Annotated in this window: 51 protein-coding genes (1 of these 51 running past the window's edge); 31 read left to right on the top strand and 20 right to left on the bottom strand. The window is 67.1% G+C overall.

Annotated elements, in window-relative coordinates; genetic code table 11:
- The 6 genes from gltX to creB form a co-directional block, all read right to left on the bottom strand.
- Positions 1–48 carry the start of a glutamate--tRNA ligase gene (gene gltX / locus ABE423_RS07530; RefSeq protein ID WP_346485627.1) on the bottom strand. 1,356 nt of this gene lie to the left of the window's left edge, so the window shows 48 of its 1,404 coding nt (coding positions 1–48); its start codon is at positions 46–48; the stop codon falls past the left edge of the window.
- Positions 49–201: 153 nt separating this feature from the next.
- Positions 202–1,779, bottom strand: coding sequence for a M20/M25/M40 family metallo-hydrolase (locus tag ABE423_RS07525; protein ID WP_121503870.1), 1,578 nt, complete (start codon positions 1,777–1,779; stop codon positions 202–204).
- 142 nt (positions 1,780–1,921) lie between these two features.
- Positions 1,922–2,332, bottom strand: a complete 411-nt coding sequence (locus ABE423_RS07520) for a hypothetical protein (RefSeq protein WP_125895780.1) — start codon at positions 2,330–2,332, stop codon at positions 1,922–1,924.
- A 10-nt stretch (positions 2,333–2,342) separates the two neighbouring features.
- Positions 2,343–3,662 carry a cell envelope integrity protein CreD gene (gene creD / locus ABE423_RS07515; RefSeq protein WP_110711667.1) on the bottom strand — a complete coding sequence of 440 codons (1,320 nt, stop codon included), beginning with the start codon at positions 3,660–3,662 and terminating at the stop codon, positions 2,343–2,345.
- Positions 3,663–3,743: 81 nt separating this feature from the next.
- Complete coding sequence (creC, locus tag ABE423_RS07510) at positions 3,744–5,204, bottom strand: two-component system sensor histidine kinase CreC (RefSeq protein WP_125895781.1); 1,461 nt, start codon at positions 5,202–5,204, stop codon at positions 3,744–3,746.
- A 3-nt stretch (positions 5,205–5,207) separates the two neighbouring features.
- On the bottom strand, positions 5,208–5,933 hold the full coding sequence (gene creB / locus ABE423_RS07505; protein WP_080355454.1) for a two-component system response regulator CreB: 726 nt from the start codon (positions 5,931–5,933) through the stop codon (positions 5,208–5,210).
- Positions 5,934–5,968: 35 nt separating this feature from the next.
- On the opposite strand from creB, the gene rlmJ reads away from it, so the two are divergent.
- The 4 genes from rlmJ (at position 5,969) to ABE423_RS07485 (ending at position 11,743) form a co-directional block, all read left to right on the top strand.
- Positions 5,969–6,826 (top strand): 23S rRNA (adenine(2030)-N(6))-methyltransferase RlmJ, encoded by an 858-nt coding sequence (rlmJ, locus tag ABE423_RS07500; RefSeq protein ID WP_024958156.1) that lies wholly within the window; start codon positions 5,969–5,971, stop codon positions 6,824–6,826.
- Positions 6,827–6,921: 95 nt separating this feature from the next.
- Positions 6,922–7,467, top strand: a complete 546-nt coding sequence (locus ABE423_RS07495; RefSeq protein ID WP_004150340.1) for a GNAT family N-acetyltransferase — start codon at positions 6,922–6,924, stop codon at positions 7,465–7,467.
- A 149-nt stretch (positions 7,468–7,616) separates the two neighbouring features.
- On the top strand, positions 7,617–11,081 hold the full coding sequence (mfd, locus tag ABE423_RS07490) for a transcription-repair coupling factor (RefSeq protein WP_346485622.1): 3,465 nt from the start codon (positions 7,617–7,619) through the stop codon (positions 11,079–11,081).
- A gap of 44 nt (positions 11,082–11,125) precedes the next feature.
- Positions 11,126–11,743: an HD domain-containing phosphohydrolase gene (locus ABE423_RS07485; RefSeq protein ID WP_046983231.1), complete on the top strand. Its 618-nt coding sequence runs from the start codon at positions 11,126–11,128 to the stop codon at positions 11,741–11,743.
- Between the two features lie 92 nt (positions 11,744–11,835).
- Here the strand turns inward: ABE423_RS07485 and ABE423_RS07480 are convergent, their stop codons facing one another.
- On the bottom strand, positions 11,836–13,929 hold the full coding sequence (locus ABE423_RS07480; protein WP_125894479.1) for a M13 family metallopeptidase: 2,094 nt from the start codon (positions 13,927–13,929) through the stop codon (positions 11,836–11,838).
- A gap of 208 nt (positions 13,930–14,137) precedes the next feature.
- On the bottom strand, positions 14,138–14,887 hold the full coding sequence (gene gpmA / locus ABE423_RS07475; RefSeq protein ID WP_004150217.1) for a 2,3-diphosphoglycerate-dependent phosphoglycerate mutase: 750 nt from the start codon (positions 14,885–14,887) through the stop codon (positions 14,138–14,140).
- 94 nt (positions 14,888–14,981) lie between these two features.
- On the opposite strand from gpmA, the gene nfi reads away from it, so the two are divergent.
- Entirely contained in the window at positions 14,982–15,656 is a 675-nt protein-coding gene (gene nfi, locus ABE423_RS07470) for a deoxyribonuclease V (protein WP_346485619.1), read from the top strand.
- Between the two features lie 38 nt (positions 15,657–15,694).
- Here the strand turns inward: nfi and ABE423_RS07465 are convergent, their stop codons facing one another.
- Both ABE423_RS07465 and ABE423_RS07460 read right to left on the bottom strand, forming a co-directional pair.
- A complete protein-coding gene (locus tag ABE423_RS07465; protein ID WP_107432646.1) occupies positions 15,695–16,675 on the bottom strand; it encodes a cation diffusion facilitator family transporter in 981 nt (326 codons plus the stop codon).
- A 180-nt stretch (positions 16,676–16,855) separates the two neighbouring features.
- A complete protein-coding gene (locus tag ABE423_RS07460) occupies positions 16,856–19,105 on the bottom strand; it encodes a TonB-dependent siderophore receptor (RefSeq protein WP_346485617.1) in 2,250 nt (749 codons plus the stop codon).
- Between the two features lie 289 nt (positions 19,106–19,394).
- On the opposite strand from ABE423_RS07460, the gene ABE423_RS07455 reads away from it, so the two are divergent.
- On the top strand, positions 19,395–20,810 hold the full coding sequence (locus ABE423_RS07455) for a GGDEF domain-containing protein (protein ID WP_125894485.1): 1,416 nt from the start codon (positions 19,395–19,397) through the stop codon (positions 20,808–20,810).
- Between the two features lie 95 nt (positions 20,811–20,905).
- Here ABE423_RS07455 and ABE423_RS07450 read toward each other — a convergent pair whose 3' ends face one another.
- Positions 20,906–22,123 carry an MFS transporter gene (locus ABE423_RS07450; protein ID WP_180837968.1) on the bottom strand — a complete coding sequence of 406 codons (1,218 nt, stop codon included), beginning with the start codon at positions 22,121–22,123 and terminating at the stop codon, positions 20,906–20,908.
- Positions 22,124–22,200: 77 nt separating this feature from the next.
- Here ABE423_RS07450 and ABE423_RS07445 point away from each other — a divergent pair, with 77 nt between their 5' ends.
- From ABE423_RS07445 to map, 15 genes are all read left to right on the top strand, one after another.
- On the top strand, positions 22,201–22,650 hold the full coding sequence (locus ABE423_RS07445; protein WP_180837967.1) for a helix-turn-helix domain-containing protein: 450 nt from the start codon (positions 22,201–22,203) through the stop codon (positions 22,648–22,650).
- Between the two features lie 73 nt (positions 22,651–22,723).
- Positions 22,724–23,851 (top strand): metallophosphoesterase, encoded by a 1,128-nt coding sequence (locus ABE423_RS07440; protein WP_180837966.1) that lies wholly within the window; start codon positions 22,724–22,726, stop codon positions 23,849–23,851.
- 134 nt (positions 23,852–23,985) lie between these two features.
- Entirely contained in the window at positions 23,986–24,669 is a 684-nt protein-coding gene (locus tag ABE423_RS07435) for a response regulator (protein ID WP_346485614.1), read from the top strand.
- The gene (locus ABE423_RS07430) at positions 24,666–26,045 is read left to right on the top strand and encodes a sensor histidine kinase (RefSeq protein ID WP_005412674.1); all 1,380 of its coding nucleotides are present in this window, start codon (positions 24,666–24,668) and stop codon (positions 26,043–26,045) included. The genes ABE423_RS07435 and ABE423_RS07430 overlap by 4 nt, the downstream gene beginning before the upstream one ends.
- A 79-nt stretch (positions 26,046–26,124) precedes the next feature.
- A complete protein-coding gene (locus ABE423_RS07425; RefSeq protein ID WP_010483180.1) occupies positions 26,125–26,961 on the top strand; it encodes an alpha/beta fold hydrolase in 837 nt (278 codons plus the stop codon).
- Between the two features lies 1 nt (position 26,962).
- Positions 26,963–27,322, top strand: coding sequence for an EamA family transporter (locus ABE423_RS07420; RefSeq protein WP_012479558.1), 360 nt, complete (start codon positions 26,963–26,965; stop codon positions 27,320–27,322).
- Positions 27,319–27,717, top strand: coding sequence for a DMT family transporter (locus tag ABE423_RS07415; protein ID WP_125894491.1), 399 nt, complete (start codon positions 27,319–27,321; stop codon positions 27,715–27,717). Before ABE423_RS07420 ends, ABE423_RS07415 begins: the two co-directional genes overlap by 4 nt.
- 10 nt (positions 27,718–27,727) lie before the next feature.
- Complete coding sequence (locus ABE423_RS07410) at positions 27,728–28,930, top strand: DegT/DnrJ/EryC1/StrS family aminotransferase (RefSeq protein ID WP_125894494.1); 1,203 nt, start codon at positions 27,728–27,730, stop codon at positions 28,928–28,930.
- A gap of 174 nt (positions 28,931–29,104) precedes the next feature.
- On the top strand, positions 29,105–29,821 hold the full coding sequence (locus ABE423_RS07405) for an MtnX-like HAD-IB family phosphatase (RefSeq protein WP_253143356.1): 717 nt from the start codon (positions 29,105–29,107) through the stop codon (positions 29,819–29,821).
- Positions 29,822–29,883: 62 nt separating this feature from the next.
- Positions 29,884–31,284 carry an aminotransferase class III-fold pyridoxal phosphate-dependent enzyme gene (locus ABE423_RS07400; protein ID WP_032127529.1) on the top strand — a complete coding sequence of 467 codons (1,401 nt, stop codon included), beginning with the start codon at positions 29,884–29,886 and terminating at the stop codon, positions 31,282–31,284.
- A gap of 29 nt (positions 31,285–31,313) precedes the next feature.
- Positions 31,314–32,378, top strand: coding sequence for a GNAT family N-acetyltransferase (locus ABE423_RS07395; RefSeq protein ID WP_253143357.1), 1,065 nt, complete (start codon positions 31,314–31,316; stop codon positions 32,376–32,378).
- Between the two features lie 3 nt (positions 32,379–32,381).
- Positions 32,382–33,266: a hypothetical protein gene (locus ABE423_RS07390; RefSeq protein WP_346485609.1), complete on the top strand. Its 885-nt coding sequence runs from the start codon at positions 32,382–32,384 to the stop codon at positions 33,264–33,266.
- Positions 33,267–33,476: 210 nt separating this feature from the next.
- Positions 33,477–33,836 (top strand): VOC family protein, encoded by a 360-nt coding sequence (locus tag ABE423_RS07385; protein ID WP_125894499.1) that lies wholly within the window; start codon positions 33,477–33,479, stop codon positions 33,834–33,836.
- A 68-nt stretch (positions 33,837–33,904) separates the two neighbouring features.
- Complete coding sequence (locus tag ABE423_RS07380; protein WP_005412680.1) at positions 33,905–34,117, top strand: ParD-like family protein; 213 nt, start codon at positions 33,905–33,907, stop codon at positions 34,115–34,117.
- A 10-nt stretch (positions 34,118–34,127) separates the two neighbouring features.
- A complete protein-coding gene (gene map / locus ABE423_RS07375) occupies positions 34,128–34,910 on the top strand; it encodes a type I methionyl aminopeptidase (RefSeq protein WP_185749962.1) in 783 nt (260 codons plus the stop codon).
- Here the strand turns inward: map and ABE423_RS07370 are convergent.
- The gene (locus ABE423_RS07370) at positions 34,907–35,575 is read right to left on the bottom strand and encodes a hypothetical protein (protein ID WP_032127534.1); all 669 of its coding nucleotides are present in this window, start codon (positions 35,573–35,575) and stop codon (positions 34,907–34,909) included. The genes map and ABE423_RS07370 overlap by 4 nt on opposite strands.
- 175 nt (positions 35,576–35,750) lie before the next feature.
- Positions 35,751–36,371: a LysE/ArgO family amino acid transporter gene (locus ABE423_RS07365; protein ID WP_125894503.1), complete on the bottom strand. Its 621-nt coding sequence runs from the start codon at positions 36,369–36,371 to the stop codon at positions 35,751–35,753.
- A gap of 106 nt (positions 36,372–36,477) precedes the next feature.
- Here ABE423_RS07365 and ABE423_RS07360 point away from each other — a divergent pair, with 106 nt between their 5' ends.
- From ABE423_RS07360 to ABE423_RS07340, 5 genes are all read left to right on the top strand, one after another.
- Positions 36,478–37,371: a LysR family transcriptional regulator ArgP gene (locus ABE423_RS07360; protein ID WP_125894504.1), complete on the top strand. Its 894-nt coding sequence runs from the start codon at positions 36,478–36,480 to the stop codon at positions 37,369–37,371.
- A 78-nt stretch (positions 37,372–37,449) separates the two neighbouring features.
- Positions 37,450–38,856 (top strand): TolC family protein, encoded by a 1,407-nt coding sequence (locus ABE423_RS07355; protein ID WP_125894505.1) that lies wholly within the window; start codon positions 37,450–37,452, stop codon positions 38,854–38,856.
- Positions 38,849–39,862 carry an efflux RND transporter periplasmic adaptor subunit gene (locus ABE423_RS07350; protein WP_125894507.1) on the top strand — a complete coding sequence of 338 codons (1,014 nt, stop codon included), beginning with the start codon at positions 38,849–38,851 and terminating at the stop codon, positions 39,860–39,862. Before ABE423_RS07355 ends, ABE423_RS07350 begins: the two co-directional genes overlap by 8 nt.
- Positions 39,847–41,034 carry an ABC transporter permease gene (locus ABE423_RS07345; RefSeq protein WP_125894509.1) on the top strand — a complete coding sequence of 396 codons (1,188 nt, stop codon included), beginning with the start codon at positions 39,847–39,849 and terminating at the stop codon, positions 41,032–41,034. The genes ABE423_RS07350 and ABE423_RS07345 overlap by 16 nt, the downstream gene beginning before the upstream one ends.
- Positions 41,031–42,158 carry an ABC transporter permease gene (locus ABE423_RS07340; RefSeq protein WP_346485604.1) on the top strand — a complete coding sequence of 376 codons (1,128 nt, stop codon included), beginning with the start codon at positions 41,031–41,033 and terminating at the stop codon, positions 42,156–42,158. The genes ABE423_RS07345 and ABE423_RS07340 overlap by 4 nt, the downstream gene beginning before the upstream one ends.
- Before the next feature lie 120 nt (positions 42,159–42,278).
- Here ABE423_RS07340 and ABE423_RS07335 read toward each other — a convergent pair whose 3' ends face one another.
- Complete coding sequence (locus ABE423_RS07335; RefSeq protein WP_032127541.1) at positions 42,279–42,647, bottom strand: glycine zipper 2TM domain-containing protein; 369 nt, start codon at positions 42,645–42,647, stop codon at positions 42,279–42,281.
- A 166-nt stretch (positions 42,648–42,813) separates the two neighbouring features.
- Entirely contained in the window at positions 42,814–45,036 is a 2,223-nt protein-coding gene (locus ABE423_RS07330) for a methyl-accepting chemotaxis protein (RefSeq protein ID WP_346485602.1), read from the bottom strand.
- 280 nt (positions 45,037–45,316) lie between these two features.
- Here ABE423_RS07330 and ABE423_RS07325 point away from each other — a divergent pair, with 280 nt between their 5' ends.
- On the top strand, positions 45,317–45,709 hold the full coding sequence (locus ABE423_RS07325; RefSeq protein ID WP_049424493.1) for a barstar family protein: 393 nt from the start codon (positions 45,317–45,319) through the stop codon (positions 45,707–45,709).
- A 29-nt stretch (positions 45,710–45,738) separates the two neighbouring features.
- Here the strand turns inward: ABE423_RS07325 and ABE423_RS07320 are convergent, their stop codons facing one another.
- On the bottom strand, positions 45,739–46,731 hold the full coding sequence (locus tag ABE423_RS07320) for a glycosyltransferase (RefSeq protein WP_121503891.1): 993 nt from the start codon (positions 46,729–46,731) through the stop codon (positions 45,739–45,741).
- Entirely contained in the window at positions 46,731–48,008 is a 1,278-nt protein-coding gene (locus tag ABE423_RS07315) for an O-antigen ligase family protein (protein WP_121503892.1), read from the bottom strand. The genes ABE423_RS07320 and ABE423_RS07315 overlap by 1 nt, the downstream gene beginning before the upstream one ends.
- A 341-nt stretch (positions 48,009–48,349) precedes the next feature.
- Between ABE423_RS07315 and mutS the strand changes: the two genes are divergently transcribed.
- The 3 genes from mutS (at position 48,350) to ABE423_RS07300 (ending at position 53,455) form a co-directional block, all read left to right on the top strand.
- The gene (gene mutS, locus ABE423_RS07310; RefSeq protein WP_032127546.1) at positions 48,350–50,905 is read left to right on the top strand and encodes a DNA mismatch repair protein MutS; all 2,556 of its coding nucleotides are present in this window, start codon (positions 48,350–48,352) and stop codon (positions 50,903–50,905) included.
- A 327-nt stretch (positions 50,906–51,232) separates the two neighbouring features.
- Entirely contained in the window at positions 51,233–52,744 is a 1,512-nt protein-coding gene (locus ABE423_RS07305; protein WP_182474429.1) for a catalase, read from the top strand.
- Between the two features lie 108 nt (positions 52,745–52,852).
- Complete coding sequence (locus ABE423_RS07300) at positions 52,853–53,455, top strand: DUF937 domain-containing protein (RefSeq protein ID WP_049424483.1); 603 nt, start codon at positions 52,853–52,855, stop codon at positions 53,453–53,455.
- Positions 53,456–53,527: 72 nt separating this feature from the next.
- Here ABE423_RS07300 and ABE423_RS07295 read toward each other — a convergent pair whose 3' ends face one another.
- The 3 genes from ABE423_RS07295 to ABE423_RS07285 all read right to left on the bottom strand — a co-directional run bounded on the left by ABE423_RS07295 (position 53,528) and on the right by ABE423_RS07285 (position 55,485).
- Positions 53,528–54,715 carry a cellulase family glycosylhydrolase gene (locus ABE423_RS07295; protein WP_032127549.1) on the bottom strand — a complete coding sequence of 396 codons (1,188 nt, stop codon included), beginning with the start codon at positions 54,713–54,715 and terminating at the stop codon, positions 53,528–53,530.
- 113 nt (positions 54,716–54,828) lie between these two features.
- Positions 54,829–55,236, bottom strand: coding sequence for an RNA-binding S4 domain-containing protein (locus ABE423_RS07290; RefSeq protein WP_004149153.1), 408 nt, complete (start codon positions 55,234–55,236; stop codon positions 54,829–54,831).
- A gap of 9 nt (positions 55,237–55,245) precedes the next feature.
- Positions 55,246–55,485, bottom strand: a complete 240-nt coding sequence (locus ABE423_RS07285; RefSeq protein WP_032127550.1) for a hypothetical protein — start codon at positions 55,483–55,485, stop codon at positions 55,246–55,248.
- Between the two features lie 62 nt (positions 55,486–55,547).
- On the opposite strand from ABE423_RS07285, the gene ABE423_RS07280 reads away from it, so the two are divergent.
- On the top strand, positions 55,548–57,008 hold the full coding sequence (locus ABE423_RS07280; protein WP_049399635.1) for an MATE family efflux transporter: 1,461 nt from the start codon (positions 55,548–55,550) through the stop codon (positions 57,006–57,008).
- Positions 57,009–57,176 lie beyond the last annotated feature (168 nt).

Below are 57,176 nucleotides of genomic sequence, written 5' to 3'. Positions count from 1 at the left end.
GTGCAGGTAACCGGTGGGGCTGGGGGCGAAGCGGGTGCGGCAGGTCATGGACGGCTCGAGGAACGGGAATCCCCCGATTTTACCAGCCCACCGCCCCCGACGGAAAAAGGGGACGGAGGGGATTAAGTCGCGATTGCCCAGCTCCTGGGGCTGCGACCGGGAAACGGAGGGGAGAAACGACTTAATCCCCTCCGTCCCCTTTTACGGTTCTACCTTGCGCGGGAAGGACTGCTCGCGCATCGCGGCGTTGTAGGCGAACGAGGCGACGATGGCCGCGGCCTGCTTCAGGTCTTCCGGTTCGGCGTGGTCCCAGGTGTCCAGGTGGCTGTGGTGGACGTTGGTGAAGTAGTCCAGCCGGTCCTGGATGAACTGGAAGCCCGGCAGGCCGATGCGGTCGAAGCTGATGTGGTCGGTGCTGCCGGTGTTGCGGGTGGCCACGGTGGTGGCGCCGACGTCATGGAACGGGGCCAGCCAGGCTTCGAAGATCGGCATCGCCGCCAGGTTTTCCTGTGCATAGATGCCACGGAAGCGGCCCGAGCCGTTGTCCATGTTGAAGTAGACCTGGAACTTGCCGTAGTCGCGGGTCTTCTGCAGCGCGCCGGTCGGCTCGCGCAGCGAGGCCGGCAGCGCCTTCTGCGCCGGATCGGTGGGTTCCGGGAAACGGCCGAAGTGCTTGGCCACATAGGCCTGCGAGCCGATCAGGCCCTGCTCCTCGCCGCTCCACAGCGCCACGCGGATGGTGCGCTTGGGCTTGGCGCCGGTGGCCTTGAGGATGCGCATCGCTTCCATCATCACCGCCACGCCGGCCGCGTTGTCGGCCGCACCGGTACCACTGTGCCAGGAATCCAGGTGCGCGCCGATCATCACCACTTCATCGGGCCTGCTGCTGCCGCGGATCTCGGCCAGCGTGTTGTAACCCGGCTGGTCGGCCTCGTCGGTGAAGCGCGCAGCCACATCCACGCGCAGGCGCACGGTCTGCTTGGCCTCCAGCGCGCGCACCAGCGGATTGAAGTGTTCGCTGATCATCGCCAGTTCGGGGATGCCCACCGATTCACCGGCCTTGCGCGAGCCGCCACCGGCAACGCGGATGATGCCGTTGTCCCAGCTGCTGATGCTGATCGAGGCCAGCGCGCCTTCTTCCACGAAGAACGCATTGACCTTGGTCGCCAGCTGCTGGCGTTCCTGGTATTCCTTGACCCGCTTCGCACGCTCGGCGGTGGCGTCCTTGTCCTTGGGCAGGGTGAACTCCTGCAGGCCCTCCAGCGAGGTGGCGTCGTGGCGGTGCGAATCCGCCTCGGTGCCGCGCTTGTACTCGCGCGCCTCGCCCAGCAGCAGGATCTTGCCGCGCAGCTTGCCGCGGTACTTCTCGATGTCCTCGGGCTTCTTGATCTCGACCTGCACCAGCTCGCCTTCAACCGGGCCCTTGGTACCAGGGGTCCAGGCCTTGGGCAGCGCATGCAGCGGCTGCACGCGGTCACCGAGCATCTCTACGCTGGCCGAAGTGAACTCCCAGCCACGCCCGAAGTCGTCGAAGGCTTCGTCGTGGACGTTGTCCAGCTTCCATTCGTTGAACTTGCCACGCGTCCACGCATTGGCGCGGCCCATCGCCGGCGAGTTGGTCAGGCGCGGACCGATGCGTTCGGTGAGGTAGCTGAAGGTGTCCATCACCTGCGAACGGTGGAAGGCCTCCTGGCGGATGCGGCTGACCATGTCCAGGTCCACCGGCTCGCGCTGCTGCGCGCCTGCATTGCCACCCATCGCCAGCGCTGCGGCCAGCATGCCCCACTTCAACACATCGCACCCCTGCCCTTCGGCTCGATCATCAACCCATCGAGTCTAGCCAGCAGGGGCGCGCGGATACCGTCCCATCGGTCATGGACAGCGACAGTAGATCCACGCCATGCGTGGATGAACAACCGAATCATCCACTCCATCCCAGCCACAACTGCGCCCGCTCGGGCAGCAGCAGCAACCAGTGCCGCCGGTCGATGCTGCTGCAGCCGTACACCGCCGCGTGTGCCGGCCAGCCATCCGGAAGGCCGCCGATACCTATCTCGGCCAGCGCCTCCGCCCCGGCCTTCCATGGCCGGTAGCGCGGCACCCTGCCGGCCAGCGCACCGCGTCCCTGCCGTGCGCCCTGCAGCCAGGCCAGTCCCTGGCCCTGCAGTCCCTCGCAGGTCGCCGCCGCCAGCTGGAAGCGGACCAGGCCGGGGGCGATCCGTGCCCCCGGCAGGGCCGCCAGCACGCCATGTGCCTGCAGCAGCGCATCCACTTCCAGCAGGGCCGGAATGCCCTGCCGTGCCCGTTGCCGCAATCCCTGGCGCCAGCTCATGGCGTGCTCCTTACTTCAGTTCCGCGCCAAGCGCGTACCAGTCCACCCGGCGGGTCACCCACATCGCCAGCGCCAGGATCACGAACAGCAGCAGTGAACCCATCAGCAGCGCGTTGTTCTCCGACACCAGCAGGCCATACAGCGCGCCATACAACACGGTCAGCAGCGCAGCGAAGCCGAGGCCGCGCTTCCAGTGGCCCAGCACGTTGGCCAGGTACACCGCCTGTAGGCCGATACAGGCCACCGCCGAGACCAGGTAGGCCTTCCAGAACGCGATGTGCTCGGACAGGCTGATCAGCAGCAGGAAGAAGATCGCCAGCGCCAGGCCCACCATGAGGTACTGCAGCGGGTGGATGCGCAGCGACCTGATCAGCTCGAACAGGATGAAGCCGACGAAGGTGAGCAGCACGAACAGCACGCCGTATTTCGAGGCACGGTCGGCCTGGGTGTAGGCATCGACCGGATCAACCAGTGACACCGTCACCGCCTGCGACTCGACCGCACCATCATTGCGCAGCTGTCGCTGTGCATCGGAGGCCAGCGAAGACACCGCCCAGCGCGCATCGAAGCCCTGTGCGTCGACGCGACGCTCGTTGGGCAGGAACGCACCGCTGAATGACGGATGCGGCCAGCTCGAACGCAGTGCGATCTTGGTGTCATCGCCCACCGGCACCACCGACAGCATGCGGCTGCCATCCAGGCGCAGCTCGAGTTCGACGGTGCTGGCAGCCAGCGTGCCGCCATGGTCTTCGGCGAATCCGGCCACCGGTGCGTGCAGGCCTCGCCCCACCTCGCTGGCCGCACCAACGCCAGGCAGCAGGCGCAGCTGCTTGCCATCCACGCGCAGGTTCGGCGTACCGACCAGGCCACGCACATCGGAAATGCCCACCGCCACATACGGCTGGCCATAGCTGCGGCCGGCCTTCACCGGATAGTCGTCTGCAGCGAACGTCGCCTTCATCTGGCCGTTCCAGCTGTACACCGGCACCTTGAACAGGCCGACCTCACGCTGGCTCGGCAGCATCTCGCCGCCCACCTCCAGCGACGCCGGCATCTGCAGCCAGTGCCCCTCGGTGACCTGCACCTCGGTCTTCTTGACGCCCAGCGGGTCGACCAGTTCAACCTGCTTGCGTTCCACCCACGGCACCACCCGCACCGGGCCCACCAGCTGCTGTGCACCGGCGCGGCTGTCGGCCACCCGTGAGAAGGCCTCGTCGCGGTACGCGCTACGTTCGTTGATGACCCCGCGGATCATCGTCAGCGGCACCAGCAGCAGCAGGATCAGCCCGCCGACAATGGCGAACCGCAGCAGCATCTTCAGGGATTTCATGGTCCATCCTCGTTGGAGAGGGCTGCAGGATGGACCGCCGCGGTGAGCAGGGTTTGTGGCGAATTTGAAGCGAGTGTGAAGTCAGCGGCGCGGGCGCTGGCCTGGCACACCCAAAGGCAGCCACAGGCTGGCCACGGTGCCGCCGCCCTCGCGGATATCCACGCTGGCACGCCCATCATGCAGGCGCGCGACCTCCTGCACGAACGGCAGGCCCAGGCCGGAGCTGCGCCGCCCGCTGCCGGGGCGGGCCAACGAATAGAAGCGCTCGAACACCCGCTCACGCGCGTAGTCGGGAATGCCGGCGCCACGGTCGGCCACCTGCAGGCGCACGCCCTGCCCGTCCACCTCGGCCTGCAGCGCGATCTCCGCGCCGGCCGGCGAGAAGGCAATCGCGTTGTCGATCAGGTTGTGCAGTGCCTGCCGCAGCAGGTAGGCGTCGCCCTGCACCCGCAGGTCGGGCACGCTGCCGATGCGGACCTGCACGCCGGCCGCCTGCGCGCGCACCTGCGCGGCCGCCGCCGCATCGGCCAGCAATGCCGGCAGCGCGATCGGGTCACGCGTCTGCAGCCAGCCGTGCTGTTCCACTTCGGCCAGCGCCAGCAGCTTGTCGATGGTCTCGGTCAGCCGCTCCTGCTGGTCGACGATGCTGCGGGCGAAATGCACGCGATCGGCCTCCGGCAATGGCTCCTGCAGCAGCTCGGCGGCACCGCGGATCGCCGCCAGCGGGCTCTTCATCTCGTGCGTCAGCGACTGCACGTACTGCTCGACGTAGGCCTTGCCTTCGAGCTTCTGGCGCATCGTTTCCAGCGCCTGGCCGAGATCGCCGATCTCGTCGCGGCGGCGCCGTGGTGGTGGCACCGGTTCGCCCGCGCTGACCGCGCGTGCATAGCGGCTGAGCTGGCCGAGGCCGGTGGTCAGCCACATCGTCACCAGCACGCCGACCAGCGCCGACAGCCCGATCAGCCACGCACCACGCTCGATGATGGCGCGCTGGCTGGCAGCGATGAACGGATCGATGCTGCGGTTCGGCTGGGCCAGGCTGAGCACGCCGATCAGCGTGCGGCCGTCGGCCGGGTCATATACCGGCGCCGCCACATGCATCACCGTATCGCCCTCTTCGCCGGCAATCTCGGGGCTGGAACGCGCGCCGTACTCACCGCGCAGGGTGCGGTAGACATCGTTCCAGCGCGAATTGTCGCGGCCCAGGTCACGACCCAGCGAGTCGTAAATGACGATGCCCTTGGCATCGGTGATGGTCACCCGGTAATCCAGCGAGCGCTTGGGGAAACGCCAGACCATTGCCTTCAGGTCGCGCTGCCGCGCCTTGGCCAGGTTGCGGGTGAAGCTGCCGCTGCGGATGGTGCCGTCCTTGACGTCGGCGGCGGCCATCTCGGCCAGCACGTTGGCCGCATCGACCAGGGTCGATTCCATCGCCTGGCGCACACCGGGCTTCACCTCGTTGACGAACACGCGCATCACGAAGAACGCGGCGATGCCGGTGATCAGGAAGAAGCCGAGGAACAGCTTCAGTACCAGGCGCATCGGCTAGACCTCCAGCGCGTAGCCGAGGCCACGGTGGGTGCGGATCGGGTCGTCGCTGGCACCGGCCGCGCGCAGCTTGGCGCGCAGCGTCTTGACGTGGGTGTCGACGGTGCGGTCGGCACTGTCGGCACTGCTGTCCCAGCCCCGGTCCATCAGCTGCGCGCGGCTGAGGATGGCACCCGGGCGCTGCAGCAGCGCTTCCAGCAGTGCGTACTCATAGCGGGTCAGGTCCAGCGCATGGCCGCGGAAGCGGATGCGCCGGCCCTCGCGGTCAATGGCGAACGCGCCATGCTCCTGCCAGCCCGCATCGGCGCTGGGCGCTGCGACGACCGGCGCCGCACGGCGCAGGCGTGCACGCACCCGTGCGACCAGCTCGCGCGGCGAGAACGGCTTGGTCATGTAGTCGTCGGCGCCCAGCTCCAGGCCGAGCACGCGGTCCACTTCGTCGTTGCGCGCGGTCAGGAAGATCACCGGCAGCTGCGCCGCCGGCCCCGGCTGCGCACGCAGCCGCCGGCAGACCTCGAAGCCGCCAAGATCGGGCAGGCCCACGTCCAGCACCAGCACATCGATATCGCCGGCCTGCAGCCGCTGCAGGGCCTCACCGCCCAACAGGCAGTGACTGGCGGCATAGCCCTCGCTGCGCAGCGCATAGAGCACGGTTTCGGCGATGGCGGCTTCGTCCTCGACCACCAGGACATGGGCAACAGGAGCTGTCATGGCGCGCAGCATAGCCGCTGCGGCCGCCGCCCCGTACACTGCCGCCCATGAACTATCGCCACGCCTTCCATGCCGGCAACCACGCCGATGTGCTCAAGCACATCGTGCAGCTGGCCCTGATCGACAGCTTCAAGCGCAAGGACAGCCCGTTCTTTGTGCTCGACACCCACGGCGGCGCCGGCCGCTACCTGCTGGCCAGCGAAGAGAGCCGCAAGACCCTCGAGGCTGAATCCGGGATCATGCGGCTGATGGCCCAGCCCAAGCTGCCGGAGGTGGTCGAGCGCTATCTGAAGGCGGTGCAGGCCGATAATCCGGTGGGCGCCCTGACCAACTACCCGGGCTCGCCGCTGCTGAGCGCGCAGGCGATGCGCGCGCAGGACCGCATGGCGGTCTGTGAGCTGCAGGAAGCCGAAACGGCCACGCTGAAGGCCCTGTTCGCCCATGACAGCCGCGTCGACGTGCGGGCGGGCGATGGCTATGCGCTGCTGCGCTCGCTGCTGCCGCCGAAGTTCAACGGCAGCAAGATCGGCCGCGGCCTGGTGCTGATCGACCCGCCCTACGAGGCCCAGGACGCCGAATACCAGGCCGTCCTGGCCGCGCTGGCCGAGACCCTGGCGCGCTGGCCGCAGGCTACCTGCGCGGTGTGGTTCCCGATCAAGCAGCGCCGCACCATCCTGCACTTCCTGCGCAAGGCCACCGCCCTGCCGGTGAAATCGGCGATGACGATCGAGTTCCTGGTGCGGCCGGACGACTCGCCGCTGCGCCTCAACGGCAGCGGCATGCTGCTGCTCAACCCGCCCTGGCAGTTCGACCGGGTGGTCGGCCCGGCCCTGCCGGCGCTGCGCCAGCACCTGGGTGAACCCGGTGCCAGCACCCGCCTGGATTGGCTCAAAGCCCCCGAATAACGGCCTTCACGAGGCTGTACCGCTGTGAGCCTTTCGTTCACGGAATGCAGCCCCGGTGATGCCACAATCGATGGACCACCAAGGAATCACCCGGTATGGCCACTCGCAACCGCATGCCGCCCTGGCATGAGATCTTCAAGGCTCCCAGCGGCCACGAGCTGCTGATCCGCCCCATCCGCCCGGAAGATGGCGCGCCGCTGCAAGCGGCGTTCAGCCTGTTCGGGCCGGAAGAAATCCGTGATCGTTTCCTGCAGGCGGTGACCGAGCTGTCGCCGGAAACCACCCAGCGCCTGACCCACCCGAATCCCAAGACCGAGATCACCCTGGTCGCAGCCGAATCCCTGCCCGCTGGCGAAGCGGTGGTCGGCGCGGTCGCCCGGGCCTCGATCATCCCCGGTACCCGTGAAGCCGAGTACGCGATCCTGATCAGCCGCTTCCTCATTGGCCAGGGCCTCGGCCGGCAGCTGATGCGCAAGCTGGTGAAGTGGGGCCGCGGCAAGTACCTGGACCGTCTTTACGGCGACGTTGCCGCCGAGAACGAGCCGATGAAGCAGCTGGCCGCCTCGCTGGGCTTCAAGCCGGTCCCGCACCCGACCGGTGCCGAAGGCCTGGTGCGGATGGTGCTGGAGCTGGACAACTGATGGATGCGCCGGGCATCGCCCGGCGCGTCATTCCGGTAGTGCCGGCCGCTGGCCGGCATTGCGTTCCCCCAACCGCACATGAGGCGGCCGGCCAACGGCCGGCACGACTCGCCGGGCTTCGATCGGGCTTCTGCTAAAATCCGGGGTCCATGTCGCGTACCTCATACCCCGCCCCGCCGCTGCCGCGCGCCGGCCAGCTCCGCGCCTGGTGGCGCGCCCCCGCATCGCCGACCGCCCTGGCCTGGTATCTGGCCCAGGCCGCGCGTGCGCACGACGCCCCGCTGCTGGTGATCGCCCGTGACAACCACGGAGCCAACCAGCTTGAAGCCGACCTGCAGACCCTGCTCGGCGGCGATCCGGCCCTGCCGGTGGTGGCCTTCCCGGACTGGGAAACCCTGCCCTACGACCGCTTCAGCCCGCATCCGGACATCATTTCGCAGCGCCTGTCCGCCCTGCACCGCCTGCCCACGCTGAAGCGCGGCCTGGTGATCGTGCCGGTGCAGACCCTGCTGCAGCAGCTGGCCCCGCGCAGCTACGTGATCGGTGGCAGCTTCGACCTGAAGGTCGGCCAGCGCCTGGATCTGGAAGCCGAGAAGCGTCGCCTGGAAAGTGCTGGTTACCGCAACGTCCCGCAGGTGATGGACCCGGGTGACTTCGCCGTGCGCGGCGGCCTGCTCGATGTGTTCCCGATGGGCGCCGACGAGCCGCTGCGGGTGGAGCTGCTGGACGAGGACATCGACTCGATCCGTGCCTTCGACCCGGAAAGCCAGCGCTCGCTCGACAAGGTCGAGGCGGTGCACATGCTGCCGGGCCGCGAAGTACCGATGGACGAAGCCAGCATCGCCCGCGTGCTGGCCACGCTGCGCGAACGCTTCGATGTCGATACCCGGCGCAGCGCGCTGTACCAGGATCTGAAGTCCGGGCTGGCCCCGGCCGGCGTCGAGTACTACCTGCCGCTGTTCTTCGAACGCACCGCGACCCTGTTCGACTACCTGCCCGACGGCAGCCTGCCGGTGGTCTGCGCCGGTGCCGGCGAAGCCGCCGAGGCGTTCTGGGCGCAGACCGGCGAGCGTTACGAGCAGCGCCGCCACGATGTGGAACGGCCGCTGCTGCCGCCGTCGGCGCTGTATCTGTCGCCGGAACTACTGCGCGAGCGTCTGAACGATGCCCCGCGCATCGAAGTGTGGTCGGCTGACCACGCGCGCATCGCCGATGCCCATGCGTTGGGCGACCAGCCGCTGCCGCCGCTGCCGGTGGCCGCGCGCGAGGCCCCCACTGGCGACGCGCTGAAATCCTTCCTCGGCCATTATCCGGGCCGGGTGCTGATTGCCGCCGATTCGCCCGGGCGTCGCGAGGCGCTGCTGGAAGTGTTGCAGGCCGCCGAGCTGAAGCCGCCGGTGGTGGCCGACTTGCCCAGCTTCCTCGCCGACGATGCGCGCTTCGCGATCGCGGTGGCGCCGCTGGAGGATGGCTTCGCACTGGACGATCCGCGCATCGCGGTGCTGACCGAGCGCCAGCTGTTCCCCGAGCGCGCCGGCAGCACCCGCCGCACGCGCCGTGCCGGCCGCGAGCCGGAAGCGATCATCCGCGACCTCGGTGAACTGACCGAGGGTGCGCCGATCGTGCACGAGGACCATGGCGTCGGCCGCTACCGCGGCCTGATTGCGATGGACGTCGGCGGCATGCCCGGCGAGTTCCTGGAAATCGAATACGCCAAGGGCGACCGCCTGTATGTGCCGGTCGCCCAGCTGCACCTGATCAGCCGCTACTCCGGTGCTTCGGCGGAAACCGCGCCGCTGCATTCGCTGGGCGGCGAACAGTGGAGCAAGGCCAAGCGCAAGGCCGCCGAGAAGGTGCGCGACGTGGCTGCAGAGCTGCTGGAGATCCAGGCCCGCCGCCAGGCCCGTGCTGGCCTGGCGCTGCAGGTAGACCGCGCGATGTACGAACCGTTCGCGGCCGGTTTCCCGTTCGAGGAAACCCCGGACCAGCTGGCCGCGATCGACGCCACCCTGCGCGACCTGGCCAGCAGCCAGCCGATGGACCGCGTGGTCTGCGGCGACGTAGGCTTCGGCAAGACCGAGGTGGCGGTGCGTGCGGCATTCGCCGCCGCCAGTGCCGGCAAGCAGGTGGCCGTGCTGGTGCCGACCACGCTGCTGGCCGAACAGCATTACCGCAACTTCCGCGACCGCTTCGCCGATTACCCGCTGAAGGTCGAGGTGCTGTCGCGCTTCAAGAGCACCAAGGAGATCAAGGCCGAGCTGGAAAAGGTCGCTGCCGGCACCATCGACGTCATCGTCGGTACCCATCGCCTGCTGCAGCCGGACGTGAAGTTCAAGGACCTGAGCATGGTCATCGTCGACGAGGAGCAGCGTTTCGGCGTACGCCAGAAGGAAGCACTGAAGGCGCTGCGCGCCAACGTGCACCTGCTCACACTGACCGCCACGCCGATTCCGCGCACGCTGAACATGGCCATGGCCGGCCTGCGCGACCTGTCGATCATCGCCACGCCGCCGCCGAACCGGCTGGCGGTGCAGACCTTCATCACCCAGTGGGACAATGCGCTGCTGCGCGAAGCCTTCCAGCGCGAGCTGGCGCGTGGTGGCCAGCTGTACTTCCTGCACAACGACGTGGAAAGCATCGGCCGCATGCAGCGCGAGCTGTCCGAGCTGGTGCCGGAGGCGCGCATCGGCATCGCCCACGGGCAGATGCCCGAGCGCGAGCTGGAAAAGGTGATGCTTGATTTCCAGAAGCAGCGCTTCAACGTACTGCTGTCGACCACGATCATCGAATCGGGCATCGACATCCCCAACGCCAACACCATCATCATCAACCGCGCCGACCGCTTCGGCCTGGCCCAGCTGCACCAGCTGCGTGGCCGCGTCGGTCGTTCGCACCACCGCGCCTACGCCTACCTGGTGGCGCCCGACCGCCGCTCGATCACCCCGGATGCGGAAAAGCGCCTGGAAGCGATCGCGTCGATGGACGAGCTCGGTGCCGGCTTCACCCTGGCCACGCACGATCTGGAAATCCGCGGTGCCGGTGAACTGCTGGGCGAGGACCAGAGCGGGCAGATGGCCGAGGTCGGCTTCAGCCTCTACACCGAGCTGCTGGAGCGCGCGGTGCGCAGCATCAAGCAGGGCAAACTGCCCGACCTGGATGCCGGCGAGGAAGTGCGCGGTGCCGAGGTCGAGCTGCATGTGCCGGCGCTGATTCCGGAAGACTACCTGCCGGACGTGCACACCCGCCTGACCCTGTACAAGCGCATTTCCAGCGCGCGCGACAGTGATGCGCTGCGCGAACTGCAGGTGGAGATGATCGACCGCTTCGGCCTGCTGCCGGATGCGGCCAAGCACCTGTTCGCCATCGCCGAGCTGAAGCTGAAGGCCAATACGCTGGGCATCCGCAAGCTGGACCTGGGCGAGAACGGTGGCCGCATCGTGTTCGAGTCCAAGCCGAACATCGATCCGATGGCGGTGATCCAGCTGATCCAGAAACAACCCAATCTCTACGCCATGGAAGGGCCTGACAAGCTGCGCATCAAGCACCCGCTGCCGTTGCCGGAAGACCGCTTCAATGCGGCCCGCGCCCTTCTGACCACCCTCGCCCCGGGTTGATCGCCCCCGAATACCCCGCACCGGTCCCCACCCGGTGCGGGCGGATGACCATGTTTCCTGACGCCGTACCCGCCCCCGACCTGCTGCACGCGCAGGCCTGCCTGATCGATGCCCTCTCGATGTCGCTGCAGATGCGCGACGCCTACACCCGCCACCACTGCGATCGCGTCGGACTGCTCGCGCAGCGCCTGGCCGCACGCTGCGATCTCGACGATGAAGCCTGCGCGCAGATCGGCCTGGCCGCCCGTTTCCACGACATCGGCAAGATCGGCATTCCCGACGATGTGCTGCTGGCCCCGCGCCGGCATACCGACGAGGAGCGCGCGATCATGCGCGAGCATCCGGTGCGTGGCGAGCACATTTTCATGGCCACCGGCCGCAGCGATGCCGTACCGGTGGCACGGCTGATCCGCACCCATCACGAGGCCTTCGATGGCAGTGGCTATCCCGATGGCCTGCGCGGCGAAGACATTCCACTCGGTGCACGCATCGTCACCATCGCCGATGCCTACGACGCGATGACCAGCGTGCGTCCCTACCGCACCGCGATGGAGCACGAAAAGGTGCTGCGGATCATTGACGAGCAATCCGGCGGCCTGATCGATCCCTACGTGCTGCAGCGCTTCCATCGCATGCTGGCGCAGGAGCCGGCGCTGGCCTGAGATCCGCCGGGCATGGCCCGGCGCTACCGATCAGACAAACAAAAGGCCCGGCATTCGCCGGGCCTTCTGCATCACGCATCACGGATGATCGATTACCAGATCACCACGCGCTTGTCGTCGGCACGCACCATCGCGTCGCCGGCCTTGCACTGGAACGCAGCGGCATACGACGGCATGTTCGACGGCGCGCCGTTGGCACGGAAGTTGGCCGGCGCGTGCGGGTCGGTGTTCAGGCGGACGCGCAGCTCACCGTCGGTGAAGTTGCGGCGCCACACGGTAGCCCAGTTCATGAAGAAGCGCTGGTCCTGGCTGTGACCATCGACTTCGACATTCGCCTTCGGATCTTCCTTCAGCGCCATCTGCAACGCGTCGTAGGCCACGGTCAAGCCGCCCAGGTCGCCGATGTTCTCGCCCAGGGTCAGCTTGCCCTTCACGAACACGCCCGGCACCGATTCATAGCCATCGAACTGCGCGACCAGCTGGTCGGTACGTTCGGTGAAGGCCTTGCGGTCGGCGTCGGTCCACCAGTTGTCGAAGTTGCCGTTGGCAGCGAACTGGCTGCCCGAGTCGTCGTAGCCGTGCATCATCTCGTGGCCGATGACCGCACCGATGCCGCCGTAGTTCAGCGCCGGATCGGCCTTGGCGTCGAAGAACGGTGCCTGCAGGATCGCCGCCGGGAACACGATCTCGTTCTTGGTGGCGTTGTAGTAGGCATTGACGGTCTGCGGGGTCATGCCCCACTCGGTCTTGTCCACCGGCTTGCCGATCTTGTCCAGCATGTAGCGGTAATTGAACGCACGCGCCGCCTGCATGTTGCCCAGGTAGCTGTCGCCGTTGGTCTGCAGGCCCGCCCAGTCACGCCACTTGTCCGGGTAACCGATCTTCGGGGTGAAGCTGGCCCACTTCTCCAGGGCCTTCTTCTTGGTTTCTTCGCCCATCCACGGCAGCTGCTCCAGGCGCGCCTTCAGCGCCTGCGACAGGTTTTCCACCAGGTGCTGCATGGCCACCTTGGATTCGGCTGGGAACACGGCGTCGACGTACAGCTGGCCCAGGGCTTCGCCCATGCCACCGTTGACCGACTCCAGCACACGCTTCCAGCGCGGCTGCATTTCCTTCTGGCCACGCAGGGTGGTGCCGTAGAAATCGAAGTTGGCCTTCTCGAACTGGCTGCTCAGGTACGGCGAGGCGTCGTCGATGGTGTGGAAGCGCAGGTAGGCCTGCCAGGTGCTGGGCATGGTATCGGCCAGCATCTTGTCCATTTCACTGAAGAAGCCCGGCTGGGCCAGCGAGAACTTCTGCGCGGCCGGCACCTTCAGGGTGTCGAACAGCGCGGTCCAGCTGAAGTTCGGGGTCAGCTTGTCGGCGTCGGCGGCGCTGAGCGGGTTGTAGCGCTTGGCCGGGTCACGCATTTCGATGCGCGACATCGAGGCCTTGGCCAGGCGGGTTTCAAAGGCCATCACGGCCTTGGCCTGCTCGGCGGCCCGTGCCGCGTCCACGCCGGACAGGGTCAGCACCTGTGCGATGTAGGCCACGTAGGCATCGCGGATCTTGGCCTGCGCATCGTCGAAGTAGTAGCCCTTCTCCGGCAGGCCCAGGCCGCCCTGGCCGACGTAGGCGATGACGTTGGCCGAATCCTTGTAGTCGGCATTGGCGAACAGCGAGAACAGCACGCCCTTGCCCTCGGCCTGGCTGTCGCGCAGGTACTGGGTGATGGCGGCGGTGTCGTTCAGCGCGGTGATCTTGTCCAGCTGCGGCTGCAGCGGCGCCAGGCCGGCGGCTTCAATCTTGGCCTCGTCGTTACCGGTCTTCCAGATGTCACCGATCTTGGCTTCCACCGAGCCGGCCTTGGCCTGGCTGGCGGCGGCCTGCTGCACCAGCGTGTGCTGCACTTCCAGCGAACGCTCGCGCAGGATCTCGAAGCTGCCCCAGGTGGTCTGGTCGCCCGGCACCGGGTTGGCCTTCAGCCACTTGCTGTTGACGAAGCCATTGAGGTCGGTACAGGCCGAAATGGCCGGATCCAGGTCGGCGCTGTTGAGCGAGATCAGCGGCGTCTTGATCTGCGACAGGTCGAAGGCCGGCTTGGCGTCGGCGCTGGCCGCCGGCGCGGTTTCATTCTTGCCACAGGCCGCCAGCGAGGCAGCGATGGCGATGGTCAGGCCCAGCGGGACCAGGTTGCGGACGTTCATGAGGCTCTCCTGCAGGTAATTTCACAGGGTAGCCGGGGAGGCCTGCGGTGGGACCGGCCAAAGGTCACAGGACGCGCTTATGTAGAGTCGAGCCATGCTCGACTGCTCTCCGTTCCGGGTTTATTGTCCTTGCGGCAAGAGGCCAACAGCAGTCGAGCATGGCTCGACTCTACAAAAAGCGAAGGCCGGCTTGCGCCGGCCTTCTGTTTTATTTCGCCTTGCCCTGGTTGGCCACGGCTTCAGCGGCCTTGCGCGCTGCTTCCGGGTCGCCCAGGTAGCGGAACGACTTCACCGTCAGGTCGTCGTTCAGTTCGAACAGCAGCGGGATGCCGGTCGGGATGTTCAGCTCGAGGATTTCCTCGCGCGAGACGTTGTTGAGGTACTTGTACAGCGCGCGCAGCGAATTGCCGTGGGCGGTGACCAGCACGGTCTTGCCGTCCTTCAGCTGCGGCGCGATGGCGTCGTGCCAGTACGGCAGCACGCGGTCCAGCGTGGTGGCCAGCGATTCGGTGCCCGGCAGTGCGTTGCGGTCCAGGCCAGCGTAGCGGCGGTCATGGATCGGGTGGCCCGGATCTTCCAGGTCCATCGCCGGCGGCGGGATATCGTACGAACGACGCCACACCTTGACCTGGTCCTCGCCGTGCTTGGCCGCGGTCTCGGCCTTGTCCAAGCCCTGCAGGCCGCCGTAGTGGCGCTCGTTGAGGCGCCAGGACTTGTTCACCGGCAGCCAGTCCTGCTCCAGCTCGGCCAGCGCACCCTGCAGGGTGTGGATGGCGCGCTTGAGCACGGAGGTGTGGGCGACGTCGAACTGCAGGCCTTCCTCGCGCATCAGGCGACCGGCGGCAGCCGCTTCCCGGCGCCCCTGCTCGGTCAGGTCGACATCGACCCAGCCGGTGAAGCGGTTGTCCAGGTTCCACTGGCTCTGGCCATGGCGCAACAGTACGAGTTTACGGGTCACTGCAGGGTCTCCAACGCGAGGAAAGGCAGGCCGCCATTGTAGCCTCGGGCGCCGCTCACCGTGCCGTGGCCCCACACATGCGATGCTGCAACCAATGAATACGGTGATCGACCCCGGACGCTGGGAAGGCAGCGTCGCCGCGGCCCGCGAGCAGCAGATCCAGCTGGCCGGTCGCGTGGAACGCCAGGACCGGCTGCCACGCACGGTGCGCTGGCTGGCCGGGCTGGATGTCGGCTTCGAGGATGATGGCGCCATCACACGCGCCGCGGCGGTACTGCTGGACGCGGAGACGCTGCAGCCCGTGGCGCAGGAGATCGCGCGCATCCCCACGGTGATGCCCTATATCCCCGGCCTGCTCAGCTTCCGCGAGCTGCCGGCACTGCTGGCCGCGCTGGCGCTGCTGCCGCATACGCCGGACCTGGTGTTCGTCGATGGCCATGGCATCAGCCACCCGCGCCGGCTGGGCGTGGCCGCTCATCTCGGAGTGGTCATCGACCTGCCGAGCATCGGCGTGGCCAAGTCGAAGCTGGTGGGCAGGTTCGTCGAACCGGGCGCCGAGGCCGGTGCGCATACGCCGCTGCTGGATGGCGATGAACAGTTGGGCTGGGTGCTGCGCAGCAAGATTCGCTGCAAGCCGCTGTTCGTGGCCGGTGGCCATCGGGTCAGTGCGGATACCGCGCTGGACTGGGTACAGCGCACCCTGCGCGGGTACCGGCTGCCGGAACCGACCCGGCTGGCGGATCGGCTGGCCTCGCGACGGGACGAATGACCGCACCGGGCATCACCCGGCGCGGTCGCCATCCTCGTTCAGCGATGCACGTGGCCGCGGTGGCCCTGCGCGTCCTCGCCGTGGTCATGGCCTTCATGGCCCTCGTGCTCGCCGGCCTTGGCCGGCGCCGGCTCACCACAGGCTTCGCCGCAGTGGTCCGCTTCGATCTGCAGTGTCACGTGCTCGATGCCGAAGTCATCGTGCAGGCGCCCGCCCAGATCACGACGCAGCGCATCGGCATCGGTGCCGTCGCGCATCACGATGTGCGCGGTCAGCGCCGGGGTGCTGGAGGCCAGCGCCCACACATGCAGGTCATGCACGTCCAGTACCGCAGCGTGGCCGGACAGGCTGTCGCGCACCTTGGCCACGTCCATGCCCTTGGGCACGCCTTCCAGCAGCACGTTGATCGCCTCGCGCATCAGCACATAGGTGCGCGGCAACACCCACAGGCCGATCAGCACCGCCAGGATCGGGTCGATCGGCTTCCAGCCGGTCCACTTGATCAACAGCGCGCCAGCAATCACGGCCACCGAGCCGAGCATGTCTGCCCACACTTCCAGGTAGGCGCCCTTCACGTTGAGGCTCTCGCCGCTGCCGGCCTGCAGCAGGCGCATCGAGATCAGATTGATGACCAGGCCCGCCGCGGCAATCACCAGCATGCCCGACGAGGCAATCTCCTGCGGCTCGCGGAAACGTCCAATGGCCTCCCACAGGATATAGCCGGCAACCACGAACAGCATCGCGCCGTTGATCATCGCGCCCAGCGCTTCCAGGCGCGCATAGCCGTAGGTGCGGCGCGCGTCCGGCGGGCGCCGGCTCAGCCGCACCGCGACCAGTGCGATCATCAGCGCCAGCGCATCGGTGGCCATGTGCGCTGCGTCTGACAGCAGTGCCAGGCTGTTGGTCCAGAACGCGCCCACCACCTCGACGACGAGGAAGGTGGAGGTCAGGCCGAGTGCCCACCACAAGGGTTTCTCGTGGCGGATCTCGGATGGCAGGTGATCGTGGTCGTGGCCCATGGCAACAGCTCCTTTGCGATGGGAGGCAGGCTACGCCGGAGGGCGTTGGGAAACTATCACGGTGTTTATAACATTGCAGGCCACGCGGTCCCTCACCGGGCATGGCCCGGTGCTACCGGAGCGCGGCCGGCAACGCCAGGCCACGCCTGGCGAACGCAGCGGACCGACGTCCGCCTGCGGTCAGAACCCGAAGCGCAGGCTGGCCCAGTACGCGCGGCCCGGCTCGTTGTAGGTCGCCGCGCCGGCATCGCTGCTGTTGGCCTCGCGGAACAGGCGCTTGTCGGCCAGGTTGTTGACGCCGAAACCGAAGCTGACCGTCTCGGTCACCTTGTAGCGCGCGCTCACGCCCCAGATGTTGTACGCACCACGGTCCTGCAGCGCGATCGACGGATCGCAGGTGCCGGTGCAGCGCGGATCATTGTTGATGTTGGTGGTGGCCGGCTTCTGCTTGCCGTAGAAGGTGCCGGTCAGCAGCAGCGACAACTTGTCGGTGGCCTGCCAGTCCAGCATCGTGTTGACGGTGTACTTCGGAATCACCGACAGCGGCTGGCCGGTGCTCTTGTTCTCGTTCTCCACCATGTAGGTGAAGTTGTTGCTCCACTTCAGGCGGTTGCCCTGCTCGCCCAGCAGCGGGACCACCAGGTTGCCTTCCAGACCCTTCACGATCGCCTTGGGTGCGTTCTCCCAGCGGAAGATGCGGCCCTTGGTGTCGGCGGTCAGCCCGATCTGGTTGTACCCGGCCTGGATCTTGTCCTTGTAGTCGTTGTGGAAGTAGGTCAACGACGCTTGCCAGCCGCTCTGCGGTGCCCACTCGATACCCAGTTCCTTGTTCAGGCTGGTTTCCGCCTTCAGGTCCGAGTTGCCGCGCATGTAGCAGCCGGCGCCCAGGCTCGGCAGTGCATTCGGGCAGCCATTGCCCCGGGTGTAATACAGATAGTCCGGATTCGACTGGTACAGGTTCGGCGCCTTGAATGCATGGGCGATACCGCCCTTCACCACCCAGTCGCGGTTGATGCGGAACTGCGCGTTGAGGCTGGGGCTGGTGTTGTTGCCGAACTGACTGTGGTGGTCGAAGCGCAGGCCCGGGGTGACGATCCAGCGCTCGCCCAGGTAGATGTTGTCTTCCACGAACACGGCGGTGGTCTGCGCGTCGGACTTGCCGCGTGCGCGATCGGCCGACAGCCCCGGGATGCCGCCGCCGCTGCTGCTGGACTGGCTCATCGAGTACGGGTCGGTCAGGCGGCTGTCCAGGTATTCAAAGCCCAGCGTCCAGATGTTCTCGGCACCACCCAGCGTGGTCGGGAAACTGACTTCGCCGTCCAGCTGGTAGTTGCGCAGGCGCGAGGTCGACCAGTCGGTGCCGTTGAAGCTGCCCTCCGGGCCACCGGCCAGGCCTTCGTTGATGCGCGAGTTGTTCACCGCCTCCACTGCAGCCGTTACCCGCGAGGTCACATCACCCCAGCGGCCGCGATGGGTGATCGCGCCGGTGTTGCGGTACATGCGGTTGGTCTCGGCCTGCTGCTCGGCCAACGCCCCCAGATCGATCGGTGTCGAGGTACCGGTGGTGCTGACCGCGCGGTCGCCAGCATAGATGTTGCCCTGGCGACTGGTGCCGGCTTCGAATTCGACCACCTGGTTGGCGGTCACGTCCCAGCGCAGCAGCGCGTTGACATCGCGGTTCTTGACGCCCTCGCGACCGGCCGGCGGCACCGCGTTCGGATTCGTCGCGAAGTCACGATTGAGTTCCAGCGAATCGGCGTCGGTCTTGTTGAGATTGCCGTACAGGCGGAACGACAGGGTGTCGGTCATCGGCCCGCTCAGCTGCAGGCCGACGCGCTCGCTGCCGCCTTCGGCGCTGTGCTCGGGCACCAGGCCATACAGGTCGACCGCGCCGGTCAGGTCGCCGGTCGGGCGCTTGGTGATGATGTTGACCACGCCACCGGAAGCACCCGAGCCATAACGTGCCGCTGCAGGGCCACGCAGCACTTCGATGCGCTCGATCATTTCCGCCGGCACCCAGTTGGTATCGCCGCGGGTATTGCGCTCACCGCTGCGGCCCATGCGCACGGCATCACGCGCACCGATGCGCTTGCCGTCGACCAGGATCAGGGTGTTTTCCGGGCCCATGCCACGCAGATCGATCTGGCGGTTGTTGCCGTACTGGCCCGAGGCACTGTTGCCGGTCAGGTTGACGCCGGGCATGGTGCGCAGCAGCTCGGCGATGTCGTTGGCCGGCGGGCGCCTGGCGATGTCCTCTGCGGTGATGGTCGAGGTACCCAGGGCCTGGCGCGCGATCTGCGAGGCGGTGACGTGCACCGTGTCGATATCGGTGGCGTCGGTTTCGGCGTGGGCGGTCAGGGCGCTGCCGGCCAGCAGGGCGGCAACGGCAAGCGCCAGCGGGCGCGGCGAAAGGACAACGGCAGGGGACATGATCAGGACCTTCTGGCAGGGCTACGGGGCCTCTGGCAAAGGGCTTGAGGCAACGACGAGGGGGAGGCGGAGCAGTCCTGCAGCAGGCACCTACAGCCCGTTCCGTGCGCGCATTCTCCCATCAATGCGATTGATTCTCAAATGCGTTCACTCATTGCCGCAGCGGCGCCGATGTGGTTTGCGCACCGTGCAACCCTGCACCGCGCGTAAACTGGCCGGCTAACCCGCCATCAACCGTATGCCGCCGCGGCCGATACCCGTGGTTTGCCGTACGCAGTCAGAGATCGACGTGGAACCACCCCAATTGGACGATGCCAGCCAGCCGCTGGCCGAGGCCTGGCAGCAGTGTCTGCTGCAGGCCGGCCCTGCCGCCACCGCGCTGCTCACGGCCGCTGCTACCGATGCCCCACCCGCGCTGGCCCAGCGCTTTTACGAAGTACTGCTGCAGGACACCCGTGCGCGCCGTTTCCTGTCCCACGACCAGGTCAAGCAGCGCCTGCAGCCGGCCATGCAGCGCTGGCTGGCGCAGCTGCTGACCACTGATGCCAGCGGCATCGCCAACACCGTGGCCTCGCAGCGGATCATCGGCGACGTGCACGCCCGCGTCGGCATTCCGGTCGACCTGGTTACCCGCGGTGCGCGTGTGCTCAAGCACGAACTGTTCGTGCGCCTGCGCGACGATGCACCGGACAGCGACACCGCATTTGCCGCCATCGACTGCCTCAGCGCGATCATGGATATCGCCATGGAAGGCATGACCCTGGCCTACACCCACGCGCGCGAGCGCTCCACCCGTGCCGACGCCGCCTACCGGCTGTTCTCGCTGGTACAGAACGTCGGTACCGAACGCGAGCGCCAGCGCGCACTGCTGCTGGACTGGGAAAACGCCCTGCTCTACGCGTTGGCCGGCCACGTGCAGGCCAGCGACAACGCCAGCCTGGCTACCTCGGAGTTCGGCCTGTGGTTCACCCACAAGGGCATCCCCAGCTTCGGCGAAAGCAGCGAAACGCAGCAGGTGGGCCAGTTGATGGCCCGCATTGATGGCCACCTGCAGCGCGCGAGCGGCGATGCTCCGGCGCAGCGACTGGCGGTGCTGCCGGCCATCCGCGAGGACCTGGCCGCCATCCGCACCCTGATGACACTGCTGTTCGAGCGCATCGGCGAACTGGATGCCGGCAGCGACGCGCTGACCAACCTGCTCAACCGTCGCTTCCTGCCCACCGTGCTGCGCCGGGAAATCGAGCTGGCCACACGCAACCGCACACCATTCTCGCTGCTGCTGCTCGACCTGGATCACTTCAAGGCAATCAACGACGGCCACGGCCACGATGCCGGCGACCGCGCGTTGCAGCACGTCGCCGGCCTGCTCGGCCAGCTCACGCGCGGCAGCGACTACCTGTTCCGCTATGGCGGCGAAGAATTCGTGGTGGTACTGGTGGCTGCCAGCGAATCGCAGGCGACCGTGATCGCCGAGAGCCTGCGGCGGCAGATCGCACAGTCGCCGGTGGCACTGGCCAACGGCCAGGTGCTGGCACTGACCGCCAGCATCGGCGTGGCCGGCCACGACGGCCATCCGGACTACGAGCGGCTGATGGCCCGTGCCGACGCGGCAATGTACGAGGCCAAGCGCAGCGGCCGCAACCGCGTGGTGGTGGCCAGTGCGGACCTGCAGGAAGCGCCGGGACGGCGCGCACTGCAGCGATGACGGCAGGACAGGTAGAGTCGACCGCGGGTCGACTATCGCGCGCACCGCGGGGTTTTTCGCACGCAGGGCGAAGAGCAGTCGACTGACAGTCGACTCTACTGACAGCCGGCACTACCGATACGGCCGCCGGCCGCTGCTTTCACCGCCACCACCCACCACGCTGCCCACCAGAGCAGTGCCAGCAACGCGATGACCGCCCCCAACAGGCATACCGCCGGCCAGCCATGGCGCGCCTGCATCCACGGCCCGGCCGCTGCACCGGCACCACTGCCCACCGCATAGAACAGCATGTACAAAGCCACCAGGCGTCCATGCTGTTCAGCCGGCGCGCGCAGCAGCAATGCCTGGTTAGATACGTGCAGTGCCTGCCCACCCAGGTCGAGCACAATCACGCCCAACAGCAGCAACGACAGCGACTGCGGCAGGCCCAGCAAGGGCCACCACGCAACCAGCATCAACAACAGCGCACCGACGCTGACCGGATGCGCGAAACCACGGTCCATCCAGTGCCCTACCCGCGCCGCCAGCAGCGCACCGATCACCCCGGCCAGGCCCAGTGCACCGATGGCGGCGGTCGACCAATGCAGCGGTGGCGCCGAGAGCGGCAAGGGTGCCGCCGCCCAGAACACATTGAGGCCGGCAAACAGCAGCAGTGCCAGCGGCCCACGCTCGCGCAGCGTTCGATCGCGGCGCAGCATGGCCAGCATCGAGCCCAGCAGCTCGCGCCAGCGTGGGGGAACCGACGGCACCGGTACTGGGGGCAGGCGCCGCCACAGCAGCGCCGCCAACCCCGCCATCACCATTGCTGACAACAGGTAGACCATCTGCCAGCCAAAGGCCGCCGCCACCGTACCGGACACCACGCGCGCCAGCAGCAGGCCGATGAACACGCCGCCCTGCACCACACCGACCACGCGACCGCGCTGCTCGGGCGGTGCCAGCATGGCGGTATAGGCGATCAGGCCCTGGGTCAGCGCCGTGCCCAGCAAGCCGGCCAGCAGCATGCCCGACAACAGCCAGCCCGCCGTGCGTGACGCTGCCAGCCACAGCAGCGCCAGCACCAATGCGATCAACTGCAGCCGCAGCAGGCGTCGCCGGTCACCACGGTCCGCCAGCGGCAGCAGGCCAAGCAACGCCAGCACGCTACCGGCCTGGGTAGCAGCCAGCACCGCGCCAGCCATGGCCCGGTCCAGCGCAAAGGCGCGTGCAAGCTGATCCAGCAGCGGCTGCGCGTAATAGACGTTGGCAACGCTGGCACCTGCGGCAACCGCGAGCAGGACCAGCAGCGGGCGGGGAAGTGATATGGCACTCATGATGTGGTTGCAATTTGAAACTTGATGCAGGCTACTGCCATTGGTTTTAAACTGCAACCACATCAGAGAGGTCCACCATGCACACCGACAGCCCCTGCCCCGTCGCCCGCAGCGCCGATCTGCTCGGTGACCGTTGGGCGCTGCTGGTCATCCGTGATGCCTTCGATGGCGTCACCCGTTTCGGTGATTTCCAGCGCAGCCTCGGCGCGGCGCGCAACATCCTCAGCGACCGCCTGCGCCGGCTGGTAGAGGCCGGCGTCCTGCAGCTGCAGCCGGCCTCCGATGGATCGGCCTACCAGGAATACGTGCTCACCGCCGCTGGCCAGGAACTGTTCCCGCTGCTGGTCGCGCTGCGCCAATGGGGTGAACGCCATCGCTTCGAGGCCGGTGAAGCCCATTCACAGCTGATCGAATCGGCGACACGGCGGCCACTGCCCTACATGCAGCCGCGCGGGCGCGACGGCCAGCCACTTCAGCCCAGCGCCACCCGCGTGCGCAAGCTCAGGGACGACGGGCGCGACACCTGATTCGCCCATTCGCGCACACCGACGAACATCCGCGCCGGTTAGCATCAGACCTTTCCGCCACTGGATGCCGCCGATGTCGCGCGATCGCCCTTCCCTGCTGACCGCCCTGCTGTTGCCGCTGCTGGCCTGCGCCACAGCAACCACGCAGGCCCGCGAGGTTGCCGCGCCCGCCGACCACGTGCAGGCCGATGGCCCCTATGTGTTCCGCCAGGGCGACCAGCTGCAGGCCAAGTGGATCTGCGACGACAAGGTCGAGTCGCACACGCTTGCCACGCAGGCCGCAGGTACCGACATCGCCCCGCGCTGCGGCTACGAGCACTCGGTGCACGTGGCTGCCCCGAATGCGCCTTCGGTTTCCGTGCTGCCGGCCGTGCCGCGCATCGTTGCGCTGTCCGACATCCATGGCCAGTACGGGCTGCTGGTGCGCCTGCTGCGCGCCCACCAGGTCATCGATGCCCAGGATCGCTGGGCGCTGGGCAAGGACACGCTGGTCATCGCCGGCGATGTGTTCGACCGCGGCCCGCAGGTGACCGAGGCCTTCTGGCTGCTGTATGGCCTGCAGCTGCAGGCGGCCGCCGCCGGCGGCGCGGTGCACTTCGTGCTCGGCAACCACGAAACCATGGTGCTGTACGACGACCTGCGCTACGTCAACCCGAAGTACCTGCGCAGCGCGCAGCTGCTCGGCCGCAGCTACCCGCAGCTGTACGGTGCCGATTCGGTGATCGGGCAGTGGCTGCGCACCCGCCCGGTGCTGCTGAAGATCGGCGACACCCTGTTCCTGCACGGCGGTATTTCGCCCGAGGCAGTGCAGCTGGCGCTGGACCCGGCGCGCACCAATGCGGCCTACCAGGCGTCACTGGGCCTGCCAAAGGCCGAAGTAAAGGCCGACCCGGCCACCGCACCGCTGTATGACGGCAAGACCAGCCCGATCTGGTACCGCGGCTACTTCGATGGCCGCCTCGACACCGCGGGGGTGCAGACCGTACTCGACCGCCTGCAGCTCAAACGCATCGTGGTCGGCCACACCTCGATGCCACACGTCAGCAGCTTCCATGGCGACCGCGTGATCGCCATCGACAGCAGCATCAAGAACGGCGAGAACGGCGAACTGCTGTTCATCGAAAATGGCAGGCTCAGCCGTGGCCTGCTGGATGGCTCGCGGGTGCCGTTGGCGCCGGGTGAGCCGGGCCTGCAGGACTGAATGAAGGGACAGCGCGACGGCACCGGGCGGCGGCGGCGCGCTCCACCTTCACCCGGTTTGCGGCTACCCTCGGCAGCCGAGAGAGGCCCACCCCGTCCATCCGGTGGGCCTGACCGTTACAGGAGCCCCCGCGCATGCGCGTTCTGATTGCTGAAGACGACCCGGATATCGCCTCCGGCCTGTGCGCCTCGCTGCGCCGGCAGGGGCACGTGGTTGACCACGTCGACAACGGCGCGCACGCCGACGCGGCACTGGGCTCGGCCCAGTACGCATTGCTGGTGCTGGACCTGGGCCTGCCTCAGCTGGATGGCCGCGATGTGCTGCAGCGCCTGCGTCAGCGCGGCGATGGCCTGGCGGTGCTGGTGGTGACCGCCCGCGATGGCCTGGCCGAACGCGTGCGCGTGCTCGACCTGGGCGCCGATGACTACCTGGTCAAGCCGTTCGCGCTGGACGAATTCGAAGCACGCGTGCGTGCGCAGCTGCGGCGGGTCACCAGCAATGGCAACCCGGACCTGCGCATCGGCCGCCTGCGTATCGATCTGGCCGGGCACCGGGTGTGGATCGACGACCAGTCGCTGGAACTGACCGCGCGCGAGTTCGGCCTGCTGTCGGCACTGGCGGTACGCGCCGAGCGCATCGTGTCGCGCGCGCAACTGGTGGAAGCGCTGTGCGACTGGGGCCAGGACCTCACCGACAACGGCCTGGACATCGCCCTGCACCGCCTGCGCCGCAAGCTGCAGCCCGGCGGCATGGGCATCCGCACTGTGCGCGGGCTGGGCTACATGCTGGAAGACGCGCAGGACGACAGCGCCCCGTGATCAGTGGACCACCCAGCCTGCGTCGGCGCCTGCTCGCCTTCCTGGCGTTGCCGATGCTGGGCCTGCTCACCTTCAACACGATCCTGGCCTACTACGTTGCGCTGGACTATTCCAACCGCATCCACGACCGCAACCTGATCGACGACACGCATTCGTTCGCGCAGATGCTGAGCACCATGCCGGTGACCAGCGACCTGTCTCCGCAGGCGCGCTTCCTGATCGAGTACGACCCCGACGGCCATCGCTACTTCAACGTCGACAGCAGCCGCATGGGTACGCTCAGCGGCAATGCAGACTTCAGCCCGTACGCCCCTTCGCAGGACTGCACCGGCGTGCATCCGGCGCTGTACGACGGCAACCTCAATGGCCAGCAGGTGCGCATGGCCACCGTCTGCACGCAGGCGATGAACGATCCGCAGGACCAGCTGGCGGTGACCGTGGCCGAGAGCATGGCCGACCGCCGGCAGCGTGCGCGCGAGATCCTGATGATCATCATCCCGCTGATGACCATGCTGGCGCTGGGTACCGCAGCGCTGGTCTGGTTCGGCGTGACCTATGGCCTGCGTATCCTGACCCCGCTGAGGACCCGCCTGGCCCAGCGCCGCGGCGAACTGGCGCCGATCTCCGATGCCGACGTGCCAGAGGAGATCCAGCCACTGATCAGCACCATCGATGATCTGTTTGCCCGCCAGGCGGAAATGATCACCCTGCAGAACCGTTTCATCGCCGATGCCGCGCACCAGCTGCGTTCGCCGCTGGCGGGCATGGCCCTGCACGTGGACCAGGCGCTGGCACATGGCGACCCCGACACAGTGCGCGAGGCGCTGCAGCACATCCGCCGGCTCAACCAGCGCACCGCGCGGGTCAGCACCCAGCTGCTGGCACTGAGCCGGGCGCAGACCGTGCCCGATACCGTGGAGGCACTGGACCTGTGCGAGCTGGTACCGCAGTGGGTCGGCATGCGCGTACCGGAGGCGATCCGCGATGGCATCGATCTGGGCTACCGCGGCAGTCCCCATCCGCTGCGTGTACTGGGCAACGGCGCCATGCTGCAGGAAGCGCTGGACAACCTGATCGACAACGCCCTGCGTTATGCCGGCCGCAATGCAACCGTCACGGTGGGCGTGCACGCGCTGGACGACAATGATGTCGAACTGTATGTGGAAGACAACGGCCCTGGCGTGCCCGACGACGTGATGCCACGGCTGGGCGAGCGCTTCTTCCGGGCGCCGGGCACCGCTGCCAGCGGCACCGGCCTCGGCCTGGCCATCGCGCACGAGGCGGTGGAGCACTTCGGCGGCCGCCTGAGCTTCCTGAACCGCCCAGGTGGCGGACTGAAAGTCGCCATCACGCTGCCGCTGCTGAAGGCGCCCTGACCCGGCCCGGGGCGCTGAAAGGCTGGCGAAAATCGCGCTTGCGATCCTGCCATCCCCACTGCCGTCCCGGAGCCGCCAGGTGACCGAATCGCACGACTTCTTCCTCCCCGGTGGCCCACAGGGCGTGCTGCTGGTCCATGGCCTGACCGGCACCCCGGCGGAAATGCGCATGCTGGGCAAAGGGCTGAACAACGCCGGTTTCACCGTGCACGGCGTGCAGCTGCCCGGCCATTGCGGCAGCGTGGATGACCTGCTGGCGACCACCTGGGAACAGTGGTACCAGGGCGTGGAAGATGCGGCGGCAACCCTGCGCGGCAAGGTCGACCAGCTGTTCGTCGGCGGCCTGTCGATGGGCGCGGTGCTGTCGCTGGCACTGGCTGCACGTCGCCCCGAGTGGGTGTCCGGGGTTGGCGTGTACGGCGCCACCTTCCGCTATGACGGCTGGAACATCCCCGCCGTGGCCCGCTTCTCGTTCCTGCTGCCGTGGTTCAAGCGCTTCAACATCGGCCGCGACCGCATGTTCATGGAAGAGCCGCCGTACGGCCTGCGTGACGAGCGCCTGCGTGCACAAGTCAGTGCCGCCATGCTGTCCGGCGACAGCGCCGCCGCCGGCCTGCCGGGCAACCCCTGGCACGCCCTGGCCGAAATGCGCGCCCTGAGCAACTGGACCCGCCGCCACCTGCACCAGGTCACCGCGCCGTGCCTGGTGATGCACGCCCGCGAGGACGACGTGGCCAGCATGGGCAACGCCGAGCTGGTGATGTCGCGGGTCAGCGGCCCGAAGGAACTGGTGGTGCTGGAAGACAGTTACCACATGATCACCATCGACCGCGAACGCCGCGATGTGATCCGCCGCAGCGCGCGCTTCTTCACCGAAATCGGTGAACGCACTGGCGTGCTCAAGGCGGTGGCCTGACATGGGGGCACTTGCCACGCTGCTGTGGCTGGCCAATGTCGTGCTCGATACCGGTGGCCAGCTCGCCTTCAAGGCCGCCGCCAGCGACCCGCAGGAGGGCGAAGGACTGCAGCGCTGGAAACACATGCTCAGCCGTCCCTGGCTGTGGATCGGCATCGCCTGCTACGTGCTTGAGTTCGTCGCCTGGATCGCGTTCCTGTCGCTGGTGCCGCTGTCCAAGGGCGTGCTGCTGGGCTCGATCAACATCGTCGCGCTGATGATCGCCGGCCGTTTCCTGTTCCGCGAGAAACTCACGCCGCTGCGGGTGACCGGCATGCTGCTGGTCACCGCCGGCGTAGCCGTGGTGGGGGCCGGCTCATGAGGCGCCTGTATGTGATCGGCTTCCCGCTGCTGATGGCTTTCGACACGCTGGCCCAGCTGTGCTTCAAGTACGCCGGTGACGCCGCGTTGCCGGTCGAGGCCAACACCGCCTGGCTGCTGCGCGTGCTGTCGCAGCCGTGGGTTTACGGCGCCATCCTCGGCTACGTGGGTGCATTCTTCACCTGGATGAGCCTGCTGCGCCATGCGCCGATCGGTCCCGCCTTTGCTGCCTCGCACCTGGAAGTGATCAGCGTGCTGCTGCTGTCGGCGTGGCTGTTGAACGAGCCGCTGACCCTGCACCATCTGCTCGGTGCGGTACTGATCGTGGCCGGCATCGTCTGCCTCGGCCGCGCCGAGGCGCACGACCCGCACAGCCCTGCCGAAAGCACCCCGTGAGCGCGCTGCGATGAGCCTGTTCGCGCGCGAACTGCCACCAACCGCCGGCCTGCCGATGCAGGCCAGCGATTTCCTTCCCGGTGGCGGCGACCTGCGTGACATCCTTGCCAGCCAGCTCGGCACACCGCCGCTGCAGCTGACCTGTTCCGGCACGCACGCGCTGCTGATCGCCCTGCGCACGCTGCGCAAGCGTGCGCCAAAGCGCGACACCGTGATCATGCCGGCCTATACCTGCCCGCTGGTGCCGATCGCGGTGCACAGCCTGGGCCTGCGCGTGCAGTTGTGCGATACCCGGCGCGGTCATTTCGACTTCGACCCCGGCCAGCTCAAGCGGCTGGCCGATGCGCGCACGCTGGCGATCCTGCCCACCCACCTGGGCGGGCGCATTGCCGATGTCGAGCTGGCCTGCGAAGTCGCCCGCAACGCCGGCGCCTGGGTGATCGAAGATGCCGCGCAGGCACTCGGCGCACGGGTCGGCAACAGCAGTGTCGGCCTGCGCGGCGATATCGGATTCTTCAGCCTGGCCGCCGGCAAGGGCCTGAGCCTGCATGAAGGCGGCCTGCTGGTCAGCCGCGATGACGAACTGCGTGCTGCGCTGGCCGAACATGCCGTCCAGCACGTTCGCTCCAGCCTGCGCTGGGAGCTGCTGCGGAGCCTGCAGTTGCTGGGCCTTGCTGCCTGCTATCGCCCTTCGCTGCTGTCACTGGTGTATGGCAATCCACTGCGCAATGCGCTTCAGCGTGGCGATCTGGAAGATGCGGTCGGTGACATTTTCCCGCTGGATATCCCGCAGCACCGGGTCAGCCAGTGGCGGCAGAACATCGGTGCGCATGCCGCGCGGCGCTTGCCGGCATTCCTTCAGGCCGGTCGGCTGCGTGCGTTGCAGCTGCGGGTGCAGCTGGCACAGCTGCCTGCCGTTGAGGTGGTCGATGGGCTGGCCGGTAGCGGTGGCACCTGGCCACTGTTGATGCTGCTGCTGCCCAGCCAACGCGCCCGCGATGCAGTACTGAAGGACTTGTGGCCACGCGGGCTTGGCGCCAGCCGCATGTTCATCCATGCCCTGCCCGGCTATGCCTACCTGCGCGGCATCGTGCCGCAGGACGACATGCCCAACGCACGCGACTTCGCCGCACGCATGCTGACCCTCGGCAACAGCGCCTGGCAGACCCGTGAAGAGACCGCCGAAATACTGCGGGCACTGGCCCGCGCGTGACGCCAGGACGCACGGATGGAGTGCGCCTCACGCATTCATCCATGCACCTTCCTGAACGCTTTCCGCGCCCTGCAATGCAGGCTTTCAACAGGAAAGGAACGAGAAAGGCTGCCTGCCTACATTGAGCCTGCCCCGGCATCGCGCCGGACGTTCCTTTCATCGACGGACCTGCCCATGCAATGGAGCATCCTGTGTGACTTCGACGGCACCATCAGCCTCGAAGATGTCATCGACTCGCTGCTGGAGAAATACGGCCAGCCGGGCTGGCAGGAACTGGAAGACCAGTGGAAAGCGGGAAAGATCGGCTCGCGCGAATGCATGCAGGGCCAGGTCAGGCTGCTGAAGCTGGACCCGGCCACGCTCGACGCCCACCTGGACCAGGTGCAGATCGATCCGGGCTTTGCCGCCTTTGTCAGCCGTGCCGAACAGCTGGGCGTGCCGCTGCGCATCGTCAGCGACGGCCTGGACTATGCGATCCACCGCATCCTCGCCAACCACGGCCTGTCGCGACTGCCGGTGGTGGCCAACCACCTGCGCTGGTGCGATGACCACTGGGAACTGGAATCGCCCTACCAGGCCGAAGGCTGCCGCAGCGGCACCTGCAAGTGCACCTGCGCTGCGCAGGCGCGCGCCAACGAAGCACCGCGTGTGCTGATGATCGGCGATGGCAGTTCGGATTTCTGCGTCTCCGAAGATGCCGACTTCGTGTTCGCCAAGCGTCGCCTGATCACCCATTGCACCCATGCCGGCATCGAGCATGCCGCCATCGATACCTTCCACGATGCAATCGCACTGCTGCCGCGCTTGCTCGATGGCAGCCTGCTGCAGCCACGTCGTATCGACGCCAGCCCGCAGCCCGCCGTACTGCCCCTGCTGCTGGCCACCGCCTGAGCACTCCCTTCCAAGCACGCCCCCGCTACCTCTTTCGAACGTCCTTCACGGAACCGAACTGCATGAACATTTTTGACAAGAACGCCGACGCCGCTGCCTCCGACGCGCAGCTGCTGGCCGACGAAGCCCGTTACAGCTCCTTCGGCGATACCGTCCACTACGTCGACCCGCCGAAGATCTTCCAGCGCGGCGAAGGCAGCTACATGTTCGACGGTGCGGGCGTGCCCTACCTCGACCTGCAGATGTGGTACTCGGCCTGCAACTTCGGCTACAGCAACAAGCGCCTGAACGACGCGCTGAAGGACCAGATCGACACCCTGCCGCAGGTCGCCAGCCAGTACCTGCACCCGACCCGCGTGCAGCTGGCCAAGACCATTGCCGTGGACATGCACGAGAAGTTCGGCCTCGACGGCCGCGTGCATTTCAACGTCGGCGGCGCGCAGGCCATCGAAGACTCGCTGAAGATCGTGCGCAACGCACGCGGCGGCAAGAGCCTGATGTTCGCCTTCGAAGGTGGTTACCACGGCCGTACCCTGGGTGCGTCGTCGATCACCTCCAGCTACCGCTACCGCCGCCGCTACGGCCACTTCGGCGAGCGCGCGATGTTCATCCCGTTCCCGTACCCGTTCCGTCGCCCGAAGGGCATGACCCCGGAAGAGTATTCCGACCACTGCGTGTGGCAGTTCGAGCGCCTGTTCGAAAGCGAATACAACGGCGTGTGGGATCCCAAGGTCGGCCAGGCGGAGTACGCCGCGTTCTATGTCGAGCCGATCCAGGGCACCGGCGGCTACGTCATCCCGCCGCGCAACTTCTTCACCGGCCTCAAGCGCGTGCTGGACAAGTACGGCATCCTGATGGTCGTCGATGAAATCCAGATGGGCTTCTGGCGCACCGGCAAGCTGTGGGCCATCGAGCACTTCGGCGTGACCCCGGACGTGCTGGTGTTCGGCAAGGCGCTGACCAACGGCCTGAACCCGCTGTCGGGCCTGTGGGCGCGCGAAGAGCTGATCAACCCGACCGTGTTCCCGCCGGGCTCCACCCACTCCACTTTCAACTCCAACCCGCTGGGCACCCGCCTGGGCCTGGAAGTGCTGAAGCTGGGCAAGGAAATGGATTACGAGCGCACCGTGCCGGAAAAGGGCGCGTACTTCCTCGACGGCCTGCGTGGCCTGCAGAAGCGCCACCCGGAAATCGGCGATGTCGACGGCCTGGGCCTGGCCCTGCGTGCGGAAATCTGCCAGACCGACGGCTACACCCCGAACAAGGAACTGCTGGACCGCATGGTCGACATCGGCCTGGCCGGTGACCTGCTGCACGACGGCAAGCGCATGGGCCTCGTGCTCGACGTTGGTGGCTGGTACAAGAACGTGATCACCTTCGCGCCGTCGCTGGACATCAGCTACGAAGAGATCGACCTGGCGATCACCCTGCTCGACCAGGCGCTGACCAAGGCCAAGGGCTGAGGTCGGATGCGCTGCCGGTTCCCGTGCCGATGGAGATGACGTCACGTGCGTCCAGCACTGCGCTGGAACCGGCCGCGCTGCTGGAGGGCTTCCTGGCCCACCCGCCGCTCGGATTCGAGGCAAGCCGCCTGCCCAGCGGCCTGCCGACCTTCCGTGCGCCGCTGGACCTGACCACCACCATGGACGACGCACTGCGCGGCAAGCTGCTTGGCCTGCCGCTGTCGCGCCTGTGGCGGCCATGGATCACCTGGCAAACCCGCTTCGTCGGTGCCACCAGCACCGAGTACACCCCGCTGCCAGCGCACGTCGCGCCTGAGGCGCTGGCCGAGGACGTGACGCGTCACGCGATCGGCGATACCCGGCTGCTGGTGGTCAAGGACCTGGCGATCGATTCGCCGCTGCTGGACGACGCCGCCAACGCACACAGCGGTGCCTTCCTGCAGGCGCTGCTGGCACGCGGCTTCGTCGAACTGGAAGGCATGCCGCTGGCCTGGGTGGCCATCGATTTCGATTCGATCGATGGCTATCTCGGCCGCCTGTCGTCTTCGCGCCGCAAGAACATCCGGCGCAAGCTGCGCTCGCGCGACGACCTGCAGATCGACTGCATCGCCACCGGCGATCCGGCCCTGGCCGACCCGCAGCTCCAGGCCGAACTGTATGCCTTGTACCTGGGCGTGTACGCGCAGAGCGCGGTGCATTTCGACCAGCTCGACCTGCCCTACTTCCAGCATCTTCTGGCCGACAGCCAGGGCCAGGGACGGATGTTCCTGTACCGCCACCAGGGCCAGCTGATCGGCTGGAACCTGTGTTACGTGCATGCGGGCAAGCTGGTGGACAAGTACATCGGCCTGGCCTATCCGCAGTCCCGCGAGCACAACCTGTACGCGGTGAGCTGGATGCACAACCTCGAATACGCGCTGCAGCACAGCCTGAGCCACTACGTGGCCGGCTGGACCGATTCGCGGATCAAGGCCGAACTGGGTGCCAGCTTCACCTCCACCCGGCATGCGATCCACGCCCGTTCCCCGCTGCTGCGTGCAGCCCTGCGCAGGCTGGCCCCGTACCTGCAGGGCGAACCGGACGGAGGCGGCTGAGCGATGCCATTGCGTTCCCCGCTGATCCTGGACCTGGACGGTGGCGTGCTGCCGCTGCCAGAGGCGCAGACCCTGGCCCTGCCGCAATGGCACGATCCACTGCGCTTCGCCTGCCGCAATGCCACCCTGAACCGTTTCGCCACTGAAGTGCTGGCACCGTTGCCGGCCCAGCTCGGCACGGTAATGCTCGGCAGTGGCGACTTCCACCACCTCAGCCTGCCGCTGCTGCAGCGCATGCGCACGCAGGCGCCGTTCCAGCTGGTGGTGCTGGACAACCATCCGGACAACATGCGCTTCCCGTTCGGCATGCACTGCGGGTCGTGGGTGAACGCCGCCAGCAAGCTGCCGCAGATCTCGCACATCCACGTGCTCGGCATCACCTCCAGCGACATCGGCCTCGGCCATGCCTGGGAGAACCACTGGCGCCCGCTGATCGGCAGTCGCCTGACCTACTGGTGCATGGATGTGGACGTGGGCTGGGGGCATCGTCTCGGCATGGGCCACGCCTTCCGCCGTTTCGAGCATCCCGAAGCGCTGGTGGCCGCGTTCGCCGCCGAGCAGGCCAAGTCGCCGCAGCCGACCTACCTGTCGATCGACAAGGATGTGTTTGCCGAGGACGTCGCCCGCAGCAACTGGGACCAGGGCCGCTTCCAGCTGGAACACGCGCTGGTGGTGATTGAAGCACTGCGTGCCGGCGGCCTGGTCGGCAGTGACATCACCGGCGAAGTGTCGCTGGCCAACTACCAGAGCCGCTTCAAGCGCTGGTTGTCGTCGCTGGATGGCCAGCCTGACGTCAGCGCCGGGGATCTGCCGGTGTGGCAGGCCCGGCACCAGCAGGTGAACCGCGAACTGCTGGCGGCGATGGCCGCGGTGCCGACCGCCTGTTGACCGCTTCCGTTAGTGCCGGCTGCTGGCCAGCGTGGCTTCGTCGGTAGTGCCGGCCGCTGGCCGGCAATGCCAACCAAGGTTTGCAACTACCAGACCCAGGCAGCGTCGGTCGTGCCGGCCGCTGGCCGGCAACCTCACTGTTCCCGGGCGCACGAGGATGCCGGCCAGCGGCCGGCACTACACTGGGTTCCCAGCCCAGGAGCCGCCACCATGGCCCAGACCGTCATCCCGCAGCTGCGCATGCGCCACGCCGACACCACCCTGCCGTTCTACGTGCAGGGGCTGGGCTTCGTGGTCGACTGGGAACACCGCTTCGAACCCGGCTTCCCGCTGTTCGCCCAGCTCACCCGCGATGGCCAGACGATCTTCCTCACCGAACACAGCGGCGACTGCGAGGTCGGCGGCGCGGTGTACTTCATCGTCGAGGACGTCGACGCCCTGCACCGCGCCTTCAGCGCCGCAGGCGTCCCCATCGAACAGCCGCCGCATGACACCGAATGGGGCAGCCGCGAGATGCTGCTGCGTGACCCCGACGGCAACCGCCTGCGCTTCGCCACCGACGCGAGCTGAACCGGGCGGCCTTGAGCCGGATATACGAAACATATACGCTTCGTATACCCCCTCCTTCAGGACCGCCCATGGGCATCGTCAACATCGATGACACCCTGCACGACCAGCTGCGCCGTGCCTGTACCGTCTCCAGCCGCTCGATCAACGCCCAGGCCAACTTCTGGATCCGGGTCGGCATGCTGTGCGAGCTGAACCCCACGCTGAGCTTCCAGGACATCGTCGCCAGCGAGCTGCGCGCGGCCGGTGTGCAGCCGCCGCTGCTGCCGCCGGGACAGGTCTGAGCCGATGGGCATCATCAAGCGCCCCGACGAGATCGCGCTGATGGCCGAATCCGGCCGCCTGCTGGCGGAGGTGTTCGCCGCACTCGACCAGCTGCCGCTGCAGGGCCGAAGCACCATGGAGATCAACGATTTCGTCGAACGCATGATCGTTGATGAGCTGCAGGCGAGGCCGGCCAGCAAGGGCCAGTACGGCTTCCCGTACGTGCTCAACACCTCGATCGACAACGTTGTCTGCCACGGCGTACCCAGCACCACCGACGTGCTGCGCAACGGCCAGATCGTCAACCTCGACATCACCCTGGAGAAGAAGGGCTACATCGCCGACTCCAGCACCACCTATCTGGTCGGTGAGGTCGACTATGCCGCGCGCAGGCTGGTGCAGACCACCTACCAGGCGATGTGGAAAGGCATTGCCGCCGTGCGTCCTGGTGCGCGGCTGGGCGACATCGGCCACGCCATCGCCCGCCACGCGCGCAGCCACGGCTACAGCGTGGTGAAGGAATACTGCGGCCACGGCATCGGCCAGGAGATGCACGAGGAACCGCAGATCCTGCACTACGGCCATCCCAACACCGGCATGGTGCTGGAAGAAGGCATGGTGTTCACCATCGAACCGATGCTCAACCAGGGCAAGCCGGCCATCCGCCAGCAGCCGGACGAATGGCCGGTGTACACCCGCGACGGCAAGCTGTCGGCGCAGTTCGAGCATACGGTGGCGGTCACCCGCACCGGCGTGCGGGTACTGACCCTGCGCCCCGGCGAGACGCCGTTGTGCTCGGTGGATGCCGCCTAGAGTGGCCGTTGCTGCATCCCGGCACCCTCGTGCACGGCGCGCTTCCGTGCCGTCAGCGGTTCGCGTACCCGCTGTGCCACATAGCCGACGCTGGCTGCGAGAATGAAGGTGTAACCAAGGAGTTCGGTGGTCTCCTCGATGGTGTTCTTGAACACGCGGATGTACTGGTCACCCAGCAGTCCGGTCCACAACGACGTCATGCCGATCAGACGCGAATAGAACAGCAGCAGAACCAGGCCGATCGTCATCACGGTACCCGGCCGGGATACGAGAAAACGCACCAGCGCCGGCATGGCCCGGCGCCAGTCGCGGCTGGCCCAGGCCAGTGAACCGATGATCAGCACGGCCACCGGGTACTTCCAGAAGCCGTGTGCGATCAGGTCCAGCGCCTCATCCATTTCACGCAGGAGCATGCAGGCGAACAGCGCGGCCGCCAGAACGGCAAAGGCCCGATCATCGGCACGTCGCAATGCAAGCCGGACGAAGGCAGCCACGCTGGCGACCAGGAAGCCTTCCTGGGTCAGTTCGACCAGCGACCACTCGCCGACTGCATTGCCCAGCCAATGGATGTCGAGCCAGGCCAACGCAGGCGGAAGCGCCATCATCAGGCCGAACAGGAAGGTGCGCCCCAGGTGGGACAGGAGCAGCTGTAGATTGTCTTTCATGCAACACCGATGCCGCGCCGTGGCGGTCGTACAACGAGAACACAGGCGACCGGGGGGCTGCCGAACGACGGCATGCGCGGCGGGGTCGCGACCAGGCGCGCATTATCCGCGCTGTATCCGGCCACGTGAACCGTACCGGTGGAACACACACGCAACACCGGCGTACGTCACGCACTCATGGCGATAAAGGACGCAACAGCAACAACGTCGCAAGGCAGAACATGAAGATCGCCACGCCTGCATCCAGCACACGCCAGGCAACCGGCCTGTGGAACACCGGCTGCAACAGGCGCGCGCCATAGCCCAACGTGCAGAACCAGGCCACACTGGCAATGCAGGCACCGGCGGCGAAGGCCCAGCGCAGATCGCCCGGGTAGCGCGTGGACAGGCTGCCCAGCAGCACCACGGTATCCAGATAGACGTGCGGGTTGAGCAGGGTGAAGGCCAGGCAGGTCAGCAGTACCTGCCGTCCGCTGCCGCCCTGCGCCTCGGCGGCGGCCAGCGCACTGCCACCGCGCCATGCGCGCAGCCCCGCCTGCAGGCCATACCAGAGCAGGAAGCCCGCACCACCGAAGCGCAGCACCTGCAGCAGCAGCGGCCACTGCAGCACCAGCGCGCCCATGCCGCCGACGCCGGCCAGGATCAGCACGATGTCCGCGCCGGCACAGGCCAGCACCACCCTGCCCACATGGCGCTGCTGCAGGCCCTGGCGCAGCACGAAGGCGTTCTGCGCACCGATGGCGATGATCAGGCCGGCACCTGCGAACAGGCCGGCGGCGGTAGCGGCGATCCACATCAGGACAGGCCAGGCAGCGAGAGGACGCGCAGGGTGCGGCCGCTGACCCTGTTTAGACAATCTGATTTTTCTTTATCCTGTGCAGGAAAACTGAAGAGGCACCGGCATGGATCTGGTACATCCGCAACTGGCCGCGTTTGCTGCGGTGCTGGAAGAAGGCAGCTTCGACGCCGCGGCACGCCGCCTGTCGATCAGCCCGTCGGCCCTGTCGCAACGGATCAAGGCGCTGGAGGACAGGCTCGGCCAGGTACTGGTGGTACGTCAGGCACCGTGCCGGCCCACCGCCGCAGGCGAAGCGCTGCTGCGCCGGGTCCGGCCGATGCAGGCGCTGGAGGCCGAGGCATTGGCCGAACTGCTGCCCGAACGCGGCAGCGATGCCGCGCGCACGCCGATCCCGTTGGCGGTCAACGATGACTCGCTCGATACCTGGTTCGTACCGGCCATCGCCGACCTGCACCAGCGCCATGGCTACCTGTTCGACCTGCGCATGGATGACCAGGACCATACCCTGCAGCTGCTGCGCGATGGCAGCGTGCTCGGCGCGGTCACTGCCGAAAGCCAACCGGTGAAGGGCTGCAACGTGCATCCGCTCGGCGCCATGCGCTACCACGCTGTCGCCTCGCCCGGCTTCGCCCGCCAGTACTTCCGCGACGGCATGCAGGCCACGGCCCTGGCGAGCGCACCGATGCTGGTGTTCAACCGCAAGGATGAACTGCAGTGGCGCTTCGTGCGGCGGCTGACCCGCGCGCGACTGCAGCCGCCGCTACACTACCTGCCCTCCTCCACCGGTTTCGTCGAAGCCGCTGCGTGCGGACTCGGCTGGGGCATGGCCCCGGAAACCCTGGTCGCGCCCGCCGTGCGCGCCGGCCGCGTGGTGGTACTGGAACCCCGCCGCTGGCTCGACGTGCCGCTGTACTGGCAGCATGCTGCCGTGCGTTCAAGCACGCTGCAGCACATCACCCAGGCGCTGCGCACTGCAGCCAGCGGCACCCTTCGTTGAGGACAATCCAATGACCGCAGACCCGGGCTTCACGCCGCGCGCACTACCGTTTGCGCACTTCTTCACCATTGGGACGGCATGAGCGTGATCGGCCGACGTACAAGGATGCACTGCGCGAAGGCCGCGCTGGCGCTGGCGCTGACGACCTGCCTGCCACTGGCTGCGCAGGCGCAGACCCTCACCGATGCACCCGCATTGGACTGGGAGCAGGCACGGCAGCGCCTGGAGCAGGTCTCCGATGCACTGGCCGCCGCCGATGCAGCGGTACGCAACAAGCAGGACCTGCAGGACGCCACCCGCCTGCTGCGCCTGCCGGAGATCACCGGCGAAGTGCGCCGCCTGCAGTTCCAGAAGACCCTCACCCTGCCACTGGGTTCGCTGGCACCGGTGGCCGAGGCCTATGGCATCGACTCACCGCTGTCATTCACCGAACGCGACTGGCGTACCCGGCCCGTGGTTACCGCGGTGCTGCCGTTGTACACCGGCGGCGTGATTCCGGCCGCGCAACGCGCGGCCAGCGCCGCCCACGAACAGGCCAGTGCCGAACGCGAAGCACAACGCCAATCGCTGACCGTGCAGCTGGCCCAGGCCTATTTCGGCCAGCGCCTGGCCGAGCAGGCAGTGGATGTGCGCCGCGACGTACGCGATGGCCTCAACCGCCACCTGTCCGACGCGGAGAAGCTGGAACGCGAGGGCTTCGCCACCCGCGCCCAGCGCCTGCAGGCCACCGTGGCCCGCGACAAGGCCGAGCGCGAATACCAGAAAACGGTGAACGACCTGGCCACGCTGAAGGCGGCGCTGGCCACGCTGCTGCGCAGTGGTGGCGAGGTACAGCCGGTGTCGCCGCTGTTCGTGCAGCGCGTGCCATTGGAACCGGTCGCCAGCTTCGAGCGCACTGCGCAGGCGCGCCAGCCGCAGATCGCACGCCTGCGGGCGATGGTGGCGCAGGCCGAACAGGGCGTGCGCGTGCAGCAGGCCAAGCTGAAGCCGCAGATCTTCGCCTTCGGCCAGTACGACTTCCGCCGCCGCGATGAGATGCTGACCGATCCGGACTGGGCGTTCGGCATCGGCCTGAAGTACACCTTCCTGTCGCCGAACTCGCGGCCGGCGCAGATCAGCGCCGCGCGTGCGCAGCAGGACCAGGCTGAAGCGGGCCTGCGCGAGGCCGAGAACCAGGTCGCACTGGGCGTGCGCAAGGCCTGGAACGAGCTGGAAACCGCGCGCCAGCAGTACGTGCTGCTCGACAGCAGCATTGCCCAGGCACAGGAAAACCTGCGCCTGCAGGAGCTGGCGTTCCGCGAAGGCCAGGCCACCTCGCTGGATGTGATCGACGCGCGGCTCGGCCTCGGCGGCGCCCGTGTCGAGCGCGCACAGGCCGCCTACCAATACGATATTGCGCTGGCACAGTTGCTGGAGGTCAGTGGACAGATGGACCGTTTCGAAGAGTTCCGGCGGCGTGCGGACGAGGTGATCGACCATGAGTGATGTGCTGCACGACGATGCGACGACGCCCCCGGGCAAGCGCCGGTTGGGGCCGATCCTGATAGTGGTGCTGCTGGTCGTGGTGGTGCTCGGCCTGTGGCTGGCCTGGCGCAGCCCGGCCGACCAGATTCAGGGCATGGCCGATGCGGACACGATCAACGTGGCCGCCAAGATCACCGCGCGCGTGGCCGAGCTGAAGGTGCGCGAGGGCGACCGCGTGCAGCCCGGGCAGGTGCTGTTCCTGCTCGACAGCCCCGAAGTGGCCGCCAAGGAACAGCAGGCGCACGGCGCATTGGCCGCCGCACAGGCGGTGGCCGACAAGGCCGACGAAGGTGCGCGCAGCGAAGACATCCGCGCCGCTGAAGCGAACTGGAAGCGGGCTGAAGCCGGTGCGACGCTGGCTGAAGCCACCTACCAGCGCGTGCAGAACCTGTTCAACGAAGGGGTGATGACCCGGCAGAAGCGCGATGAAGCGCATGCCCAGGCCACCAGTTCGCGCGAACTGGCGCGTGCCGCCCGCGCGCAGTACGACATGGCCTTGGCCGGCGCACGCGAGCAGGACAAGCGTGCCGCGCAGGGCCAGGTGCAGCAGGCACAGGGCGCGGTGGCCGAAGTCAACGCCGCGCGTGTCGAAGTGGAAGGGCGCGCGCCGGTGGCCGGCGAGATCAACAAGCGCATGGCCGACCCGGGTGAACTGGTGCCGGCCGGCTACCCGGTGTTCACCCTGGTCGACATCGACCGCATGTGGGTGGCGATGAACCTGCGCGAATCGCAGATGCAGGGCCTGAAGGTCGGCAGCAAGCTGCAGGGCAGCGTGCCGGCGCTTGGCCAGGACGGCGAGTTCGAGGTCTATTTCATCAATCCGGCCGGTGACTATGCGACCTGGCGGACCACCCGCCAGTCGTCCGGCTACGACGTCCGCAGCTTCGAGGTGCGGGTGCGCCCGGTACGCCGCATCGAGGGCTTCCGCCCCGGCATGAGCGTGCTGTTCGCATGGCCCCAGCACTGAGCCCCGACAGCAGCAGCTTCGCCGCCAGCTGGCGGCGCGAGCTGCGGTCGCTGCGCGGCAACCGCGCCGACCTGCTGCTGGTCACCCTGCTGCCGCTGCTGATGCTGGCCGTGATGGCGTGGATGTTCACGCCCTCGGTGATGCGCGACATCCCGATCGCCGTGGTCGACCTCGACCACAGCAGCGACAGCCGCCTGCTGCTGCGCATGCTCGATGCCAGCCCCGGCGTGCGCATCGCCAGCCAGCCTGCGGACATGCAAGATGCACGTTCGCAGCTGCGTCGGCTGGATGTGTTCGCCATCGTACTGGTGCCGCGCGATGTCACCCGGCAGGCGTTGCGTGGGCGCCAGGGCACGGTGTTCGCCTATTACAACGCCACCTACATGACCACCGGCCAGTCCGCGGCGCGCGATATCGGCGACGCGGTCTCGGCCTGGAACGCACGCCTGCTGCGCGAGCGCATCGGCCTGCAGGTCGGCCCGGGCAAGCTGCGTGCGGCACCGATCGCGGTGCAGTCGGACATCCTGTACAACCCGGCGCGCAGCTACGAGCTGTTCCTGCTGCCGCTGATCTTCCCGGCGGTGTTGTCGCTGGTGCTGGCACTTGCGGTGGCCGGCAGCCTCGGCCGCGAGATTCGCGACGGCAGCCTGCCCGCCTGGCTCGGCCGCACACCGTGGCCGGCGATTGCCGGCAAGATCGCGCCGTACGTCCTGCTGTTCTCGCTGTATGGCGCGCTCGGCATCGGCTACCTGGCCTGGCTGCGCGGTGATGGTGTGGCCGGCAGCGTGCTCCTGCTGCTGCTCGCTCAACCCCTGTTCTATCTGGCTACTGCGGCCTACGCGTTGTTCTTCGTCGGCGTCACCCGCGACATGGGTACCGCGCTGTCCGCGGTCGGCCTCAGCATCGGTACTGCACTGGCGTTCTCCAGCGCCACCTTCCCGGTGCTGGATGGCCCCCTGTTCACCCGCATCTGGCATCAGCTGCTGCCGCTCAGCGCCTATATCAAGCTGCAGACCCAGCAACAGTTCATCGGTTCGCCGCTGCAGGTTTCGGTATGGCCGCTGGCCACGTTGCTGCTGATGTCAGTGGTGGCTGGCGGCATCGGTGGGCTGCGCCTGATTGCCTTCGCGCGCACGCCCGAAGCCGCACAACCGGCAGGAGCCGACGCATGAGCGCACTGTGGCGCAGTCTGCGGCAGACCCTGATGGCGGTGCTGTGCGACCGCTATGCGATCGTGGTGATGGTCGGCGCGGTGATCCTGTACTCGTTCTTCTACCCGGCCGCGTATCGCCACCAGGTGGCCGGCAACCTGCCGGTACTGGTGGTGGACGAAGACCACAGCGCGACCAGCCGCGAGCTGCTGCGGAAGCTCGACGCGTTGCGGGTCGCACGCGTGGTCGGGCAGCCTGCGGACATCGACAGCGCGCGCCAGCAGCTGGAAGCCGGCCACGCCGAAGGCATCGTGCTGATCCCGGCCAACCTGGAGCGCGACATCCTGCGCGGCCATCCGGCCAAGCTGGTGCTGCTCGGCAACGGCGCCTACCTGGGCCGTGCCAGTTGGGTGCTGGGCAGCGTGGCCGATGCACTGGGCGCGTTCGGACGTGATGCCGTGGTCGGCCAGGCCGCCTTCATGGGCGCACCGCAGGCACCACCGGTCACGCTGGTGCAGCGCCCGCTGTACAACACCCAGGAAGGCTATGGCAGCGCCATCGTGCCCGGCGTGGCCGAGCTGATCGTGCACCAGACCCTGCTGATGGGCATCGGCGTCCTGCTCGGTGGCCGTCGTCTCGCACTCGGCCGGCGCCTGCGCTTCGACCTGCCGACGCTGGCCGGCATGGCACTGGGCTTCGCCCTGATCGGCCTGTTCGGCCTGTTCTACTACGCCGGCTTCACCGCCTGGGTGCAGGACTATCCGCGCGGCGGCAACCCATTGGGCCAGCTGCTCGGCGGCACCTTGTTCATCGCCGCCACGGTGGCGTTCGGCCTGTTCGTCGGCAGCTTCTTCCGCACCCGCGAACGCGCCTTCCAGTGCATCATCGCCACCTCGATCCCGCTGTTCTTCCTGGCCAACCTGTCGTGGCCGGCAGTGATGACGCCACAACCGCTGGTCTGGCTGGCGCAGCTTCTGCCGACCACCTCGGGCATCAACCTGATGGTGCGCCTGAACCAGATGGACGCCCGCCTGACCGAAGTCAGCCACGAACTGATCACCCTCACCGCCCTGCTGCTGCTCTACGGCAGCCTCGCCACCTGGCGCCTCCTCGCAAAAAAGGGGACGGAGGGGATTAAGTCGTAAGCGGCCGGTTTGGGGAATTACGACTTAATCCCCTCCGTCCCCTTTTCCTGCAACGAAGAACGCCGGCGCGAGGCCGGCGTTCGGATACTGCATCGTGGAAGGGCCAACCAGGTCGGTCAATCAGCGGTAGACGCGTTCGCAGCGACGTTCCACCACGCGGTCGCCGTTCTTCTGCTGGCTGTTGCCCTGGATCTGGCGACCGGCCGCACCACCTGCAACGGCGCCTGCCACGGTGGCCAGCTTCTTGCCGTTGCCGCCACCTACCTGGTTGCCGAGCAGGCCGCCGATCACCGCGCCGGTAGCGGTACCCGTGATGCGGTTCGGATCGCGCGAGTTGCGCTGCACTTCCACGTTCTTGCAGACCACGCGGCTGCCGTCGTTGAACTTGCGTCCCTCATCGCGCGGGCCATAGGTCTGCGCGCCGGCCACCGACGAAGCTGCCAGCAGGGTGCCCAGCACAAGCAATCGGGTCGAGGTCTTCATGGCCATCTCCTGAGTTCCGGTATGGCGCCAGTGTCCTCCCGCGGTTGGCAACCGGAAGTGAAATGCGCGTGTCCGCCACTTCATCGGCCATCGCACGTTCAGGAAGAAAATCCGCGCCCATCGCGACCAGCCGTCGCGATGGGCGCCGTCTCCCTGCCGGCCTTGCTCTCTTCTAGAACTCTTCCCAACCACCCGCATTGGCGGCCAGCGTCGGCTCGATCCGCGGCGACAGCACCGCGGGCCGGCGCACCGGCGCAACCGATGCCGCCACGGCTGCCAGCGCCGGGCGCACCGCGGCGGCAGCGGTCACCGCCCCCGTGCGGAACACCGAAACCGCCTCGGCCAGCAGGTTGGCCTGCTCCTCCATCGAGCGTGCCGCCGCACTGGCCTCTTCTACAAGCGCCGCATTCTGCTGCGTGGTCTCATCCATCTGCACCACCGCCTGGTTGACCTGTTCGATGCCCGAGCTCTGCTCCTGGGAGGCAGCAGAGATATCGGCCATGATGTCGGTCACGCGCTGCACCGAGGCCACGATCTCGCCCATCGTGGTGCCCGCCTGGCGGACCAGCGCCGAGCCGTCGGCGACCTTGCCGACCGAATCCTCGATCAGCCCCTTGATCTCCTTGGCCGCCCCCGCCGAGCGCTGCGCCAGCGTACGCACTTCGCTGGCCACCACTGCAAAGCCCCTGCCCTGCTCGCCGGCACGCGCAGCTTCGACCGCCGCGTTCAGCGCGAGGATATTGGTCTGGAAGGCGATGCCGTCGATGACGCTGATGATCTCGGCGATTTTCTTCGACGATGCCTCGATGGCCGACATCGTGGTGACCACCTGGCCCACCACTTCACCGCCCTGGGAGGCAACACCATGCGCGCCGATGGCCAATTGGTTGGCCTGCCGTGCATGCTCGGCATTCTGCTTCACGGTGGAGGTCAGTTCCTCCATCGATGCTGCCGTTTCTTCCAGGTTTGCCGCCTGCTGTTCGGTACGCCGCGACAGGTCGGTGTTGCCCGAAGCGATTTCACCTGCGGCCAGATTGATGCTGGAGGCGCTGGACTGGATGCGGCCGACGATCTGCTTGAGCTGGTCGACGGTGGCATTGCAGTCATCACGCATGCGCGCGAACACGCCATGGAAATCACCCTGCATGCGCACGGTCAGGTCGCCGCGCGAGATGGCCTGCAGCAGGGTCGAGACCTGCACCAGGTTCTCGTCGGTGGTCTGCATCAGGCGATTGAGCCCAGCCACCATGTCGCGGAAATCATAGGCGAAGCGATCTTCGTCGCCGCGCAGGCTGAAGTCGCCTGCCGCAGCCGCTGTCGCCAACCGGCGGATCTCGCTGTTGATCGCCGACAGGCTGGACTTGGTTTCGTCCATCGCCTGGGTGACCGCCGCCTTCTCGCCGGGCAGCGGGTCCATGTCCACCGACAGATCGCCGCGTGCGTAGTGTTTCATCACCTCGATCAGCCGGTTCTGTACCTGCACGTGCGATCCAACCAGCGCATTGGTCTCATGCACCATGCGCCCGTAGTCACCGGGGAACGCGCTCTCGTCCATGCGGTAGCTGAGGCTGCCGGCATCGTGCTGGCGGGCCAGCTCCCCCTGTGCCGCCATCACCGACTGCAGCTGTGCCTGCATGCGCTGCATCGACTTCAGCAGCTGGGTCACCTCATCGTTGCCGGTGGCGTCGATGCTGCTGTCCAGGCGGCCACTGGCGATGCCGTCGGCCAGCTTCACCGCTCCTTCCAGCGGGCGGGTCAGGCTGCGGGTGATCGCCCAGGCCGCCAACGTCCCCAGCAACAGGCTCAGTGCCCCGAACGCGATCGACAGCGTGCCGGTCCACGATTCGGTTGCGCGGTACTCTTCGCGGCTGCGTTCGGTCAGTGCTTCCTGGTGGCGCAGCAGGGCCGAAATGGATTCATTCCAGGCCGTTGCCAATCCGTGCTCGGCCAGCAGCTCCTTCGCTGCACCATCGAAATCCCCCGCCTTCATGCGCTCATGCAATTGCTGGGTTGATGCATCGGTGGCCTTGCGGGCCGCCTCGATGCGCGCGACCAGGGTATCGCCGGTAGCGTCACGCGGAATCTTGATGTACTTGGCCCAGATACCGTCATAGGTCCGCGACAACTCCTGGGCACGCTGGTAATCCTTGTCGAACTCGTCACCCCGCTTGATCACCATCAGGCGACGATGCATCAGCACCGCGTTGTTGGTATCAAGCATGTCATTCAACAGGCGCATCTTCACCATGTTGACGTCCACCACTTTCTCGAACTGGGCGGATTTCAGCTGATTCCCATACAGCACCAGGCCGACGATGGCCATGATGAACAGCAGCAGCAGACCGAAGCCGGCGCCAAGCCGGGATCCCACACGGAGATTACGTAAGGCAAGCATCTCAATTCCCTTGATCGTGGCCGTACGTTCGATGGCGGCGCAGCGGAGGAAAACTTTACGGGACTTTATATATGGACCGATCCAAATATATGGAACTGTGCAGGCAGTCAGAAAATGCAGCGGCCAATAATGGCGCCATATCCTTATCGAATACCGCTGACACGCCAGCGCCCGATGAAAATCATGCAGGATTAACACCATAATAACGCCACCCCATCCAGGGCGGCCCGGATTATCTGCGCCGGTTACAACCGTCGCCCCGGAGGGCTACAGTCTGCAGATGACACGGATCCTGCACATCGAAGGCGCGTCCATCAACGACATCGCCAGCCTCTACGTGGAAATCAATCGTGTATTCATGGCCGACGAAGACTGGCAGCTGGGCGCAAGCCTGGACGCGCTTGATGACCTGCTGCACGGGGGCTACGGCGCGCTCGCCGGTCATGCCACCGCCACGGTGGTGTGGCGCGACATCGCCCACAGCCGCGAGGCACTGGGCCGCGAGACGACGCGCGCCTGGCTGCAGTCGAAACTCGATCAGGGCGGCAGGTTCAACGGTCCGGCCATCCACGCTCAGTTGATGGCACTGTCGCTTGGCCAGGGACAGACCTACTTCGAGATCGTCATGGAGATCTTCGGCAGCCATCCGCAGATCACCCTGGTGCCAGGCTGAGCACTCTGCAGCAACCAGCCCCCATCAGCTCAAAGCTTGGCCAGGGCCTCGCCCAGCCGGCGTGGGAACGCCACTTCGCTGGCCAGGTGCCATGCGCGTGCATTGGCGCCCAGCCGGGTCCACTCGGCCTCATCCATCGCCAGCGCACGCTCGACGGCCTGTTCCAGTGCCTTCTCATCCACATGCCAGGTCCTGGACAGATGGCAGGGCTCGCCCTCGTGCGCGGCAACCAGGATGCCGCGGCTGTCGTCGATCATCTGGTTCATCGGCGCGCCATCGCAGGTGATCACCACCGCCCCGCAGCTCATCGCTTCCACCAGGTAATGGCCCCAGCCTTCGGTCTGCGACAGGCACAGGTGGAACGCATGTTCGTTCTGCAGGCGCTGCACCTCCTGGTCGGGCAGGCGCTCGCGGACGATCCGCAGGTTCGCGGCCCCGCCCTCATCTTCGTCCGAAGGGCCGCCGCGCAGGATGGTCAGCAAGGGCCACTCCGGATGGCGCTTCCAGACCTCGACCAGCGTTGCCGTGCCCTTCATGCGACTGGTACCAGCTGCATGCAGGAAGCTGCGCGGTCTGCGCGGCACCGCCGGGTCGTAGCGGTCACGGCTGCAGAAACCGACTTCCAGCGCGCGCATGCCCAGCGCATTGAAGATGCGCGTAGCGTCTTCGGTCTTGGTCAACAACGCATCGAACCGCGGCAGGATCCGCAGGCTGCGTGCGGACACCCATTCCGGATTCGGAATCAACAGATTGACCTCGGCCAGTCCGAAGCTTGCCGGCCGGACATGCTCCAGCGAGATGTTGATGTCGAACCGGGCCGGCGTGCGCCCCAGGCTCAGCCACGAGGCCAGCAGCCTGCGCAGGCGCATCCCGCGGAGCTTCCAGGCCCCCCCATTGCGCACCGCGTCCAGACGGCTGACCGTCACCGTATGCCCGAGCTGCTGCAACGAGCGCTCGATCACCTGGATGTCATGGGACAGGCCACGCTGGTTGTCGGCGGCCAGCAGGTGGATATGCGCCATCAGGAGGGACTCCCTGGCCGGCGCAGGTCGCGCGCAGGCAAGGCGGTCGCCAGCATGAAGCCCAGCACCAGGTAGAAATAGAACGAATGCGGCATCGCCCGGTAGAACACGTTGTCCGTGAACGCCGACAGCGCATAGACGATGACCACGGCAAGTCCGGCGGTGGCGATCATCGCGGTGATGTCGTCGGCGTGGCCGAGGCGCCGCACGAAATGAATGCCGGGCAGGATGAAGACCAGCAGCATGATCAGCAGCAACGGCACGCCACCGGTCACCGCCGCTTCCAGGTACTCGTTGTGCGGGTGGTTGTAGCGGAAGATCGACTCGGACACCTCGCCGCGGGCGATGCCCTCACGTGCATAGGTACCGAACTGGTTCAGGCCCACCCCCGCCACGGGATGCTCGGCGAAGGCGTCGACCGCCACGCCCCACATGGCGATGCGCTCACGGACCGAGCCGACCTCGTTTTCCTGGTTGAAACCGGAGATCTCGCCACTGACCTCACCGAAGCGCTGGATCACCTCATGGTTCAGCACCGAGGTGGCACCGACCACGCCAATGACCAGGGCACCGACGAAGACCAGTGCCCCCCGCCAGCGCCGGGTGCGCCGGACGTGCACCGCAATCACCATCAGCATGGCGGGAATGAACGCCAGGATCGGTCCGCGGCTCTGCGCCAGGATCGAACCGTAGACGCCGACGGCGATGGCCACGCCGTGCAGCCAGCGTTCGGCCGGATGCACATTGGGCTGGATCAACCGGATGACCGAGAACAACGCCATGCACAGCGTCACCATGGTGAACTCGATGGCCGTCCATTCGCCGCCACTGAAACCGTGCGCGCGTTCAAGGCCCATCACGTGGTGCTGCACGATGCACGACCCGCCAAAGACCAGGGTGGACACGGCGAAGATCTTCCAGATCAGGCGCCAGTCCAGCGCAGTGGCGAACACGGCAGCGGTACCCAGGTAGAGCAGTGTCTGCGCCGGCAGATCCAGCTCGTTCCAGCGCAGCCCGTGCCAGAGGATGCTGTAGAAGGCATAGGCCAGGCGCAGGAAGCAGACGATCACGATGAACCGGGCGATGCGGTAGCGCAGGCGGACATCGGGCTGGCGGCGGATCAGAACCACGCCGGTGACCAGCAGGGCCAGCAGCAGCACCGCCTTCAGCAAGGTGTAGGGTGCGGAGCCGGCAAGCGGAACGATGGCGACCAGGATGCTCAGCAGGACGGTACGCCAGGTGTAACGAGGTTCGGCGGCCATGCAGGCTGCAGTCATGCTTGTTCTTTCCATCAACGCCCGCCCGGGGGATAAGTCGCCCCGGTTTCCATGGAGGCCGCTTGGCGGAAATCGCCGGGGCTGACACTACCGTGGGCCCCTGGGGAAATCAACCAAAGTGCCGGCGCAGGGGCGCAGGCGTTGGCACACGGACAGCCCCCGGGCCCAGCGCGGGGGCCGCGGATCATCGACCGCCCCAGGTCGCTACACTAATGTCCTCTCCGGCCATGCCTGCGCATGGCCACGCCCCGACGCCCTGCCCAAGACGCGAAACGCCCCAAGTGACTGATACAAAAGACAACACCAGCAACGCCAAGGCGTCCAAGGAACACACCCCGCTGATGAAGCAGTTCTTCGCGGCCAAGTCCGATTACCCGGACCTGCTGCTGTTCTTCCGCATGGGTGACTTCTACGAACTGTTCTATGACGACGCCCGCAAGGCGGCGCGCCTGCTCGACATCACCCTGACCCAGCGCGGCAGCTCCGGCGGCGCACCGATCCCGATGGCCGGCGTGCCGGTACATGCCTATGAAGGCTACCTGGCACGGCTGGTGGCGCTGGGCGAGTCGGTGGCGATCTGCGAGCAGATCGGCGACCCGGCGCTGGCCAAGGGCCTGGTCGAGCGCAAGGTGGTGCGCATCGTCACCCCCGGCACGGTCACCGACGAGGCGCTGCTGGATGAACGCCGCGACACCCTGCTGATGGCCCTGTCGCGCAGCAAGCAGGGCTACGGCCTGGCCTGGGCCGACCTGGCCGGCGGCCGCTTCCTGGTCAACGAGGTGGAAACCGACGACGCGCTGGAAGCCGAACTGGCGCGGCTGGAGCCGGCCGAGCTGCTGGTGCCCGACGAGGAGAACTGGCCGGAGTTCCTGCGCCAGCGCACCGGCGTGCGTCGCCGCGCGCCGTGGCTGTTCGATGCCGACAGCGGCCGCCGCCAGCTGCTGAATTTCTTCAAGCTGCATGACCTGAGCGGCTTCGGCATCGACGACAAGCCGCGCGCCACCGCTGCGGCCGGTGCCCTGCTTGGCTATGTCGAGGAAACCCAGAAGCAGCGCCTGCCGCACCTGACCTCGATCGCGATGGAAACCGCCGGCGAGGCGATCGCGATGAACGCCGCTACCCGCCGCCATCTGGAACTGGATACGCGTGTTGATGGCGACACCCGCAATACGCTGCTGGGTGTGCTCGACAGCACGGTTACGCCGATGGGGGGGCGCCTGCTGCGGCGCTGGCTGCACCGCCCGCTGCGCCTGCGCGAGGTGCTCGTACAGCGCCACCATGCGGTGGAAACCCTGATCGATCGCGGCAGCGATGCGGACATCCGCGAGCAGTTCCGCCGCCTCGGTGACCTGGAACGCATCCTCACCCGTGTCGCGCTGCGTTCGGCGCGGCCGCGCGATTTCTCCACCCTGCGCGACGGCCTGGGCCTGCTGCCGGCGGTGCGCGAGGTGCTGGCACCACTGGATTCGCCGCGCCTGCAGACGCTGCACGCCGCGCTGGGCGAACACGACGAGTGCGCGCAGCTGCTGGCCAGCGCCATCGCCGAAATGCCGCCGCTGAAACTGAGCGACGGCGGTGTGCTGGCCGATGGCTTCGATGAAGAGCTGGACGAACTGCGCCGCCTGTCCACCCACGCCGACCAGTTCCTGGTCGACCTGGAACAGCGCGAGCGCGAAAGCAGCGGCATTCCCACCCTGAAGGTGGGCTACAACCGCGTGCACGGCTACTACATCGAGATCAGCAAGGGCCAGTCCGACCGCGCGCCGGTGCACTACACCCGCCGCCAGACGCTGACCAATGCCGAGCGCTACATCACCGAAGAACTGAAGGCGTTCGAAGACAAGGTGCTGTCCGCGCGTGACCGCTCGCTGTCGCGCGAGAGGTACCTGTACGAGCAGCTGCTGGACACCCTCGGCGGCCAACTGGAACCGCTGAAGCAATGCGCCGCCGCGCTGAGCGAACTGGACGTACTGGCGGCCTTCGCCGAACGCGCGCAGGCGCTGGACTGGGCGCGCCCGGAGCTGCAGGCCGAGCCGTGCCTGAAGATCGAGCGTGGCCGCCACCCGGTGGTCGAGGCGGTGCGCGAGCAGCCGTTCGAACCCAATGATCTGGATCTGCATCCGGACCGTCGCATGCTGGTCATCACCGGCCCGAACATGGGCGGTAAATCGACCTACATGCGGCAGAACGCGCTGATCGTACTGCTGGCCCACATCGGCAGCTTCGTGCCGGCCAGCCGTGCGCTGATCGGCCCGATCGACCGCATCCTGACCCGCATCGGCGCCGGTGACGACCTCGCCCGCGGGCAGTCGACCTTCATGGTCGAGATGGCCGAGACCAGCTACATCCTGCATCACGCCACCGCCCATTCGCTGGTGCTGATGGACGAGATCGGCCGCGGCACGTCCACCTACGATGGCCTGGCGCTGGCCGACGCGGTGGCCCGCCACCTGGCCTACCAGAACCGCTGCTACACGCTGTTCGCCACCCACTACTTCGAGCTGACCGCGCTGGCCGACGAGCAGCACGAGGGTGGCCGCAGCGGCATCGCCAACGTGCACCTGGATGCCGTCGAGCACGGTGAGGCGCTGGTGTTCATGCACGCGGTAAAGGATGGCCCGGCGAACCGCAGCTTCGGCCTGCAGGTGGCGGCACTGGCCGGCCTGCCGCGCGCCACCGTGGCACAGGCACGGCGTCGCCTGGCCGAGCTGGAACAGCGCGGTGGTGAAAGCCATGCCGCCGAGTTGGCGCCGCAGGCGTTGGATGCGCCGCAGCAGTTCGGCCTGTTCGCAGCACCGTCGAGCAAGGCGCAGGACGCGCTGGCGGCGATCGACCCGGACGAACTGACGCCGAAGCAGGCGCTGGAAGCCCTGTACCGGTTGAAGGCACTGCTGTAGCCGCAGCGCACGCCCATGGCCTCCCGCTCGCCTTGCGGGAGGCCTGTTGAAAGACTGTGCAAATCCGATTCTGCGTTTCAATTGACAGAATCTATCAACCTGAATGGATCATTCGATTATTCATTTCATCTGGCCATAGCTAAAGTCGAGTGAAGATGTTTCTCCCACGTCTTCACCGCCACCAGGAGCCAGCCGATGAGCCAGTCCGACAACAACAACGCCAAGTGCCCGTATCACACCGCCCCGTCGCCGGAGCAGGGCGCCGAGCAGCAGCGCGAGCTGAGCACCACGCCCAAGCAGAAGCACGGCGATGATCCGGTCACGCCGATGACCACGGCCTTCGGCGCACCGGTGGTGGACAACCAGAACAGCAAGACCGCCGGCCCGCGTGGCCCGCTGCTGATGGAAGACGTGTGGCTGCTGGAAAAGCTGGCCAACCTCAACCGCGAGATCATTCCCGAGCGCCGCATGCACGCCAAGGGCTCGGGCGCGTTCGGTACCTTCACCGTCACCCACGACATCAGCAAGTACACCCGCGCCAAGCTGTTCGAGAAGGTCGGCAAGCAGACCGAGATGTTCGCCCGCTTCACCACGGTGGCCGGCGAGCGTGGCGCCGCCGACGCCGAACGTGACATCCGCGGCTTCGCGCTGAAGTTCTACACCGAAGAAGGCAACTGGGACCTGGTCGGCAACAACACCCCGGTGTTCTTCCTGCGCGACCCGCGCAAGTTCGCCGACCTCAACAAGGCCGTGAAGCGCGACCCGCACACCAACCTGCGCAGCGCGCGCAACAACTGGGACTTCTGGACGCTGCTGCCCGAAGCCCTGCTGCAGGTGACCGTGGTGATGAGCGACCGCGGCATTCCGCGCAGCTTCCGCCACATGCACGGTTTCGGCTCGCACACCTACAGCTTCACCAACGCCGACAGCGAACGCTTCTGGGTGAAGTTCCACTTCGTCAGCCAGCAGGGCATCGAATCGCTGACCGACGCGCAAGCGCAGATCCTGGTCGGCCATGACCGCGAAAGCCACGGCCGCGACCTGTTCGCCGCGATCGAGAAGGGCGACTTCCCGAAGTGGAAGCTGTTCATCCAGGTCATGCCGGAGCTGGACGCGGAAACCTACCGCGTGCATCCGTTCGACCTGACCAAGGTGTGGCCGAAGAGCGACTACCCGCTGATCGAAGTGGGCCAGTTCGAACTGAACCGCAACCCGGTCAACTGGTACCAGGACGTGGAGCAGTCGGCGTTCGCACCGAGCAACCTGGTGCCGGGCATCGGCCCGTCGCCGGACAAGATGCTGCAGGCGCGCCTGTTCGCCTATTCCGATGCGCAGCGCTACCGCCTGGGCGTGAACCATCACCAGATTCCGGTGAACGCAGCGCGCTGCCCGGTGCACAGCAACCACCGCGACGGTGCGATGCGCGTGGACGGCAACTACGGCGGTCTGCCGCACTACGAACCGAACAGCTACGGCCAGTGGCAGGAACAGCCGCAGTACCGCGAACCGCCGATGAAGATCCGCGGCGACGCCGACTTCTGGAATTTCCGTGAGGACGACGCCGACTACTTCAGCCAGCCCGGTGCGCTGTTCCGCAGCTACAACCAGGCACAGAAGGACCGCCTGTTCGCCAACACCGCCCGCGCCCTGGGCGATGCGCCGGACTTCATCAAGCAGCGCCACATCGACAACTGCAGCAAGGCCGACCCGGCCTACGGTGCCGGTGTTGCCGCGGCGCTGAAGGCGCTGGCCAGCCAGCCGTCGGATCCGTTCAAGCCGGCGCAGCCGGAAGCGGACTTCCCCACCGCCACCCCGGGCGCTGAAGACATCGAGCTCTGATCGCCCTTCCCCGTGAACGGCACGCCGCCTCCCCGTGAGGCGGCGTCGCCGTTTTAACGGTCCGCGTCGTACCTTCTGCACGCCCAACCCCAATCAAGGATTCCGCAGATGAGCCTGACCGATGAACTTCTCGCCAAATTGCAGGGCGCCCCGCTGCAGCAGGTGTCGCAGCAGCTCGGCATCAGCGATACCCAGGCTTCCGGCGCGATCAGTGCCGCGCTGCCGGTGCTGATGGGCGCGCTGGGCAACAACGCCTCGCAGCCGCAGGGCGCGCAGGCCCTGCTCGGCGCCTTGCAGAACAACCACAGCGGCCTGGACCTGGGCAGCGTGCTCGGCTCGGTACTGGGTGGTGGTGGCGGTGGTGCCGCCAGCGACGGTGCCGGCATCCTCGGCCACATCTTCGGCGGCAGCCAGCAGAAGGTGGAGACCGGCCTGGCCCAGGCCACCCAGCTCGACAGCGGCCGCACCAGCCAGCTGCTGCAGATTCTTGCCCCGATCGTGATGGCCTTCCTCGCCCAGCGTCTCGGCGGCGGCCAGGCCGATGCCGGCTCGCTCAGCCAGGCCCTGGGCCAGGAAAAGCAGCAGGTGCAGCAACAGGGCGGTCTTGCCGGTGGCCTGCTCGGCAGCCTGCTGGACCAGGATGGTGATGGTCAGCTGGGCGTGGGCGATCTGCTCAAGCTGGGCGGCAATCTGCTCGGCGGCAAGCGCTGAGGGAAAGCCTGGCCGGACATGGGCCGGCGCTACCGGCATCGCCATGGGTAGCTCCGGGCCATGCCCGGCGGCTTACCGGTTGCCCGCCTTCAAACGCTGCAGGATCGGTGCGAACAGGGGCGCCTGCATCGAACGCGGCGGCTCGACATGGCCGCCCTTTTCCTGCGCCTGCCAGTACGACCACGGCAGCGGCTTGTCGCCCAGTTCGTAGTCCATGCCGTCCCAGCCATCCTCGCGGAAGGCGTAGAAGGCCCAGTGCACCTTGTCCTGCTCCAGCACCTGCAGCACATCCTGCAGGTAGCGGCTGCAGTCCGGCCACCGCCGCATGCAGCCGAATTCGGCCACCACCATGCGGTTGGCACCGACGCCATGCGAGGCGGCCCACGTCATCGGCTGCTGCAGGTAACGGCGTACACGCGCCGCATCCCAATGCTCGCTGCCTGCACCGAACGGCACCTGCGCCGGATAGCGCCAGGGTTTGGCACGCGTCTGGTTCGGTGCACTGGTTGCTGCATACGGCTCGTACATGTGCACGCTGTACAGCAGCTTCGAATCCGCCAGCGGTGCCGGCCAGTAGTTGAAACCGTCGGCGGCGGCATACCAGCCCGCATCCAGCATCAGCGGCATCGCGGTGTCGACCTCGCGGATGCTGGCGATCAGTTCCGAGTAGAAGCGGCGCAGATCGCGTGGGCCGTCCTGCACACCGGCATACCACCGCTGCATCGCCTCAGTGGACGCATGCTCGGCCAGGCCTGCACCGTACTCGGGCACCGGCTCATTGATGAGGTTGTAGGCGGCCAAGGCAGGATGACCCTTCAGCGCCGTGGCCAGGTCATGCCAGAAGCGACGGGCCGGCACATGGTTGTCGAAGGACTGCCACAGGCGCTGGTCGACCACATCGCCGTTGTGCTGCTTCCAGCGCAGCAACGGCAGCGACAGCGGCGTCAGCACCACTTTCAGTCCGGCCGCATCGGCGTCATCCAGCACCCGCCGCAGCGTGGCCAGGTCGGCCGGAACCAGTCCGCGATAGTCATCGGCGTTGCCGATCAGGAAGTCACGACCGCCCTGCCCCTTCCACTTGTCCGGCACCAGCCGCACCCAGGTCGCACCGGTCGCACGCAGCGCCTCGAAGTATTTCCGGTCCGGAGGCGACATGTTCATGCTGTTGCCACCGCGTTGCGGAACGTCCCAGAAGGTGATGTCGGCAGCGTGCAGTGGCGCAGCAGCAAGCAGGGACAGGCATAACAGCAGACGACGCATGGGCAGGCCTTCGATAGGTGAAAAACCAGCCTGCCCAGCGCAATCCGAACGTACCGTGACCGGCGCCTTGTTTCGCACCGCGATAGGAACAATCCGTTGGAATCAGGATTTCGCTAGAGCGCGTCGATGTCACCCAAGGCCCGGATCAAACGCCGCGCGCGCTTGTCCGGCTTGTGTTCCGGCGGCTGGAAACCATCGCGTGCCGCGATGCGCAGTGCACGCTGTTCGGCACGGCGCGCCTTCGAAGCCTCGCTCTCGGCGTACAGCTGCTGTGCCGTTGGCGCCGGCCCGCGCTGGTCGCTCAGGCCCAGCACCTGGATCTCGAAATGCTCCTCGCCGCGGTCGACCTGCAGCTGCTCACCCACGCGCACCGCGCGCGAGGACTTCGGGCGCTGCCCGGCCACGCTGACCTTGCCGGTCTCGATGGCCTGCTTGGCCAGGCTGCGGGTCTTGAAGAAACGGGCCGCCCACAACCAGATGTCCAGGCGGACACTGGGCGACAACGGGGAAAGCTCAGGCATCGGTGCGGACTACTCCGGTGGCTTGTTCAGAGGACGCGGATGGTCGGGGTCGGTGCGGCAGCCGCTGCCCCCAATCAACGTGGGTACACCAGCGGACAGGTCCTGGCGCTGGCTGCCGACCAGGCACTCGGGTCGGTCGGTCGGCCGCACCTGGGTATCGCCCAGCCGGTCACCTGTCGAACATGCGGCCAGTGCGGTGCCGATCAAGGCCATCGCCAGGCTCCATTTCACCTGCAGTCGTTGATGCATTGCCACATCCTGCAAACCGGCTTGGTGCTAGTGTGCGCCTCCCGGGAATCGATCACCACTCCATGGCCAAAGCGCCGCTTGACCTGACCTCCGGCCCGATCGGCCGCAACCTTCTGCTGTTCTCCCTGCCGATCCTGGCGGGCAACATCGCGCAGTCGCTGAACGGTTCGGTGAATGCGGTCTGGGTGGGGCGCTTCCTCGGCGAGGCGGCATTGACCGCCACCGCGAACGCCAACAACATCATGTTCTTCCTGATCGGCTCGGTGTTCGGCTTCGGCATGGCCTCGACCATCCTGATCGGCCAGGCGATCGGTGCGCGCGACATCGCGCAGGCACGGCGCGTGGTCGGTACCAGCGCCACCTTCTTCATCGGCCTGTCGGTGATCATCGCCATCGCCGGCTGGTTCATGGCCCATCCGCTGCTGGCGGCGATGGGCACGCCGGCCGCCTCGCTGCCGCTGGCCGAGGCCTACCTGCAGATCATCTTCCTGGCGATGCCGACGCTGTACGCGTTCGCCTTCCTCACCGCCGCGCTGCGCGGTGCCGGTGATTCACGCACGCCGTTCCGTTTCCTGATGGTGTCGGTGGCGCTGGACATCGTGCTGAACCCGGTGCTGATCTTCGGCATGGGGCCGTTCCCGGCGCTGGGCATTGCCGGTTCGGCCTGGGCCACGCTGGTCGCGCAGACGCTGTCGCTGGCCGGCCTGCTGCTGTACATGCGGCACAAGCGCCACACCCTGTGGCTGGGCCGCGCCGACATGCGCCTGTTCAAGCTCGACCTGACCATCCTCAAGGCGCTGGTCATCAAGGGCGTGCCGATGGGCCTGCAGATGGTGCTGATCTCGCTGTCGGTGATCCTGCTGATGACCATGGTCAACCAGTACGGCACCGACACCGGCGCCGGTTACGGCGCTGCCCTGCAGCTGTGGAACTACCTGCAGATGCCGGCCATGGCGATCGGTGCGGCGTGCTCGTCGATGGCCGCGCAGAACGTCGGTGCGCAGCGCTGGGATCGCGTGCGTGGCACTGCGCGCCAGGGCGTGCTGTTCAACTTCCTGTTGACCGGCGCGCTGATCCTGCCGCTGGTGGTGTTCGATCGCCAGCTGCTGGCACTGTTCCTGCCACCGGCCAGCCAGGCGCTGGACATCGCCCGCCATCTCAACCACGTGGTGATCGGCTCGTTCCTGTTCTTCGGCGTCAGCTTCGTGATCTCCGGCGTGGTTCGCTCCACCGGCGCAGTGATTCCGCCGCTGCTGATCCTGGCCGGTTCGCTGTGGGGCGTACGCGTGCCGTTCGCCGAACTGCTGCAGCCGTACTGGGGCGCCGATGCGATCTGGTGGAGCTTCCCGGTCAGCTCGCTGGTGTCGATGCTGCTGTCGCTGGCCTATTACCGCTGGGGCGGCTGGCGCAAGGCGAAGATGATGGGCAAGCCCTCGCACGCCGAGGAACTGGCCACGCCGTCGGAGATTCCGGCCTGCCCGCCGTCGCCGGTGGCCGACCCGGATGCCGCGCCACTGCGGTAGTGCCGGCCGCTGGCCGGCAACCTCAAACCCCTCCGGGGGCATCGCAAAACAGCCGGCCCGCGGCCGGCTCTACCGCTTCCTCTTCGCCGCCGGTCATTACCACGGTAGTGCCGGCCGCTGGCCGGCAATTTCAAACCTCTGCGGAAGCATCGTGCAACAGCCGGCCAG

The organism is Stenotrophomonas sp. TWI1409 (assembly GCF_039673015.1).
GTDB lineage: Bacteria > Pseudomonadota > Gammaproteobacteria > Xanthomonadales > Xanthomonadaceae > Stenotrophomonas > Stenotrophomonas maltophilia_A.
Note: the sequence above shows the minus strand (reverse complement) of the source record. Positions and strands in the feature narration are given on the sequence as shown.

Excerpts from the sequence above, each read along its gene's own strand:
- ABE423_RS07495 (WP_004150340.1), top strand. The coding sequence starts at position 6,922 with ATGGCCACTCGCAACCGCATGCCGCCCTGGCATGAGATCTTCAAGGCT.
- ABE423_RS07440 (WP_180837966.1), top strand. The coding sequence starts at position 22,724 with ATGTCGCGCGATCGCCCTTCCCTGCTGACCGCCCTGCTGTTGCCGCTG.
- ABE423_RS07335 (WP_032127541.1), bottom strand. The coding sequence starts at position 42,647 with ATGGCCATGAAGACCTCGACCCGATTGCTTGTGCTGGGCACCCTGCTG.
- ABE423_RS07485 (WP_046983231.1), top strand. The coding sequence starts at position 11,126 with ATGACCATGTTTCCTGACGCCGTACCCGCCCCCGACCTGCTGCACGCG.
- ABE423_RS07380 (WP_005412680.1), top strand. The coding sequence starts at position 33,905 with ATGGGCATCGTCAACATCGATGACACCCTGCACGACCAGCTGCGCCGT.
- rlmJ (WP_024958156.1), top strand. The coding sequence starts at position 5,969 with ATGAACTATCGCCACGCCTTCCATGCCGGCAACCACGCCGATGTGCTC.
- ABE423_RS07305 (WP_182474429.1), top strand. The coding sequence starts at position 51,233 with ATGACCACGGCCTTCGGCGCACCGGTGGTGGACAACCAGAACAGCAAG.
- ABE423_RS07385 (WP_125894499.1), top strand. The coding sequence starts at position 33,477 with ATGGCCCAGACCGTCATCCCGCAGCTGCGCATGCGCCACGCCGACACC.
- ABE423_RS07420 (WP_012479558.1), top strand. The coding sequence starts at position 26,963 with ATGGGGGCACTTGCCACGCTGCTGTGGCTGGCCAATGTCGTGCTCGAT.
- ABE423_RS07445 (WP_180837967.1), top strand. The coding sequence starts at position 22,201 with ATGCACACCGACAGCCCCTGCCCCGTCGCCCGCAGCGCCGATCTGCTC.
- ABE423_RS07405 (WP_253143356.1), top strand. The coding sequence starts at position 29,105 with ATGCAATGGAGCATCCTGTGTGACTTCGACGGCACCATCAGCCTCGAA.
- creB (WP_080355454.1), bottom strand. The coding sequence starts at position 5,933 with ATGCTGCGCGCCATGACAGCTCCTGTTGCCCATGTCCTGGTGGTCGAG.
- ABE423_RS07520 (WP_125895780.1), bottom strand. The coding sequence starts at position 2,332 with ATGAGCTGGCGCCAGGGATTGCGGCAACGGGCACGGCAGGGCATTCCG.
- ABE423_RS07460 (WP_346485617.1), bottom strand. The coding sequence starts at position 19,105 with ATGTCCCCTGCCGTTGTCCTTTCGCCGCGCCCGCTGGCGCTTGCCGTT.
- ABE423_RS07345 (WP_125894509.1), top strand. The coding sequence starts at position 39,847 with ATGGCCCCAGCACTGAGCCCCGACAGCAGCAGCTTCGCCGCCAGCTGG.
- ABE423_RS07290 (WP_004149153.1), bottom strand. The coding sequence starts at position 55,236 with ATGCCTGAGCTTTCCCCGTTGTCGCCCAGTGTCCGCCTGGACATCTGG.
- ABE423_RS07410 (WP_125894494.1), top strand. The coding sequence starts at position 27,728 with ATGAGCCTGTTCGCGCGCGAACTGCCACCAACCGCCGGCCTGCCGATG.
- ABE423_RS07285 (WP_032127550.1), bottom strand. The coding sequence starts at position 55,485 with ATGCATCAACGACTGCAGGTGAAATGGAGCCTGGCGATGGCCTTGATC.
- ABE423_RS07340 (WP_346485604.1), top strand. The coding sequence starts at position 41,031 with ATGAGCGCACTGTGGCGCAGTCTGCGGCAGACCCTGATGGCGGTGCTG.
- ABE423_RS07390 (WP_346485609.1), top strand. The coding sequence starts at position 32,382 with ATGCCATTGCGTTCCCCGCTGATCCTGGACCTGGACGGTGGCGTGCTG.
- ABE423_RS07415 (WP_125894491.1), top strand. The coding sequence starts at position 27,319 with ATGAGGCGCCTGTATGTGATCGGCTTCCCGCTGCTGATGGCTTTCGAC.
- ABE423_RS07525 (WP_121503870.1), bottom strand. The coding sequence starts at position 1,779 with ATGCTGGCCGCAGCGCTGGCGATGGGTGGCAATGCAGGCGCGCAGCAG.
- ABE423_RS07370 (WP_032127534.1), bottom strand. The coding sequence starts at position 35,575 with ATGAAAGACAATCTACAGCTGCTCCTGTCCCACCTGGGGCGCACCTTC.
- ABE423_RS07325 (WP_049424493.1), top strand. The coding sequence starts at position 45,317 with ATGACACGGATCCTGCACATCGAAGGCGCGTCCATCAACGACATCGCC.
- ABE423_RS07400 (WP_032127529.1), top strand. The coding sequence starts at position 29,884 with ATGAACATTTTTGACAAGAACGCCGACGCCGCTGCCTCCGACGCGCAG.
- mfd (WP_346485622.1), top strand. The coding sequence starts at position 7,617 with ATGTCGCGTACCTCATACCCCGCCCCGCCGCTGCCGCGCGCCGGCCAG.
- ABE423_RS07315 (WP_121503892.1), bottom strand. The coding sequence starts at position 48,008 with ATGACTGCAGCCTGCATGGCCGCCGAACCTCGTTACACCTGGCGTACC.
- ABE423_RS07280 (WP_049399635.1), top strand. The coding sequence starts at position 55,548 with ATGGCCAAAGCGCCGCTTGACCTGACCTCCGGCCCGATCGGCCGCAAC.
- ABE423_RS07435 (WP_346485614.1), top strand. The coding sequence starts at position 23,986 with ATGCGCGTTCTGATTGCTGAAGACGACCCGGATATCGCCTCCGGCCTG.
- ABE423_RS07355 (WP_125894505.1), top strand. The coding sequence starts at position 37,450 with ATGAGCGTGATCGGCCGACGTACAAGGATGCACTGCGCGAAGGCCGCG.
- ABE423_RS07480 (WP_125894479.1), bottom strand. The coding sequence starts at position 13,929 with ATGAACGTCCGCAACCTGGTCCCGCTGGGCCTGACCATCGCCATCGCT.
- nfi (WP_346485619.1), top strand. The coding sequence starts at position 14,982 with ATGAATACGGTGATCGACCCCGGACGCTGGGAAGGCAGCGTCGCCGCG.
- ABE423_RS07360 (WP_125894504.1), top strand. The coding sequence starts at position 36,478 with ATGGATCTGGTACATCCGCAACTGGCCGCGTTTGCTGCGGTGCTGGAA.
- mutS (WP_032127546.1), top strand. The coding sequence starts at position 48,350 with ATGAAGCAGTTCTTCGCGGCCAAGTCCGATTACCCGGACCTGCTGCTG.
- ABE423_RS07320 (WP_121503891.1), bottom strand. The coding sequence starts at position 46,731 with ATGGCGCATATCCACCTGCTGGCCGCCGACAACCAGCGTGGCCTGTCC.
- ABE423_RS07365 (WP_125894503.1), bottom strand. The coding sequence starts at position 36,371 with ATGTGGATCGCCGCTACCGCCGCCGGCCTGTTCGCAGGTGCCGGCCTG.
- ABE423_RS07450 (WP_180837968.1), bottom strand. The coding sequence starts at position 22,123 with ATGAGTGCCATATCACTTCCCCGCCCGCTGCTGGTCCTGCTCGCGGTT.
- ABE423_RS07395 (WP_253143357.1), top strand. The coding sequence starts at position 31,314 with ATGGAGATGACGTCACGTGCGTCCAGCACTGCGCTGGAACCGGCCGCG.
- ABE423_RS07330 (WP_346485602.1), bottom strand. The coding sequence starts at position 45,036 with ATGCTTGCCTTACGTAATCTCCGTGTGGGATCCCGGCTTGGCGCCGGC.
- ABE423_RS07465 (WP_107432646.1), bottom strand. The coding sequence starts at position 16,675 with ATGGGCCACGACCACGATCACCTGCCATCCGAGATCCGCCACGAGAAA.
- ABE423_RS07350 (WP_125894507.1), top strand. The coding sequence starts at position 38,849 with ATGAGTGATGTGCTGCACGACGATGCGACGACGCCCCCGGGCAAGCGC.
- creC (WP_125895781.1), bottom strand. The coding sequence starts at position 5,204 with ATGCGCCTGGTACTGAAGCTGTTCCTCGGCTTCTTCCTGATCACCGGC.
- creD (WP_110711667.1), bottom strand. The coding sequence starts at position 3,662 with ATGAAATCCCTGAAGATGCTGCTGCGGTTCGCCATTGTCGGCGGGCTG.
- ABE423_RS07300 (WP_049424483.1), top strand. The coding sequence starts at position 52,853 with ATGAGCCTGACCGATGAACTTCTCGCCAAATTGCAGGGCGCCCCGCTG.
- ABE423_RS07295 (WP_032127549.1), bottom strand. The coding sequence starts at position 54,715 with ATGCGTCGTCTGCTGTTATGCCTGTCCCTGCTTGCTGCTGCGCCACTG.